Source organism: Deltaproteobacteria bacterium, assembly GCA_019310525.1.
Lineage (GTDB): Bacteria > Desulfobacterota > DSM-4660 > Desulfatiglandales > HGW-15 > JAFDEE01.
Genome location: JAFDEE010000013.1, coordinates 1 through 44,795 on the forward strand (window position 1 = coordinate 1; position 44,795 = coordinate 44,795).

The window sequence follows — 44,795 nt, forward strand, 5'->3', positions numbered from 1 at the left end:
CCGGCGGGCAGGCGCTCCGCCGTCCATGGCTCCGCTCCCGCCAGATACCGGCGGACAGGCACTGCGGATTTCGTCCCTTCATCTATCCTGATTCAGGGCCGAAATACGCCCGCTACGGAGAAAATGTCAGCCACTGCTTTCCGCTGCCTCCTGAAAATTTAAGTCCTCGAAATGCTTCAATGTATGGAGGCCTGTCCCGCTTGGCATCTCAAGCGGGGCGGTTCTTCGCCTTCCTTGACCTTGCACAAGTTTTCTCATTTATGGATGGACACTAAATAAGCAAGTAGGATGCCAGAGGGGCCGCCTCGAACCAAGTTTTCTTTCCCCAAGGCCCAAAGGGGCTTCCGGAAGGGGTCCCTGAAAAAGGGGCTGCTCGTTACGAAGGGGTTTTCATTTCCGTCAATATGTTGACGCTCTCAGCAGTTTTCCTGGAGATTCCACGGTGTAGGGTGTTGGATGATTTTTTATTAAAAACAGTCAGATAGAAGGATGAAGGGGTGGTTTTCCAGGTGAAGGAACGGGTGGCACAGGATGTGCTTACATAGAGAATAACAACGAGTCATATCGTTTTACACCTGAGATGCGAGGACGGCCATGAAAAAGAAAAGGGCAGGTTCTTTGCCGGGGTGGGTGTGCCTCCTGCTCCTGGTTTTATCTTTTCCGGGTGTGGCCCTTGGAGGGGAAGGGATTCCGAAGGTCCAGGTACCTGAAGGCGTTTACATCAATCTTACCAGAGATTTCTATGAGGCCCTCAGGGATGAAGGGGGAAGGGGCCCCCGAACTTACAGTAACGATCCCTCTGCAGAATACCTGCGACAAATCGCCATCTCCACCCGGTTCATGGTGGAGACCAATCTCCAAATCCTGAAACTCCAGGAGGAGATCCTGCGGCTCTTGAAGACGCAGTCTGGATCCGGAAGGAAATGAAGATCCCGCTCAGATGTCTCATTGCCGGGCTTTTATGCCTGGTGGGCACGGTCTTTCCCAGGGAGACCGGGGCAGCCAATAAGGTTTACGATTACCGCCTGCTTAAGGAAAAGGGTGTGGCCAGGTTTGTGCTCCTGCTGGAGGAGTCCCCGAAATATAGTTTGAAACCGGCCCGTGGAGGAGCCTTGAAACTCACGTTGGCCGACGCCCGGATCGAGACCCGATTGAGCCGGGTACCGGGGACCCATCCAGGGGATGTGAAGATCGAGGAAGAAAAAAAGAACCCATCCGGCCTGACATTTCATATCCGGCTCGGGGGCCCGGCTCGTCTTGTGGAGACCTCTTGGCTCCCAAAGGAAAAACTTTTGCTCCTTACGGCCAAGCTGGGCGGAGCGGGGGATTGGCCCGCCAAGCCCGTAAAAACCGTCCTGAAGAGGCTTCGATTCGGTATCCAGAAAGAGTATTCCAGGATGGTGGCGGACCTTGGGAAAAGGCCCATGTGGGAATGGGATCGGAGAGCGGCAAACCGGGCCGTGTTGAGGATCCCAAAGGGCCTGACGCGTCTTCGAAGGAAGGAGTTTACGGGCATTGATCGAATCGGGGATGTGAGAGTGAAGAGAGCACCTGGAGGCGTGGATATCGATCTGGTCTTTACAGGGACCGACGGGGATCATGCCAGGATCTTCTGGCTTGATGCCGGGAAGAAACTCGTGGCTGATTTTTTCGATCGGCCCCTGGCCCTGACAGATGAGCGCCTTCGGTTGAAAAGGAAGGAAAGGGAAGATGTAAAGATCGCCAAAAAGGAGTCCCAACCATCCAAGGATCCCGCTTTGGAGAAGGGAAAGGCGGGTGAGGACATCCGTGGACCCCTGGCCTCTGAAAATCTTTCCGCAGGGACGGAGAGGAAGGAGATGCCGCCCGTTCCCTCATCAGCGCCCGGTGGCGGGCCTGTGGTGAGGAAGAAGATCCACCGGCCCGGGCAATCTCCAGGGTCCGGAACAACGGTGGCGGCCATCCCCCCACCCGTGATCCACCCCGTAGATATCATCATAGAACCCGACATTGACCTGGATCACATGGACCGGATCTACAACCCGGAATGGGTCCACCATCTGAACTCGGAAGAGGCCTTTCTGGTGGGCCGCATCCAGGAAGCCTGGGAGACCAAGGCCTATGAGAAGGGGGCCAAGCTCATGGAAGACTTCCTTTCGCGTTTTCCCGAGTCGCCCTTGAGGGAAAGCCTCTCTTTCCTGATCGGTGACTTCCGGTTGGCCCTCCTGAAAGAGGGGAGAAAAGAGGTCTTCCCTCTGGTCATTAAGAGTTATTCCGAGGCGGTCCGGCGTTTCCCCCAATCGGGACGGGTGGGGAGAACTTACGTGAGAATGGCTCAGGCCGAGGCCTTCATGGGAAGGAATTATGATGCCCTGGCTTCCCTAGATATGGCTATCGGGCGGTACCCGGAGGGCTCCCATCTCCCCCTCGCCTACCTGACCCGGGGCAAGGTCTATCTCCGGTTGAATCAGCCGGAAAAGGCTGTCAGGGACCTCAAGGTTGTATTGAGCCGCTTCCCCCACTCTTCGGTCGTGGAGGAGGCCCATTATGAGATCGCCAAATATCTTTATAGCGTGGGCGCCTATAAAGAGGCGAAGAAAAGGTTCAGTGAACTTCTTGAGAAAGACCCGGATTTCTATCTCAAGTTCCCAGGGTTCCTGAGCTTTATGGCCCAGACATCCCTTTACCTTAAGGATTACGAGACCGCCCGTAATTATTACTTCAAGGCCCTGAATCTCGGGCACCAACCGGAGTCCGAGGATTTATTGCTCGCCCATATCGGGGATACCTATAACCAGCAGTCCAGGGAACGGGAGGCGGAAAAGTTTTATCGCCTTGCCATCGAGTTGGATCCCGAGAGCGAAGGGGCGTCCATCGCCCGCCTGCGCCTGGCCGACTATGCCTCCGGGGTGACCTTGTTTAAAGAGGTGCACCAGAAAAACCTCAATAACACCATCGGGGATCTGGCGTTGCTGAACATGGCCAAGCGGCTCTACGAACAGAGACAGTATCAGATGGCCATGGATACCCTGAAAAAGCTCATGGAAAAGCCGAAGAATCCGGATATCCAGGAGAAGGCCCGGGATCTGTACGCCAGTGCCGTGGAGGAGGAACTCAAGAAGCGTTACAAGTCCGGAGAATACGATAAGGTGGTGGCTATGCGGGAGTCCGGGATCCTGCCGAGACCCTCAAAGCTGGACCCCGAAGTTTACCTCATGGTCGCCCAGTCTTACTACCATCTTGAGAAATACGGAGAAGCCATCCAGGTGTTCAGGGCCGTCAAGCCCTATGATCTTTCCCTGACCTCAAAGGGGGCCTATTTCATGCAGTTGGCGGACTGCTACGAACGCGAAGGGGATCTCCTGAGGGCCGAGAAGGTCTTGGAGCAGGGACGCCGGGAAGGACTGGCGACCGCCGACAAGCAGAGGATCACCCTGAAACTGGCCGACCTGCTCAAGGAGAATGCAGACTTCAGAAGGGCCTATGGACTCTATGAGAGCGTGGTAAAGGACAAGAGGGTGTTGAGCGACCTGGAGATCGCCCGGGCCTACCTGGCCATGGGTCAAATCAGCAACCTGGAACAGCGTTACGAGAGGGCCCGGGCCTCACTCAACCGGTGTATCGCCCTGGCGGAGAAAGACCGAAAGGATCTGGGCCTCCTTCAGTCGGCCTACGTGGAGATGGGAAACGGATACCACCGTGAAGGAAATGATGCCATGGCCATCAAGGCCTACCGCAGGGGGCTGGATCTTGGATACGGTCCGGAGAAAAAGGATTACTGGAAAATAAATTACCGTCTGGCCCTCTCCTACCTGAACACAGGGAAAACCAGGGAGGCGGAAGAGATTTTCAACGCTATAGCGGAAGAGGGAGATCCCTTGCTGCAACAGAAGGTCCAGATCAAGATGGGGATGATGGACCTGGAAAAGCAATTGAAACGACTCCCAATCCCCAGGGATCGGGAGGAAGAGACCCTTTAGGTTCGGGATGATTCAGAAGTCGACCCCTCGTCTCCCCTCCCTAGAGATAGGGAAGAGCAAGGGGCATTGAAGCTTGAGCTATGCCGAAAACGAATCGAAAAAAAATCCTGTGGACGGTCAGGGATTTTGCTCCTCCCAAGAGCCTCTGGGACCGACTCGAAGAGATGGACATGAAAGTCCTTCTGGCCGATCCGGGGGAAGATCCTCTTGAAAAAATCCAGAAGTCGTCCCCGGCCCTTTGGGTCGCCCAGACCAACGGAGGATCCGCGGATAACCTGGCGATGCTGGACAAGATTCGTTCGACCTGTCCGGATCTTCCTATCGTCGTAATGAGCACCGCACCGAGCGTGGAAGAGGCGGTCAAAATCCTCAAAATGGGAATCCGGGACTACATTCCCAAAGGCGCTTCGGAAGAACAGATCCGCCTGAGCGTGGAAGGGGTTTTGGGGCAATCTTTGAGCCGGAAATCTTTTTCCCGCCCCAAGATGCAAGGGCAGGACGATTCCCAGGAAGCTCCTATTGCCGTTGATTCGGCCATGAAAAAGATCCTCGCTCTGGCCAGGAAGGTCGCCGGCAGCAGGACAACTATCCTGATACAGGGTGAGAGCGGAACCGGGAAGGAGGTCCTCGCCCGGTACATTCATCGCTGCAGCAACAGGAAAGAAGCGCCTTTCGTGGCAGTCAACTGTTCCGCCCTGCCCGAGACCTTGCTGGAAAGCGAACTCTTCGGGCATGAGCGGGGAGCCTTTACCGGCGCCGTAGCCCGGAAAAAGGGAAAATTCGAATTGGCCGACGGAGGCACCCTGCTCCTGGACGAGATCAGCGAGATGGATATCTCCATCCAGGCCAAGCTCCTGCGGGTGTTGCAGGAAAGGGAAGTGGACCGGGTCGGCGGACAGTTTCCCGTTCCCGTTGACACCCGGGTCATCGCCACCACGAACCGGGACCTTGAAAGTGAAACAAAAAAAGGTCGCTTCCGGCTCGACCTCTTTTACCGCCTCAACGTGATCCCCCTCCGATTGCCCCCCCTCAGGGATCGGCCCGATGACATCGTCCCGCTGGCCAACCATTTTCTTGAAAGGCATTGCAGTCTCAACGGTATTTCCCAAAAAAGGCTGACCCCGGAAGGTGAAAAGTTTTTGAAAGAGAGGGGATGGCCGGGAAATGTCAGGGAACTGGAAAATCTCATGGAAAGGGCCACCCTCCTGGTGGAATCGGACCAGGTGGGGCGAGCGGACCTCGAAGAAATTCTCGGGCCGGGAGAGGACGAATCTGTTGAATTCGGAATCGATCGCGTTCTTCCCCTCAAGGATATGGAAAAGCGAATGATATTCCGCGCCCTGAACGACCACGGGGGAAACCGGACCCATGCCGCAAGGGTTCTGGGAATCAGCGTCCGGACCCTGCGAAACAAGCTTAACGAGTACCAGGAAGAACTCAAGAGGAGCAGGGCAACAGAGGAAAGCCCGCAGGGCGTCAAATTCCCGACAGGCCGGGCCTCTTCGGGAAGGGATGGGACCTAGCTATAATACCCGATACGTCGGAGGACCCGTCCTGAAATCCGCAAAGAGAGTGGTATCCCTTTTGCATTAATACTTGGGTACCCCTTTGGTGAAGGAGAGGAATCAACCATGGACAGGCTCAATGGTAAAGGTATCACGGGGAAGACCGTTTCGCTCCTGGCCCGTGCCCTGGATTTCAGGAGCGCCAATCACAACGTGATTTCCAGCAATTTGGCCAACATCGACACCCCAGGTTTCCGGCCCAAGGAGATCAGTTTCAGCGAGGCCCTGAAACGGGAGGTGGAAAAGACGGGACTGCCCCTTCGAAAGACCGACCCGAACCATTTTTCCCATTTCACGGGAAGTCTCGACCCGGGTGAGCGGGTCTACACCATGAGGACATTAGGGAAGACCATAGTGGGTTCAAACCAGATCAACATCGACCGCGAAATGGCCAAGATGGTGGAAAACAACCTGTTGTTCGAGGCCTCGGCCAGGTTGTTGGCCAAGAAATTCGAGGCCTTGAAACTGGCGATCGAGTCAGGAAGGAGGTAAGGGAAGATGGACTTGATGCAGGCCATTGAACGGGCGGCGAGCGGCATGCTGGCCCAGAGGATACGGCTCAATGTCATATCCACGAACCTGGCCAATGCAAATACCACGAGGACCGAGGATGGAAAACCTTACCGGAGGAAGACGGTTATTTTCGAGACTACCCCGGGGGTGCCCGGCGTGGAATCTTTTGAAAAGCGCCTGAAAAGTACTCTCGAAGCCCGACTCAGCGGGGTTCGGGTGCGGGAAATCGTGCCCGTTGGGGGAGAATTCAAGAAAATATATGATCCTTCTCACCCCGATGCGGATGAAAATGGGTTCGTTTACCTGCCCAATGTCAACCTTGTGGAAGAGATGGTCAACATGCTGGATGCGAACCGGGCTTACGAGGCCAATGCCGCGGTGATCAAAGCCGCGAAGAACATGGCGCTCAAGGCCATTGAGCTCGGCCGTTAATGGGGAGAACTGAAATGGATCCTGTTTCCAGGATATCGGGTAACGTACCGGGTTTCTTCGGGCCGAAGAAAGGGAGCGCTTCCCCAGGCGGGGATAGTTTTGCAGATACCCTGAAGGCCTTTGCCCGGTATGTGGATGGTGAAATCAAGAAGTCGGACCGAATGGCACAGGAATTCGCGGTGGGAAAGAGACAGGATATCCATGAGGTCATGATAGCAGCACAGAAGGCCGACCTCTCCTTCCGTTTCCTGCTCCAGATCCGGAACAAACTCATGGAGGCCTATCAGGAAGTGATGCGCATGCAGTTCTAACGAGTGTAAGGCCGCCCCTTGAACCACCGGGGAACCCGGGGTTTGGGGAGGAGAGGCATGCTGCCCCGCTCAAGCTCAACGCTTGAAAAAAGGATGTAACATGGCGGAAACAGAGAAGAATTCCATTCAGCAGTTCATTCAGGTGTTCAAGGCCATGCCCAATGGGAAAAAGGCTTCCTTCGGGCTGGTCGTAGTCACCCTGGTTGGTGGGTTCATCGCGCTCTTTCTCTGGGCGAACCGGCCTGATTTCCAGGTCCTTTTCGCGAACCTTGATGCGGCGGATGCAGGAAGGATCACAGAGAAACTTCGGGAGCAAAAGATCCCCTACCAGCTCAAGGAAGGGGGAAGCGCGATCATGGTCCCAAGGGAAAAAGTCTACCAGCTCAGGCTGGAGCTCGCAAGTGAAGGCATCCCCCGGGGCCACAATGTGGGTTTTGAGATATTCGACAACCTGCCCTTCAGTACGACCGAGTTCGTGCAAAAGCTGAAATACAAGCAGGCCCTCCAGGGAGAGTTGGCCCGCACCATCATGGAATTCGATGCAGTGGACCAGGCAAGGGTCCATATCGTCACGTCCGGCGATTCTCTTTTCGCCGAACCGGAAAAACCCGCCACAGCGTCGGTCGTTTTAAGGCTCCACCCGGGCAGGTCCCTGGACCAGAGGCAGATGCAGGGAATCATCAATCTCGTGGCCCGGGCCGTTGAGGGCCTGAAACCCGAGAACGTAACGCTCGTGGACATGTCCCGAGGGCTCCTTTCCAAGGGATACCCGGGAGGCGACGGGGCCGACGCCCTCAGCCGGGCCCAGTTCGAATACCAGCAGAAGATCGAGAGGACCCTGGAGCACCGCATCCAAACCATGCTGGAGTCCGTAGTGGGCATGAACAGGGTGGTGGCGAGGGTCTCCGCGGAGGTGGATTTCGAGAGGGTCAAGATCCTGGAAGAGAGGTTCGACCCCGACAGCAGCGTTATTCGGAGCGAGCAGAAGGAAAAGGAGGTTTCCTCGGATCAGAGCGGTTATGCGGCAGGATCCCCTGACCTCCAGGCCCAGGTATATAAAAGCCCTGGAACCATGGGGGGTGGAGGAAGCTCGGGCAAGAGCTTTCAAAAAGAGAACTCCGTGATCAATTACGAGATCAATAAGATACAGCGCCAGGTCATGAACTCCGTGGGAGAAATCAAGCGCCTCTCCGTCGCCGTCATCGTGGACGGGCCCTATGTTTCTGAGAAGGGACCGGACGGGAAGACCATCCAGAAGTTCGTGCCCCGAAGTCGAAGGGAAATGAAGACCTTCGAGGACATCGTCAAGAAGGCGATGGGCTTCAGGAGTGAACGAGGAGACCAGGTGAGCGTGACCAATATCCCCTTCGCCATCCAGACGGAGGAAGTGGCGCTCGTAGGGAACGGATCTCCCTGGTTGGACTATGCCCGTAAGGCCACCAAGCCCCTTTTCAACATTTTCCTGATCGCCCTCTTCTTCCTCTTCGCTGTAAGGCCTTTCAAGAGGTGGCTGAAAAACGCCGGGGAATCCATCTTTGTACCGTCTCTTCCACAGGGAGAGGGCGTTCCCCAGCTCTCCGAGCAGGCGGGAGAGGCGGCGGACAAGACTGGTGAAAAGAAACGAACTGCGGAGATCACCGCCAGCAACCCGGACATGGCGGCCCAGGTGATCCGGGCGTGGTTGCACGAGGGAAGGTAATTGGCTTCGACGAGTACACTTACGGGCGCAAGGAAAGCGGCCATCTTCTTGTTGGTCATGGGAGAGGAGTTCACCGCCCAGGTCTTCAAGCACCTGGAGGAGGGGGAGATCAAGTTGATCGGCGAGCACATGGCCCAGATCAAGAAGGTGGATCCCCAACTGGTATCCTCTATCATGGAGGAGTTCTCATACACCTATGAAGGCACAGGAACCATCAACGTGTCGGGGAAAGAATTTCTCCAAAAATCCGTATCCCTGGCTTTCGACTCCAGAAAAGCGGACGATCTCCTCGAAGACCTGCTCTCCAGGCGGGGCCTGGGATCCTTTGAAAAGCTCGGGTCCCTCAGCCCCCCGGTCCTGGCCAATATGCTCCTAAACGAACACCCTCAGACCATCGCCCTCATACTGGTCAACATGAAATTCCAGCATGCGGCCGAGGTGGTCCAGCACCTGCCCGAAGAGATCCAGAGCGAGGTCATCATGCGGATCGCCAACCTGGGGGACGTCCCCAATGAGATCGTCCACGAGATCCAGGAGAGCATCGAGGAGCAGCTTTCCAATATCAGCCGGGCCTCGGACGAGAATCTGGGCGGCATCCAGACGGCGGCCGAGATTCTGAACCACATGGATCACAAGACCGAGAACAGTATCCTCGAAAAGATCGAGACCGAACAGGAGGAGCTTGCCGAGGAGATCCGTCAGTCCATGTTCGTCTTCTCCGACCTGGTCACCCTGGACGATCGGTCCATCCGCGCCCTCCTCAAGGAGATCAGCAACGACGAACTCATCCTGGCCCTCAAGACCGCCAGCGAGGAATTGGCGGAGAAGATTTTCAGCAACGTCAGCCAGAGGGCCGCCCAAATGATGAAGGAAGACATGGAAGTGATGGGCCCGGTGAGACTCCGGGATGTGGAACAGGCCCAGCTCAATATCATCAAGGTCGCCCGAAGGCTTGCGGAGGAAGGGAAGATCGTGCTTGGCAGCAAAGGGGGTGACGATATCCTTGTCTAGCTTGATCAAGGAACCCCATGATCCGCTTTTGCAGGTGGAACCTTACGAGGTGGAGGATATGACCCCGGAGGAGGACGCCGGTCCGGTGGACTCCGGTGGGGTTGTTCAGTTGCCGGTTCACGGTCTGGAATCCTCATCTTATTCGGGACACTCCCAGGAGGAGTCGCCGGTACAGGAGGAACCCCCGGAGGAGAGCCTGGAGGAACGCCTGGCCCGACTTGAGCGGGAGGCCTACGAGAAAGGGTTTGAACAGGGACGAAAGGACGGCCTGGATCTCGAACAGCGCCAGTTGATGGAAAAAGGGAAGGAACTTGATGCCCTTTTTAAAGAGATCAGCGATTTGAAGGGCCGGATTTATTCCGAGGCCGAAGGGGAGTTGCTTGAGCTGAGCCTGTTGATAGCCGAAAGGATCCTCCACAGGGAGGTCGAGACCGATCCCCGGGTCATCAGGGAGACCATCCGGGCGGCCCTTTCTTTCGTGGCGGACAGGAGCCGCGTGAGGATCCTGATCCACCCGGAGGACATGGAGGAGGTCCAGAGGATGTTGCCTGATCTTGCCGCCGAGAACAGGGGGAGAACGTTCCAGGTGGCGGCGGACCCGGCCGTGGAACGCGGGGGGTGTGTCCTGGAGACGGGATTCGGCCGCCTCAACGCCACCTTGAAGGACCAGATCGAGGTAATCAAAAAGGAACTGGAGGAAGAGTTTTCAGGAAAGCTGGGGGAAGATTCATGAGCCTGTCCCTGGCGCGATACCTTGACAGGGTCCGCACCTGCCCCATGATCCGGATGGAAGGGGAGGTCAAGAAGGTGGTGGGCACGGTCATTGAGGGAGAGGGCCCTCCTATTCCGGTGGGCGGGGTTTGCCGGATCCTGTCCCCGAATCTTTCCGAACCTGTCGTGGCAGAGGCAGTGGGTTTCAGGGATGGGCGGGTGATCTTAATGCCCCTTTCGAATTGCGAGGGCGTGCAGCCGGGAAGTCGAATCATCGCCCACCGTTACGAAGCCAAGGTGGGAGCGGGCGTCGGCCTTCTGGGGCGTGTCCTGGACGGCCTGGGAAACCCCCTTGACGGAGAGCCGGCGCCCAGTGTCGAAAAATTCATGTCCCTTTATGCCCCTCCCCTGAATCCCTTGCGGAGGAGCAGGATCCGGGAACCCCTGGATGTGGGGGTTCGTTCCATCAATTGCCTGATCACCCTGGCCAAGGGCCAGCGGTGCGGGATCATGGCGGGATCGGGCGTGGGAAAGAGCGTTTTGCTCGGAATGATGGCCCGATATACTCAGGCGGATGTCAATGTCATAGCCCTGATAGGAGAGCGGGGAAGGGAAGTCAAGGAATTCATCGAGCGGGATCTGGGGAAGGAGGGATTGAAACGCTCCGTTGTTGTGGCGGCCACCTCGGATACCTCTCCCCTGATAAGGATTCGTGGGGCCTATTTGGCCACCGCCATAGCGGAATTTTTCCGGGACCACCAGGGTAAAGACGTACTCTTGATGATGGATTCCGTAACCCGCTTTGCCATGGCGGCCCGGGAGGTCGGACTGGCCGCAGGTGAACCACCGACCACCAAGGCCTATCCCCCCAGTACCTTTGCACACCTCCCCCGGCTCCTGGAACGGGCCGGAACCAACGGAGGAACGGGATCCATCACGGGAATCTACACGGTGCTGGTGGAGGGGGACGACATGAACGAACCCATCGGGGATGCGGTGCGTTCTATCGTGGATGGGCATATCGTCCTGGACCGGCAGTTGGCAACCCGGGGACACTATCCTGCGATCGATGTGCTCTCCAGCGTGAGCCGCCTTATGGGGGACGTGGTGGACCGGGAGCATCTCTCCCGTGCCGTTGAACTGAGGCGTATTCTGGCCGATTACGCCAAGATCGAGGACCTTGTAAATCTCGGTGCTTACGAGAAGGGGGCCAACAGGAGGACGGACCGGGCCCTGGAGATGATCGAGGAGGTCAATGCTTTCCTTCAGCAGGATGTGGGAAGAGGGTGCACCCTGGAGGAGGGACTCAGGGAGCTTACCAGGCTCCTGAACTCCAAGAAGATGTGAGGGAAAGGTCCCGGGGAGACTTGTACGAAGGAAGGATTAGGAAGTGGGATATTCCTTCAGATACCAGCCCGTCCTCAACTACCGGGAGCGGCGGAAGGAACAGGCCGAGATCGCCCTGGCCAAGGCCCGGGAACGGCTGGGAGAGGCCCGCAGACTACTGGAAGAGTACCGTAGAAAACTTTACGAGACAACCCGGGACTTCGAGTCCAGATTAAAGACGGGAATGTCGGCCGATGAGATTCAAAACCACCGGGAATACCTGGAGACCCTCGGGAGGCGAATCGAGTCCCAAGAAGAGGAAGTTTTCAGGTTGGAAAAGGTGGTGCGCCGAAAGATGCACGAAGTCCTCCAGCGGAGCAGGGAATACAGGATCATGGAAAAGCTCAGGGACAAGGACTTCGATGCCTGGCGTCGCAAGCAATTTCAGGAAGAGCAGAAATGGATGAACGAGGTGGCAGTCACCCGCCACGGAAGGGAGTTCCCATGAAGGACAGGAAATGGACGTACTTCGGGTTGGGGTTTCTCCTGCTCGGCCTGGTGGGAGTCAAGATCCTGTTGAGTGGAATCTTTCTTGATTTCAGTGCCCTTGGTTTTTCCACCCCGTCTTTGGCCGTCGCCGGTGACAGGGGCGTATCCGATAAAACCCCTGCGGCTCCGGAGGCTTCGCCGGAACCTTCTTCGGAAACGCTTGAGAGGAAGGCCCAGGAACTGAGGGCCAAGGAACTGGAACTGCAGAAAAGAGAACAGGAACTCCTGCCGCTCAAGGCCGAGATAGAGGAAAAACTGGCACAGTTGAACGAGCTTCAACTCAGGTTGACGGCCTATGCCAAGCAGTTGGCCGACAGAGAGAAGGCCCTGGAGGATGCCAAGATGGCTCATCTCGTGGCCCTTTATTCGGCAATGGAACCAGCGCGGGCGGCCGCCATCATGGACAAACTCAAGATCCAGACGGTGGTCCTCATTCTCCGGCACATGAAGGGGAAATCCGCGGGAAAGATCCTCGCAATGATGAATCCGGAACGAGGCGCCCTGATAAGCGAGAAACTGGCCCACCTCAATTAAGGGGGTCTTCTTTTCCGGGAATCCCCCTGCCCCGTCCCCATGTGATTTCCCGCTGATCCCCAACCGACCACCTGACCTTCCACCCCATCCGACCTTGAAATGGGCGATCCTTTCTACACCCGCCCAGTAACGGGCCTCACCCAGGTGATAAGGAAATTTTTACCTACCTGCCTGCAGCGTACGGCCAAATTTTTCCCTGCCTTCAGGTCCCTGTATCCGGCTATTGTAATGTAATTGTCTGGAATTATTAAAAATGCTGCCAAGGCTCTTCAATGGCACACCCATTGCTCACCTGTATCTGCGAAAGGAACAGGACCAGAAGGGATAAGGAGACGCCATGCAACAGGTCGCTCAAATGATGATGTCCCTCGCCATAACGGGAGGAGACAAACCGGCGGGCATGCGGAAAACTCCCCAGGAGATCGGAAACGGCCTCTTCAAGACTTTTCTCACCAGAGGCGGTGAATCCCTCTTTTCTGAAAAGGGCGCCCGATCTGTCGTAGGTGACGGGGGAAAGAGGGGTGCCCGGGGCTCCGACCCCCTGAAGATGCTGGAGGACATCCTGAAATACGTGGGAATGCCCACTTCACAATTCAGGCTGCCTCCCGGGGTCACCCCACAGCTCATCCATTTCCTGGAAAAGAGGGGCCTCAGTCGGGAAGAAATCAGCAGGCTCCTCCAGTCAGCCACGGATGCAGACGGAATGATCCAAATGGATCGCCTCTTGGCAGGGCTTGGGAAGGGACTGGAAAGGCAAGGGGATGCCGTCCCCGAGCTGATCGTGGAGATGGATCGGGTGCCCGAGGTGGAGTCCCTCCTCTTCAAGCTGGGTTTCGGCGTCGAAGACGTCAAGAAGATGATGGAGAATTCGGTGAGGGAGGGGGAAGGTCTATCTTTGTCCAGGCTCTCCAGGGAACTCGGCGGGAGGATCCCCGGGTTTTCCTCTGAGAAGGAAATCGCGGCCTTCCTCAGTGAGCAGGGAATCAAGAGCCGTCCTCGGGTATTAGGTGACTCTCTTGGTCTGGAGGTCGAGAAAAAGATCAAAGCCTTTTCCGATGTGACCCCGGAGGAGCTTCAACAGAAGGTCAAAAGTGAGATAGCCGGGATCCTGAGGCGGAAAGGCGTGCCTCCCGAGGAAGTCAAGGCCTTCCTTGAAAGACTCTCGATAAAGACCCACAGCGGGAATTCGCGGGCGGAGGATCCGCTAAACGCCTCAACCAGGGGCAAGGGAGCGAGCGAGGCAGAGGCCATGAACCTCTTGAGCCAGGTGGTGATCAAGCCCCGTTCCGACCAGCGCCCCGGGGGGTGGCAGAAGAGGATCATGGAGATCCTGAGACAGGAGAACCTGGCCGGGAATTTCGGTCAACCGGTGGAAACCCCGGAGGATGAAGGCCATGTGCTGCGTTCCGCCATCGCCGAGTGGATCAAGGGGGGCAAGGCGGGACAGATGATCTCTGATCTCCAAGGGGAAAGGGTCCCCTGGACCGCCGGGCGGCCGATCCTTCAGGGGAAGGCGGAAACCCATGGCGGGCGGACAAAAGGTCGAACGACCGGCGTCAAGGATTTTATCGAAGTGAGGAATGCAGCCGGGAATGATCTTCAGGGGAGCAGGGAGATCAATGGAATCCGGGAAGGTGGAACCTTGAATTCCTCCAGGGAGACCGGCGGATTGCCCCATCCCCTTCCAAGGATCGTTGAAAAGATCGGCCTCATGATACGGGGCGGTGAGCAGCGGGGCAGTATCCGGATCTCTCCTCCCGAACTGGGCCGCCTGGAGGTGGAGCTCGTGATCAAGCAGGGACATGTACATGCAAACCTGAGCACAGAGAATCCCATGGTGAAAGAGATCATAGAGGCCAACCTCCATCATCTCAGGCAGCAATTGACCGAGCAGGGTTTTATCGTCGAAAAATTCGAGGTCATGGTGGGATTGGGGGATCGTCAAGAGCGCGAAAGGAACGACTGGATGGCGGGGGGAAGCGGACGCAGGCGGAGATCTTTCGGGCAGACAGGGGAGGAGCCGGCCCTTTCTCCGGTGATCCAGGATACGGTCGTCTCGGAGGACGGCCAGGTGAGCGTCCACGTGTGAAGGAAACTGGAAAGGAGGGGAGGACATGCTGGAAGGAATCAGCGGGATCCCCATGGTGGAGGATAAGAGCAAGAATAACTATACGGAAAAATCCAAGGAGGTCATGGGCCGGGATGACTTCTTGAAGATGTTCCTGGCCCAGATGCGGCACCAGGACCCCCTGAACCCCATGGATACCCAGCAGTTTTCGGCCCAGTTGGCCCAGTTCAGCAGTCTGGAGCAACTCTACAACGTAAATGAGACCCTGGAGGCCATTAAGGAGTCAGAGGCCGGACTCGGCCGGTATCAGGCCCTGAGTTTCATCGGCAAGGAGGTCCTGGCCGAGGGCGACCGGATCCCCCTGGTCGAGGGTAAGGAAGGAAAAGCGGCCTTCAGAATCCCGGAAAAGGCCGATTGTACGGCCCATATTGTGAACGACGAGGGTCAGCTCTTGAGGAAGATCCCTCTGGGTGTCCTTCAGGCCGGCAGGCACGATTTCACCTGGGACGGAAAGAATGACCTGGGAGGAACCATGCCCCCCGGGACCTACCGCTTCGAAGTGAGCGCCCGGTCGATCAGTGGAGCGGCGGTGAAGGCCGAAACACTGATCAGGGGACTGGTGGAGAAGATCAATCTTGAGGGGAATTCCCCTCTCCTTTATGTGGGAGAGATTCCGCTCAGGCTTTCCCAGATCCTGGATATCCGGGCACCCGCGGATATACAGGGCGGCGGTGAGTCTGTGGGTGGCGACAGCTAGGGCCTTGAATATAGAGGTCCCGGATAAAAGGGTAGGCAGACTGAGCGGATCATTTAGTATATTTCAATGACAGGAGGAAAAAGAGAATGGCACTATCCAGCGCACTTTTCTCGGGCATAAGCGGGTTGAACACCCTGGGAAATGCCATGCAGATCATCGGCGACAACATTGCCAACGTCAACACCATCGGCTTCAAGGGGGCCACCTTTACATTCCAGGACCTCCTGAGCCAGGCCACGGCGACCATGTCCGGGACTTCCCAGGTGGGCCGGGGTGTCGGCCTCGGAGACATATATTCCTCCTTTGAGCAAGGCTCATTCGAGACCACCGGGAACACCACGGACCTGGCCATCGGGGGACAGGGGTTTTTCGTGGTGAGGGAAAGTGACACGGAAAACCTGTTTTATACCCGGGCGGGAAATTTCCGGTTCGACCGGAACGGGTACCTGGTAAACCCGGAAGGATACGTGGTCCAGGGCTGGGAGCTGGACGACAACGGTGAGGACGTAGGGTCGGTTACGGATATCCGCCTCGACTCCTTTACCTCCTCTCCCGTGGCGACCTCAAGGATCACCATTGTGACAAATCTCGACTCGGATGCCTCCAGCAACTGCGCGGATCTTTCTCTCGCCTGGGACGGGAATAACTCTTCCGGCACCTATATGGATGAATCCAACTACGAGTACCAGAGCACAGTGAAGGTCTATGATTCCCTGGGCGGCACCCACGACCTGACCGTTTATTATGATCCCACTTCAACCTCCGGGGTGTGGGAGTACATCATTGTGTGTAATCCCGATGAGGACGAGAGGGGCGGTTCGGATTCAGACTGTAACGGGCTCCTGGCCAAAGGGGAGATCACCTTCAGCACCAGCGAGGGTAAAGTAACCAACATTACCATGTACTTGAACGACGGCGACGGGAGGGCTGCCGGGAATTGGACTGCTGCGAGCATCGACAGCCACGGTTATTACTATTTTCAACCCAATTTCGGGACGGGCACCCAGGACATCGAGTTCGATATCGGGACCCGGGATTCCACCGGGGGTGGGTCAGGCGGTCCCACCTGGGTCAATGATTCCCTTACCACCACCCAGTTCGCACGCGCTTCCACCACCACATTCCAGTCTGCCAACGGTTACGGCGCCGGGGACCTGCAGGGTGTGGACGTGGACGTTGACGGGGTGATCACCGGCGTCTACTCCAACGGCGAGATCATTCCCCTCTTCAGGGTGGCCCTCGCCAAGTTCCAGAACATTAACGGGCTCCTGAAAGAGGGCGGAAACCTTTACAGGGAGACCCGGGAGAGCGGGGATGCCATCACCAACCGGCCCGGAACCAACGGCCTGGGGAGCATCGCCCCCAACTCCCTGGAGCAGTCAAACGTGGACATTGCAAACGAGTTCGTCAAGATGATCACCACCCAGCGTGGATTCCAGGCCAACGGTAAGATCATCACGGTAACGGACGCAATGCTGGCTGAATTGATCAACCTCAAGCGGTAATTTGATTCGCGGGGGGGCGCCCCAGGACGCCCCCCCGCGTTTTATCAGGTTTGTTTATTGGCAGGTACTTGGAAGGCCCAATCGGTCTTCTCCTAAGGGGCTTGGGTTTAGTCTCCGGGAAAGGGGACCCCGTGACCCGCCATACAATCCACCGACTCTCCCACCGTCAATCCTTTGACTATCCGGCCTTCTATGCCCTTCATTCGAAACCACGGCAAGGGATCATGTGGCGTCTGGCAAGGCTATCTACTTGAAATACCGTTAAAATCCCTTCAAACCATGTCTTCCCTTCCCCACCTGTCCGGATCTGGCACAGAGGTTGCTTTAAATAACAGGCGTTAAGCCTTGAAGGCGCTCGGATACCCATCACTTCCGATCCCGATGGGTGCCGAGGGATCCGGAATCCTTCATATATCGGAGAGTCGAGCCTGCATGGATATAGCAACCCTAGTCGGAATCGTTTTGGCCTTCAGTCTGGTGCTGACCGCCATCATGATGGGAGGGAGCATCGCCCTTTTCATAAACATCCCCTCCATAATGATCGTTATCGGCGGCACCCTGGGAGCCACCATGATCAATTACCCGCTGCCTGACATCATGAAGGTGTTCAAGGTGGTGAAAAACGCCTTTTTCATGAAATCCTACACGGCCAAGGAATTGATCTCCAATTTCGTCAGCCTGGCGGGAACAGCCCGGAGGGAAGGGATCCTGGCCCTGGAATCGGCCATCAACGATATCGACGACGAATTCATGAAAAAGGGACTCCAGTTGTCCGTGGACGGGCTGGAGCCCTCCTCCATCCGGGACATCCTGAACACGGAGATCCAGTCCATCCAGGACCGTCACAAGCTTGGGGCCGAGATTTTCACCACCCTTGGGACATTCGCTCCGGCCCTCGGAATGATCGGAACCCTGATCGGGCTGGTCCAGATGCTCCAGACCATGAACGACCCGGCCACGATCGGGCCGGCCATGGCCGTGGCCCTGCTCACCACCTTTTACGGGGCCCTGCTGGCCAATATTTTATGTCTTCCCGTGGCGGGAAAACTAAGAAACAAGAGCAGTGACGAGGTGATGATCAAAGAGCTGATTACCGAGGGAATAGTCTCCATTGCAAAGGGGGACAACCCCAGGATCCTGGAACAGAAACTGAACGCATATCTCCCGCCCCAGTTGAGGGAAAGCTCCTTCAATTAGCCGGGGGTAGTAATGTGGGACGCATTATGGCCCCATTAAATCGGGAAAGAGGAGAGTAAAGAATCCATGGCTGAGAAAGAAGAAAAGGACAGGACGGAAGAATCACCGGAAGGGGGTGGGGAAGAGACCCAGAAGAAGGGTCTCCCCCTCAAGTTGATCATCATCGTGGGTCTGCTTGTGCTCCTTCTGGCCGGAGGAGCAATCGCCTGGAAGGGAGGGATGCTTGATCGATTCACGGGAGGGGCGGAAAAGGCCGCCGAAACGAAGAAGGTCGTGGAAGCGGGGAAGAGCGATATCGGGCCCATCTATTCCTTGGATACCTTCATCGTCAACCTGGTGGATCCCCAGGGAAAAAAGTACCTGAAAGTGAAAATGGAGTTGGAACTGAGTTCCGAGGAGTTGAGAATGGAGGTGGAGAAAAGACTCCCCCAGTTCAAGGACACCATTATCACACTGCTGAGCAGCAAGACCTACGAGGACGTCAGCTCACTGGAGGGAAAACTCCAGTTGCGGGCCGAACTGATGGCCATGCTCAACCAGTACCTGACCTCCGGGTCGATAGTGAATATCTACTTTACCGAATTTATCGTTCAATAGGAGATCCGGCCCGGAGGACCCTGAAAGAAACCGAAAAAACGGGTGAATTGCAGGAGAGGTGAAGTACTTTGAACAAACTGCTTTCCCAGGACGAGGTCGATGCACTCCTGAAGGGGTTGGATGCCGGCGATATAGAGACCGAGCAGGATACCGAAGAACCCGATGAGGAATTCGAAACCTTTGATTGGACCGCACAGGGGAAACAGATCAAGACCAGGTTCCCCCTGCTGGAAGTAGTCCACGGGCGATTCTGCCAGAAATTCAGGGGAACCCTCTCGAGTGCGCTTCGAAAAATGGTCGACGTCACCAACAACCCCATCGGTACCATCCGTTACAGCGATTTCCAGCGTTCCCTTCCGGTGCCCACCAGTATGCACCTCTTCAAGATGGAGCCCTTGAGGGGAACGGGGATTCTTGTCATTGAAAGCAGGCTCGTCTTTGCGCTGATCGAGGCCTTCTTCGGCGGATCAGGGACCGGATCCACCAAGATCGAGGGCAGGGATTTCACACCCATTGAGAAGCGGATGATCGAGAAGGTGGTCCAGATGGCCCTGGTGAACCTCACGGAATCCTGGGAGGACGTTTATCCCATCAAGACGGAATTCATCCGCTCGGAGAGCAATCCCCTGGTCGTCAATGTGGTACCAGGGGAGGAACTTCTCATCCTGGCCAAATTCGAGGTGGAGCTCAACAAGCCTCTTGGCAACATCACCATGTGCGTGCCGGTTTCCACCTTTCAGCCGATCCGCCAGAAGCTCTCAGGAGGATACCGTGACGAGGACTACAAGGTGGACTCTGAATGGTTAAACACGCTGAGGGAACAGGTGGAGGAAACGGAAGTGGAATTGTCGGTTTTCCTGGGACGCACGGAACTGGCCGTCAGGGATCTCATCAACATGAGGGAAGGAGACATCATCATCCTTGACAACGAGTTTCGAAAACCCCTCATGGCCACCGTAGAGGGAGTCCCGAAATTCAACGGGTATGCGGGGAGATGGAAGAACCGAAAGGTCTTCAAGGTGGAGCATCCGATTCTCTGGGAACCCAGGGAATCGGTGGTATGGCCCGAGGAGGCGAAAAGAGAGTGATCCGGTGATAGAGCCGGATGAGAAGGAAACCATGAAGACAAACAAAGGACGATGGGGGGACACTCATGTCCGAGGAAGAAAAAGAACGGAAAGTTGAGGAGACTCAAGAAACAATGAAGGAGGAGACGGCTCAGGCGGAGGCCAGGGAGGTCACCTTTGCCGATATCGAACCGGGATTGGAAGGGGGAAACGGATCCCAGAGCATGGATTTCCTTCTGGATATCCCCTTGGAGATCAGTGTCCAACTCGGGAAGACAAAGATCACCGTGGGCGATTTGCTCAAATTGAATCAGGGCTCGGTCGTCGAACTCAACAAGATGACGAACCAGCCCCTTGAGATTTATGTAAACAACAAGCTGATGGGAGAGGGAGAGGTCGTGGTGGTCAATGAGAAATTCGGCATCCGCCTGATGAACATCATCAGCCCCGGCGAGAGGGTCCGGGGTCTGGCGTGAGAGGTAGAAAGCCCGCTTCCACCGGTCCGGGAGTGGGAGAGAGGAGGTAACTTGGCCACGGATTTCGGCGGCGCGGCCCTGAAGATGGTAGGATCCCTGATCCTGGTCCTGGGGCTGATTCTGCTTTTCTCTTATTGGTTGAAGCGGTTGCGCACGGGCGGATTATGGTCGTCCAGGAACATGCCGTCCTTGCGGCTGCTGGGCATCCTGAGCCTGGCTCCCAAAAGGGCCTTGGCCCTGGTCGAGGTCTGTGGCCACTGGTATGTCCTGGGGTTGGGAACGGAAAACGTGACCTTGATTTCGGAAATTGAACCCTCACAGGACCTGATGAATGGGCCGGGAGGCGGAATCACCCCACAAAAAGGGGAGGGATTCCAGGCCGTTCTCCGTAATGCCGGTTTGTTGCGGGGAAAGGAAACGGAAACCGGTGGAAAATAGGGTCATGGGATGCACCAAGAAGAAAGGAAGGTTTTTGGCGCTCGGAGTGATCGTGGTGCTTCTGGGCCTGGCCGCCCCCTTGGGGGCCCAAGAACTGCCCATGCTGCCCACCGTGTCCATCGGCGTGGCCCAGGCGGACAAACCCGAGCAGGTCTCAGTGCTTCTCCAGATCCTGTTCCTCCTGACCGTCCTCTCCTTGGCTCCGGCCATTCTGGTCATGATGACTTCCTTTACCCGCCTGGCGGTGGTCTTTTCCCTGGTACGGCACGCCCTGGGAACCCAGCAGATGCCTCCCAACCAGATTATCGTGGGTTTGGCCCTTCTGCTGACCTTTTTCATCATGACCCCGGTGTATAACCAGATCAACAGGGAGGCCCTTCAGCCTTACCTGGCCGAGGAAATATCCCAGGAGGAGGCCCTGCACAAGGCCCTCGAACCCATCCGGAGCTTCATGTTCAAACAGACCCGGAAAAAGGATCTGGCCCTGTTCATGAATATCTCCCACAGAAATAAACCAAAAGATCTGGAAGAGATTCCCACAACGGTGCTTATTTCCTCCTTTGTGGTCAGTGAGCTTAAAACCGCTTTCCAGATCGGGTTTTTGATCTACATCCCCTTTCTCGTGATCGACATGGTGGTCGCAAGCGTCCTCCTGTCCATGGGGATGATGATGCTGCCCCCCTTCATGGTCTCCCTGCCCTTCAAACTGATGCTTTTCGTACTCATCGACGGATGGTACCTGCTGGTGGGATCCATGGTGAAGAGCTTTTCGTGAGGTTCCAAGAAGATGACGCCTGAATTTGTAGTCAGCCTGGGTAAAGAGGCTATTCAACTGGCCCTGATGCTCTCAGCCCCGCTCCTGGGGGTGGGGCTGATCGTAGGGTTGATCATCGCCATTTTACAGGCGACCACCCAGGTCCAGGAGATGACCCTCACCTTCGTACCCAAGATCGTAGCCGTACTGTTGACCCTCCTTGCCGCGACGCCCTGGATGCTCGGCAAGATGTCCCACTTTGCCAGTCAACTGATCATCAGCATTCCCAGTGTGATCCGGTAAGCCATGGAAGCGAGCCATGCCCTTTCCCCTTGAAAGCATAGAGCAGATTCAAGGTTTTTTCTGGATCCTCGTGCGGGTGAGTATCCTTGTGGCCATGCTTCCGTTTTTCGGCGCGAAGGGGTTACCGATGCTCTGGAAGGCCGGGCTCTCTGTCGTCCTGGCCGTGGTACTTATCCCGGTTGTGCCCCCCCCGGGCCCCCTGCCCTCGACCCTGCCCGAGTTGGTCCTGGGGCTGATCTCCGAGGCCCTACTGGGGTTCATTCTGGCCTTCGTGGCCCGACTGGTTTTCGCCGCGATCCAGTTGGCCGGTCAATTCATGGCCTTTCAGATGGGCTTTGCCATGGCCCGGGTGATGGATCCGGTGACCGGGGTCCAGAGCACCACCCTGTCCCAATTCCTGTATCTGTTCGCCATTCTCATCTTTTTTTCCATCAACGGCCACCACATCTTTATAAGGGCATTGGCCGAGTCCTTTCAGATGATTCCACCGAACGGTTTCCATGCAGATCCCAGGGTTTGGGAGATCGTGATTCGTGCAAGCGCCAAGATGTTCCTGGTGGCCCTGAAGATCGCCGCTCCAATCATAATCGCCCTGTTCCTCTCCAACCTGTGCCTTGGGATCGTGGCCAAGACCGTCCCCCAGGTGAATATCCTCATGATCGGCTTTCCCGTAAACATCGGCCTTGGACTCATCTTTTTCGGGTTGACCATCGGTATTCTTCCTCCTTTCCTGGAGGCTGTATTCGCGAGCATGGGAAGAATCCTTTTTCAACTTCTCCGGCTCATGTAGGAGGAAAGGACGGTGGCCGACCAGAATTTCCAGGATAAGACCGAACCGGCAACCCCAAAGCGCCGGGAAGAGGCCCGCAAAAAGGGCGAGGTGGCGAAAAGCCGGGAGTTGGCCTCCATCGCGGTCCTGGGGGCGGGGGTTCTCTATCTCTATTTTGGGACCCGCTCCCTTACCCTCAACATGGGGCACATCATTGAGCGGACTTTCCAGGGGATTGCAGGCGGGATATATACTGACCAGGGCCTGGTGGATTTCGCCACCCGGTCCCTGAAGGATTTCCTCTGGCTGGTGCTCCCGCTGATGCTGGCCCTGAGTGTGGTGGCCCTGGCGGTGAACCTGGCCCAAACAGGGTTCCTGTGGACTGTCGAGCCCTTGGCGCCGAAAGCGTCAAAAATAGATCCTGTCAAAGGATTGACGCAAATCTTCAGCAAACGTTCCTTGGTGGAACTCGGCAAGTCACTCTTCAAGATCCTGATCGTGGGATGGGCCGCTTTTTCAACCCTGAAAGAGGAGTTTTCACATCTCCTCCCCCTCCTTTACGAAGACAAGATCCAGATCCTCACCGCCCTGGGCAGCGCCAGCCTGAAGGTCACCGTTCGATGCTGTTGGGTCATCGCGATCCTGGCCATCCTGGACTATCTTTATCAGAGATGGGAATTCGAACAAAAGCTTAAGATGACCAAGCAGGAAGTAAAGGAGGAGTTTAAGCAGACGGAAGGGGATCCCCAGATAAAGGCCAAGATACGGGCGGCCCAGCGGGAGATGGCCAGAAGGAGGATGATGGAAGAGGTTCCCAAGGCCGACGTGGTCATCACCAACCCCACCCACCTGGCCGTAGCCCTGAGGTATGAAGAAGGGAAGATGACCGCACCGGCTGTGGTGGCCAAGGGGGCCAACAGGATTGCTCACCGGATCCGGGAAGTGGCCGAGGAGAACGGGGTCCCGGTCGTGGAGAACAAACCCCTGGCACAGAACTTGTATAAATTAGAGTTGGGCGAGGAAATTCCATCGGAATTTTACCAGGCTGTGGCGGAGATCCTTGCCTACGTATATAGCCTGAAAAAACGAAAGACAGGGACCTGAACGGAACAATGATGGACGCAGTCAAGATCCCATGGCGGCAATTGGCCTTAGGCGCCAATATCGATATAGGAATATCCCTGGGCGTGGTGGGGATCCTCATGGTGATGATTATCCCATTACCGACGTCCATGTTGGACATCCTGCTGGCGTTCAACATCACCCTGAGCGTCATGATCCTCCTGCTCACCATCTATTCCGCCCGTCCCCTGGATTTTTCCGTGTTTCCGACCCTGTTGCTGGTAACGACCCTGTTCCGGCTCTCCCTCAATATCGCCTCGACCCGGCTCATACTCCTCAACGGCCATGCCGGGCCCTCGGCGGCCGGGAAGATCATCAAGAGTTTCGGATCCTTTGTCGTGGGCGGGAACCCGACCGTCGGCCTGGTGGTCTTTGTCATCCTGGTGGTCATCAATTTCGTGGTCATTACCAAGGGTTCCGGACGTATCGCCGAGGTGGCGGCCCGGTTCACCCTGGACGCCATGCCGGGAAAACAGATGAGCATCGACGCGGATCTCAATGCAGGCCTTATAGACGAGGATGAGGCCAGGGCCCGGAGAGCGGAGATCTCGAAAGAGGCGGAGTTTTACGGGGCGATGGACGGCGCCAGCAAATTCGTCCGTGGAGACGCCATTGCCGGAATCCTCATCACCATCGTGAACATCATCGGGGGCCTGGTTATCGGCGTGCTCCAGAAAGGCCTCGATGTTTCCACCGCTGTGCAGAATTATACCCTTCTCACCATCGGTGACGGTCTGGTGTCCCAAATCCCGGCTCTGGTCATCTCTACGGGAGCAGGTATTCTGGTAAGCCGCGCGGCCTCTGAAGGCAACATGGGGTCCGACCTGGCCCACCAGTTCGGGGTCCAACCCAGGGCCCTCAAGATCGCCTCGGCGGTAATCTTTCTTTTCGCCTTGGCCCCCGGCATGCCGGCCGTCCCCTTCATGATACTCTCCGGAGTGCTCTATTTCGTCTCCAGGACCCTTACGGCCAAAGAGGAAGAAGCGCCGGAAGAAACAGAGGCTCCGGCCGAGGAGGGGAGCGGGGAATTCGGCCCCGAAGAGGTGGAACGTCTCCTGCCCCTGGATGTCCTGGAACTGGAGATCGGTTACGGACTGATCCCCTTGGTGGACAACAAGAAGCCGGGCAATCTCCTGGACCGCATTCGGTCCCTGAGGCGGCAGTTCGCCCTCGAGCTGGGGCTGATCATGCCCTCCCTTCATATCCGGGACAACCTGGAATTGAAACCCAATGAATATGCCATCTGCATCCGCGGGAACCAGGTGGCCCGCGGAGAGCTGGTCATGGATCACGTCCTGGCCATCGATCCGGGAGACGTAAAGGTCAAGGTGGAAGGGATTCCCACCAAGGATCCGGCCTTCGGCCTCAAGGCCCTGTGGCTGCCTTCTGAGAAAAAGTCGGACGCCGAACTGGCCGGTTATACCGTCGTGGACCTTCCGAGTGTGCTCACCACCCACCTCTCGGAGATCGTGCGGCAGTATGGATATGAGTTCCTGGGAAGGCAGGAGGTCCAGCGACTCCTGGATAACCTTTCCAAGACCCATCCAAAGGTGGTGGAGGAACTGGTACCCTCACTGCTCAGCCTGGGAGGTGTCCAGAAGATTCTGCAGAACCTCGTTCGGGAACAGGTGTCGATACGGGATCTGCTGACGATCCTCGAGACCCTCGCTGATTACGCACCAATGACCAAGGATACCGATCTCCTGACGGAGTATGTGCGCCAGCGACTGGCACGGACCCTGACCAAACCTTACGTGGATGCCGACAACGTACTCAAGGTCCTCTCAGTCTCCATGGACCTGGAGGAGGTTGTGGCGGGAGGGATCAACCAGACGGAGTACGGCTCCTACCTCGCCCTGGAGCCGAATCAGGCCCAGGCCATCACGGCGAATATCAAGGAGGCCCTGGCAAGGGCGGCGACCGTGGCGGAACAACCCGTGCTCCTGTGTTCCACCACCATCAGAAGACATCTGAAGAAACTCTGTGAGCGGTTTCAGATCGCGGCCGTTGTTTTGTCCCACAATGAAATCCCCAGCGGCTTGGAGGTTCAATCTATCGGGGAAGTGAGTCTTAAGCGATGAACATCAAGAAATTCGTTGCCGAAACAGCCCAGGAAGCCCTTCAAATGGTCAAGAGGGAGATGGGGCCCGAGGCGGTGATCCTGAAGACCCGGACCCTCAGGGTCAAAGGGGGTAAAAAGAAGATCGAGGTCACCGCGGCCATCGATTACGAATCCGGTAATTTAAACGATTCCCCGTCCGAGACCCTGAGAATGGAAGAATTCCTGGAGCGATGGAAGGCCCTGGAAGCCCAGATAAGGGAAATCAAGACCGCTATTGTCTGCGGTCAGGCGGAGAGGCATTTGCCCCCTGAGATCTACTTCAATAACATGTTGCGTCACCGGTTCATGAATTACAAGAGTTTCGGCCTTAATTGGCAGGTCATTCAGGAGCTTATGAACGGCGGAGAGAACCGGCGGTTGGGCGCCGACATGTCTACTTCCCATATTCTCAAGGATTCCCTTGCAAACGTGCTTTCCAAGATCCAGACCGGAACGGGAAGAAGAGAGGGGCGCGGGGCCCGGATCTTCTCTTTCATCGGGCCTACGGGGGTTGGAAAGACAACAACTCTGGCAAAACTCGCGGCCCTCGGCGCCGTGAAGCAGGGGAAAAAGACCGCTTTGATCACCCTGGACACCTTCCGGATCGCCGCCGTGGATCAGCTTCAGAGCTATGCCAGAATCATGGGGATCCCCCTGGAAGTAGCCGTGAGCAGACCGGAATTGCAGGAGGCCGTTCACAAGCACAGGGATTGCGACCTGATTTTCATCGATACGGTCGGCAGAAGCCCCAACCACGGACAGGCCATAGAGGAGTTGAGGGATATCCTGGATATACCCGAGTACATCCATGGTTATCTGGTGTTGAGCGCGACGGAGCAGTACGGGAACCTTCTTCACACGGACCGCAGTTTCGCGGCCCTTCCATTCAAGAGTTACATCTTTACGAAACTGGACGAGACCCAGGATACTTCCCCCATGATCAATTTTCTCATCACCCGCGGAAAACCCGTGTCCTACTTCACCGCGGGCCAGCAAGTGCCGGAGGATATCGAGGTTGCGACGAAGAGAAAGCTGGCGTCCCTTATTTTGGCCAGCATGCGGGATTCGACCGGGAATTACAGTTATGAGGTGAGCAGACATGGATCAAGCAACTGGACTTAGGGGTATTTTGAAAGAAGGCGGTAAGCCGTACGGAAGCCCCGACGTGTCCGCTGATGTTTTGCAGAAAGACAATTCAACAAAGCATACGGTAAGGGTTATATCGGTCACGAGCGGCAAAGGAGGGGTGGGAAAGACCAACGTTGTCGCCAACCTGGCCCTTGCACTGAGGAAACTGGGCAAGAGAGTCCTCGTGTTGGACGCTGACCTGGGCCTGGCCAATATGGACGTGTTGCTGGGTCTCAACCCGCGTTACACCATCCACCATGTTCTCAAGGGCGAGAAAAGGCTGGAAGAGGTCATGATCGCGGTGCCCAGCGGCTTCAAATTGCTTCCCGCGGCGTCCGGAATCCAGGAGCTTACGGACCTTGATCCGAGCCAGCGGCTGTTTCTGTTGAACGAATTCGACGCGCTCCAGGAGCACTTCGACGTTTTTCTGATCGATACCGGCGCAGGTATATCGGCCAACGTCATGTACTTCAATTTTGCCGCCATGGAGAAGGTGGTGATCGTCACCAATGAGCCTACGTCCCTCACGGACGCATATGCCCTTATCAAGGTCCTTACCAACCAGTACTCTCAGAAGCGGTTCAAAGTGCTCGTAAACGCTGCGAGGAACCGCAGCGAAGCAGAACGGATTTACAGGCACCTGAGCTTGGTGGTGGATCAGTTCCTGGGATCCCCCTCCCTGGACTACTTGGGATGGATTCCGTTTGACAAGCAGGTATCGGTGGCCGTCAGACAACAACAAATGGTGCTTCAAAAGTATCCCAATACCCCCGCCAGCAAGAGTATCATGGAATTGGCTGAAAGGCTGATGGAATCCGAGGACGGAACTGATTTGGAGGGGGATATTAAGTTTTTCTGGCAAAAACTCCTTGGTTCATGAAAACGGTAGAACCCAGCAGGGATAAGTTTATGTCTCCTTATGCAGCAAGTAAATTAAAAAAATACCACCAGATCACCTGTTCGGGGCAGGTGTGCAAGGATATTTCGGAACGGGATAAACTCATTCTCGAGTACGCGCCGCTGGTCAACACCATCGCAAACCGGATGGGACTCAGACTCCCCCCCCAGGTCAGTAAGGATGATCTGCTGAGCGCTGGAATAATGGGACTACTCGATGCCATAGAAAAATTCGACGCCAAGAAGGGGGTTGAGTTCAAGTCCTATGCTGAATTCAGGATTCGGGGGGCCATGCTGGACGAACTGCGCTCCATGGATTGGGTCCCACGCTCGGTCAGAAGAAACGCAAAGAGGCTCCAGGAGGCCTATGCCAAGGTAGAGGGCGAAAAGATGAGGCCGGCCGAGGACGAGGAGGTGGCCCGGGAACTCGGTATAGATCTGGATGCCTTTTACAAGATGCTGGAAGAAGTCCGGGGTGTGGCCATCATCAGCAAAGACGAGCTTGGTCACTATCTTCCCCATGATGCGGAGGATTCGGCCTGGCCCATGAATCAGTTCAGGGCCGGGCAAGGACCTCTCGATTCCCTTAAGCTTTCAGAGATCCGGGATGTTATCGCAAAGGCCATAGAAAAATTACCTAAGAACGAGAAGACGGTCGTAGCGCTTTATTACTATGAAGAGCTGACCATGAAAGAGATCGGCAAGATCATGGGGTACACGGAATCGAGGGTTTCCCAGCTTCACACCAAGGCGGTCATGAGGCTCAGGGTCAGCCTGAAATCCTACTTCGAGGAGTAAGGAAGAGCGATTCGAAGGGACGATAAGGACATGAGCGAAGACGATAAAAAGGATAAGCCCATTCCCGGGGAAGATGACGAAACGGGGGACATAAGTGAACGCGGCGAAACCCGGGGAGAGACACCGGAGGACAAGTCGAGACCCGGAAGATTGAAAAGGTGGACTTCATCACTGAGGAGGAGGCCTTGGATAACGGTGGGGGTCGCTACTTTCCTTTTTCTCGGTGTGGGCTTGGGTGTCACTGTTACCCAGGGAAAGAGGATAATCCCCGGCGAAACGATCCGAGCGGCGGTGTCCCCGCACCTGAAGGACCCGGGCAAGGATTACTACGAAGAAAAATTGAGACCTCTACTGCTTCCCTTGCCTTCAGGTTCGGAGAATCAGGCTGTGCTGATAAAGTTTTCGGTCATCTGGGACGGGTTGGCATCTTTTCGTTACCGGGCACTTGAACTCCAGATCCGAAACCGACTTTACACACACATGAAAAGCCTTGTAGCCCGAGAACAGGACCCACAGGACAAAACCCCGCTTCTTGAAGCTGAGATGAGCAGGATCCTGAGGGAATCCCTGGGAACAGGAGACTTGGCGATCAAGATCAAAGAGGTCAAGGGGATATAGGGTCCCCGCGGCAAGACTTCCCGGCTGACAAGGAGGACATCCTATGAGTTTCACGGGAACCGGTGGGCCGAAGGCCGTCTTGCCCGTCGCTGAGAGGATTTGGGCGGTACAGAAGAAGGGGAAGACCGATGAGAGGCGCCGGAGGAAGAACGGAAGAGAAGAATATGAGAAACGGGGCAAGGACGGGGAAGACCAGAAGGAACGCCACAGGGATACACCCCATAAAGGGGAAGAGAGTAAGGTTGAACAGGTGGAAGAGGATGTCGGATACGGTGCGGCCAAACCGAAGAAACGCACGAGTGGAAAAGTCGATCTGGTAATTTGAGAGACCTTTGTTTATGGAAACCCAAGTCTGGTTCGTCCTGCAGATTGTCCTTGATCTGGTCATGGTGGTGCTGCTGCTGTGGTTTTTGAAATTCCAGTCCAAGCGAAGGATATCGTGGCGGGAACAGGAGGCCCTCATCAATCGTTCCGAATCCATCCTGTCGGAGATGAAGGAGATATCCAGAGCACTCGAAGAAAACCTCGAAGAGAAGAGGATCTTGAGCAAACGGATACTGGAACGGCTCGATCAAGGACTCAAGCGGGCGGAGGAGAGCTGCAAGCAGATCACGGAACTTCTTCCCAAGACCGGGAGTGGAATTTCGGGGAATTCGGGTTCGCTCGAAATGGGGAGAAGGGAAAGAGATTCCATCCGTTCGCTCCTGAAAAGGGGGCTTTCCAAGGAGGAAATTGCGCGTCATCTGGGTATCTCCGTCGGGGAAATCGAGTTGATGCTCAAGCTCGACCCGGAAAGGACTGAATCTTAAGGCTCTCTCCCATCTCCTTTCACCTTTCCCGCACACCCCACCGGTCATTCGGCTGAAGATTTGATAAGTCAACCTTCCTCATTTATGCTCTCCGGTTTCTTCCGCTCTGTCGGGAGAAGGATCGTTTCGGAACGCCCATAGGATCCAGGGGAGGAAGGGGCTGGGGCCTGGTGAAGTGGAATAGGTGGAGAATCCTCGGTGATGTTTCGGGAAATAACGAAAGCAAATAACCTGCTGAGTGGGTTCAAGTCCGGGAAAGGTCACAGGGGAGCGCCTTTCAGGGCCGGAGAGATATTTACGGGAAGGGTGATAAAAGGATTACGGGGAGGGGAATTTCTTGTGTCGGCCCGTGGGAACCGCTTCCGTGCCCACGCGCGCATCGCACTGGCCGAAGGGAGGAGTTACAGGTTCCAGGTAAGGTGCGCTGGACCCAGGGTCGAGTTGAAGGTGGTGACCCCTGGACCTGACAGGCCCTTAAACCTCCTATCGGGAAGAATAAGTGGCGGGGCTAGCCGGGAAAGACTGCCTGCTCTCCTCAGGGAGATCGTTGCGGCCCGGGACTGGAAGGGCATCTCGCCTTCCCTTAGGGAAGGTCTGCTGGAATTGAACCGCCTCTTAGCTTCCGTGATCTTCAAAGGATCCGGGAACGTCGGGGTTTCGTGGTTTGCGGAGTACCTTTTCAGGAGCGGGCTTTTTTGGGAGGGAAAGGTGGCCCGCCTACTCCTGGAGGGCCGGAAGATTGATCGAAACAAGTTGCTTCAAGGTGACCTGAAGGGCATTCTTCTGCGCCTGGAAAAGGATCTGAACGTGCTCGAGGGATGGAGCAAAGAGACAAAAGATCTTGCCCTCAAAATAAGAGAGGCCTTGCGGTTCATAGAACAGGATCAGTTTTTGAATCTTGCCTCCATAAAGGAGGCGGGTGGATGGTTTCTCTTCCTTCCCATAATGGGGGAGCGGGACTTCCATGGGGGCGAGTTGCTCGTTAAGGAACCGAAAGGAGAGGATGGAATCATCCGGTTTCATCTTTCCCTTGAGTTCAGTGAATTGGGTCCCATGGAAGTTTCGGTCTCGATCCTGGGAGGCATCCTGGACGCCCGGATCCTGGCAGCGGACGAGCGACGCCTTAAGATCCTCCAGGATAACCTTTCATTGCTGGAAAAGGGCCTGAGGAAAAAGGGATTGCAGCCGGGAACCCTGTCTTGCGGGATCCGGGGGGAAGAAGATGCGGGCAGGGTTTCAACGGAGCAGACTCGCGGGTCGACTCCGGGCGTGGACCTATCGGTATGAACAGAGCCTCGGGACTTTTTTGCTTATAGGGGGAGGGAAAATCGTCCAAGGGGGATTTCAGATGTCCCGGAAGGAGCGAAAGAAGGCCGTCGCCCTCAAGTATGATGCCGTTAAGGACAATGCTCCCAAGGTGACGGCCAAGGGCGGGGGACTCATTGCAGAACGTATCATTGAACTGGCCGGGCAGGCGGGGATTCCCATCCGGGAAGACCCGGATTTGGTGGGTGCCCTCATGGAATTGGATTTACTGGATGAGATTCCTCCCGAACTTTACCAGGCCGTGGCCGAGATCCTGGCCTTCGCCTATCGTCTCAACCGCAGGATGAAAGAGGGTGGCTAGAGAAGTCCGGTTCCTGGAATTTTCCGCACTTTGCCGTGAGGCTCGTTTTTGCAGAGCCGTCAGAGGCCTTAAAAAAGCCGATATCAGGGGGTATGCCGCCATGGCGAGAAGAATTGCTGTTACGATTCTTTGTCTTTCTTTTTTCATGCTCATTCCTTCATCCCTGTGTGCGGGCCTGAGTGCATTCCAATTCAAGATCATCAAGATCGCCTTTATGAACGGGTATGTAAGGGCACTCAGGACGGACGACCGATCCCTCCGGATCCTGAGAGAGAACCGGGACATCATGGAGCGGGTGGTGAAGGCGGAGGCCGAAAAATACATGGCCGAAGTTTCAGCCATGAACCAGACGAACCCCGCTTCCGGACCTTCTCCCTTTTCAGGGGAGACTTTCAAAGGAACCTCCGATTGGTAGCCGATCCGTTCCGACTTTTTTCGGTATCTTCAGGGATATCGATCGAAATCGTGTACATCCATAAAAAGGCTTGCGGGAATGGCGGGAACCCCAGAACCCTTGGCCTCTAAAGCTGTCAACTTCAGCCGATAGTAGTTTGTTTCTAGGTAATATTTTCCCTCTCCTCCGGAAAGGAATGCAGACCCTTTTTGAAAGGCAGGGATCCAGGAGTTTTCATTAGGTTGGAAGAAGCCTGAAATTCATGAAAAAACAATGGGTTAGGTTTCCTGCCTGTCCTGAAGGACTTTATGGGGAATGTGGTATGGGAATTGCTAATTGATAAAGTGAACCCTATCCGGGAAACCATGAAGGAGAGAAGAAAACATGCTGAAAGGAATGCTTGAGGCGGCGAGGGGTTGTGTCAAGGAGGAGCTCAGGATGGATGTCATCTCCAATAACCTGGCAAACTCCACTGTGATCGGTTTCAAGAAAGATGTGATCTCCTTTCAGGATCTCCTGGAACAGGCCGGGGGGGGAACAGGGAGTATCGTATCCGGGGAAGCGACCATAAGGGAGGCCCTGGTCCGGGTCAAGACCGACCTGAGTCAGGGGGATCTTCGTTTTACAAATAATCCCCTGGATTTCGCTGTATTCGGTGAGGGCTTTTTCAAGGTCATGACGCCTGAAGGCGTTCGCTATACACGGAAGGGTGATTTCAGGCTGGATGAAAACCGCTTCCTGGTCACACAACAGGGATACAAGGTGCTGGGGGAAGGCGGACCTATCGAGGTCCCTGATGGGGATTTTTCCGTGGACGGGCAAGGAGTCATCAAGTTGAACGGATCCGAACAGGGCCGTATAGCCCTCGCCCGCTTCGAGGGTCCCTCCGCCCTGATAAAGGAAGGGTTGGGTCTGTACAGGAAGACCGATAAGGCCGTCGAGTTGCCTCCACCCCCTGAAACCCAGGTCAGACAGGGATACCTCGAACTTTCCAACGTCAACGTAGCCAAAGAGATGGTGAACATGATCCATTGCCTGCGGGCCTTCGAGAGTTACCAGAAGGCCATTCAGGTTCTGGATGGAATCAACAACCGGGTTATCAACGAAGTAAGCCGGGTCAGATAGGGATCCGCGCAGGACTCAGGAAACACCAAGAAAAAGAAGGGAGGATATGACGTGATACGATGCCTATGGACAGCGGCCTCGGGAATGGCGGCGCAGCGCCTCCACATGGACGTGATCGCCAACAACCTGGCCAATGTGAACACGGCCGGGTTCAAGAAGAGCCGTGCGGATTTCGTCGATCTCCTCTACCAGACCCTCCGCTCCCCGGGTGCGGCGACCGCCTCGGGCGGCGAGGTGCCCACGGGAATCCAGGTCGGAATGGGGACCAAACCTGTATCGGTTCAAAAGATCTTCTCCCAGGGGGATTACGTTCAGACCAAGAACCAGTTGGATATCGCCATTGAAGGAAAAGGATTTTTCAAGATTCTGAGCAATGGGGAGGAACTGTACATGAGGTCCGGGGCCTTCAAGATGGACAGTGAGGGTTACATCGTGACCTCGGAGGGGGATCGCCTCCAGCCTGAGTTTGCTATCCCGGCGGAGACGGTGACCTTCACCATCGGCCCGGGCGGAAAGATGGAAGCCCTCGCGGGAGACGGCAAGACGGTGCTGGCATCCGGGCAGTTGACCCTTTACTCCTTCCCCAATCCCGCCGGCCTGTTGAGTGTCGGGGGGAACAAGCTGCGTCCTACCGCCTCATCCGGAGATCCCGTCGAGGGGAATCCGGGGGTTGACGGAATGGGCACCGTGGCCCAGGGGTACCTGGAGATGTCCAACGTGGACGTGGTGGAGGAGATGGTGAACATGATCGCAGGACAAAGGGCATACGAGATCGCCTCCAAGTCCATCAAGGCGGCCGACGAAATGATGCAGATGGCCAATAACATCAAGAGGTAGTGGGTGAGAGGAAGGAGAAGATGATGGGGTTTATCCGATCGTTCAAGGCTATTCGAGGGGCTGGGCTTTTCTTGCTCCTGCTCCTGTTTGTGGGGTTAGGTATCTCTCCCCCGGCCTGGGCCCTGAAAATACGAATCAAGGGACAAGTTGCGGTACGGGGTGAAAAGGTGACCCTGGGGGACATCGCCTCCTTTGAGCCGGCGGACGATCCACGATGGAGGCAGCTTGGCAGGATCGAGATCGCCTCCGCCCCTGCTCCCAACGGCGAATGCATGCTCAGCAAGCGTTTCCTGGAATACAAGATCTATTCCGCCATCGGAAGGGACGGAGGAATCCGGTTGGAGATACCCGGCCCCGTCGTGATCAAGCGCAAGGGACGCCTGATCAGTGCGCAGAAGCTGGAGGAGATTTTCAAGACTTTTGTTCGGGATCATGCTCCATGGGCACCCGAGGAGATGACCATCGAGAGGATCAAGACCCCTGGAGACCTGAACCTGCCCTACGGCCGGATCCGTTGGGAGGTGAGGGAGAGAGGGAATCCGGACTACCTGGGAAATGTGTACTTGACGGTTGGTTTTTGGGTGGATGATAAGCGGGTCAGGAATGTGGCCCTTTCCGGGAGAATCCGGGTGGTTCGCAAGGTGGTCAAGGCGGCCAGGAGAATCCGAAAGGGGGAGAAGATTACTGAGGCCGACCTGGTCTTGGCAGAGGAGGCCCTTTCCAGCCGACGCGGAATGGCCCTCCTCCTTCGGCCCGGAGATATCCTGGGAAAGCAGGCGCGCAGGAATATCCCGGCCGGGCAGTGCATCACCGGGCAAATGATCGAGGATCCTCCTTTGGTGAAAAAGGGTGCAAGGGTGATGATCAAGGCTGAGAACGATTTCCTCCAGGTGACTACCATCGGGAAGGTGCTGGAGGATGGAAAGGCCGGAGACCGGGTGAAGGTTGTCAACTTGAGTAGCGGGAAGGAAATCGTGGCTATTGTGAAGGGGCCGGGACTGGTCCAGGTCTATTTTTAGGGCGAAAAAAAGCGTTGTCCCTCGGGTGGAAGACGAAGGTCCTCGAAGGTGAGGGGACGCCGCCCGGGCGGAAAAGGAGGAAGACAAGATGATGAAACAGGGGTTACGGCTCGTCGCAATACTTGGATTCCTGGGCCTTGCCGCCTGCGGCGGAATGCAGGTTCCAGGAGCGGGGAATCCCGTCGGGACGCAGCCTCCCATCTCTCCCGACCCCCGGGTGCTGAGCGGCCTTGAACAAAGGGGGCCTGTTAATATGGACGGCGGACTCTGGTCTGAGAACCGGCACCGGGGATTGTTCAATGACCTCAGGGCGCGGCAGGTAGGGGACCTTGTCACAGTGAACATAGTGGAGACCTCCAAGGCCTCGAAAAAGGCCACCACCAAGACCGGAAGGGAATCCAGTATCAATGCAGGGATCAGCAACCTCCTGGGCTACGAGTCCAGGCTCAGCAAGATCGGTGTGCCCGGGCAATTCAAGAACGACACCATGCTCAAGGCCTCGATGAAAAACGATTTCAGTGGATCGGGAGAAACGACCCGGGACGAGACCATGACGGCGTCCATCACGGCCCGGGTGATCCAGGTGCTTCCCAACGGGAACCTGGTCATCAAGGGGGTCAGGGAAATCCAGGTGAATAACGAGAACCAGGTGATAACCCTGACGGGAATCATTCGGCCTGAGGATATTTCCCCGGACAATACCGTGCTTTCAAGTTACATCGCCGATGCGCGGATCGCTTACTCGGGAAGGGGCCCTGTGACCGACAAACAGAAGCCGGGGTGGCTGCTGCGCATCGTGGATTCCGTATGGCCTTTCTAAGGGAGGAGCGGTTAGAGATGAGATCATTGATTCGGTTCAGCTCGGCATTGATCCTGGGTTTCGCATTCCTGTTGATGTTGGGGACTTCTCCTGCTTCCGCCGCAAGAATCAAGGACATCGCGTCTTTGAAAGGGGTCCGCTCCAACCAGTTGGTAGGGTATGGTCTCGTGGTCGGTCTCAACGGAACCGGAGACGGGTCTGGAACCAAATTTACGATCCAATCCCTCGTAAATATGATGGAGCGCCTTGGTATCCACGTCCTCGCCGACCAGGTCAAGGTGGCCAACGTGGCCGCGGTCATGGTGACCGCGGATCTGCCGCCGTTTTCCAGGGTCGGGAGCAGGATGGACGTGCTGGTTTCCTCTATCGGTGACGCGAAGAGCCTCCAGGGGGGTACTCTTCTGCTTACCCCCCTCAAAGGGGTGGACAACCGAATCTATGCTTTGGCCCAGGGCCCACTGATTGTCGGTGGTTTTTCGAGTTCCGGCCAGGCTGGAGGCGGGGTCCAGAAAAACCATCCAACGGTGGCGAGGATCCCTGACGGAGCCACTATTGAACGGGAAATACCTTTTGATTTCAATAGATTTGAAAATCTTACCATTGCTCTTCACCAGCCCGATTTCACAACGGCCCTGCGGGTTTCTGAGGCCATCAACCGCCAAATGAACGGGGAATGGGCCACGCCCGCAGACGCGGGCACCATCAGGGTACGGGTCCCTGACTCCTACCGGGGAAATCTCGTCGGCCTGGTGGCCTCTCTCGAGCAGTTGAATGTAGAGCCTGATATGAAGGCCAAGATCATTGTAGACGAGCGGACCGGAACCGTGATCATGGGCGAGGATGTCAGGATCTCCTCGGTGGCCATCGCCCATGGGAATCTCAGCGTCCAAATCAAGGAAGACAAGCGGGTGAGCCAGCCCACGCCCTTCTCAGCCGGTCAGACGGTGGTAACCGACCAGAGCCAGGTAAACGTTACGGAAGAGCAGAATCGATTGATCTTGATGCCGGGCGGTACCAGGCTCGGGGAACTGGTCAAGGCCCTGAACGCCATAGGGGTGTCTCCCAGGGATCTCATCGCCGTTTTCCAAGCCATCAAGGCAAGCGGGGCGCTTCAGGCCGAACTGGAGATCATGTAAGAAGTAAAGAGCGGAGGTTTTTCGGGGGGGTCCCCGGGAAGTCTCCCCCCCAAAGCTTGAGAGAGAAGAAGGAGAAGATGAAAGGACCAGCAGTAAATGACCTTGGAATCGCCCACCCCGGGATGAAAGGTGAGCAGGTGAAGACGGAAAGGGACCGGGCCCTCATGAAAGCCTGCCGGGAGTTCGAGTCCATCCTGACCTATCAACTGCTGAAGAGCATGCGGCGTACCGTTGAGAAATGTGAACTCTTTCACGGGGGCCAGGGCGAGGAAATCTATGAGTCCCTGCTGGACCAGGAACTTGCCAGGAATATCGCACAATCGGAATCCAACAGCCTTGCTTACCTCCTCTACCAACAGCTCAAGAGAAAGGACAGGGTGGACCTGGAAGCCGGAACCCCTCCTTCACCAATGCCTCTCCCCCTCCGAAACCGTTACGGAGAGATCCCATTGACGCCCCTTGAGACGGCCCGGGAATCCTCTGGATTCGGGTGGCGGAAGGACCCCTTCACCGGGGAGAGGAAGTTTCACTACGGGGTGGATCTCGCCGCCCGGGAAGGGACTATGGTGCGGGCCGCCCTCGGCGGAAAGGTTGTGGCCAGCGAATACCGCGAGGGATACGGGAACGTCGTGATCCTGGACCATGGAAAGGGGCTCAGGACCCTGTATGCCCACAACAAGGAAAACCTGGTGGAGGTCGGGGAATGGATTTCCAGGGGGTGCCCCGTGGCACGGGTAGGGTCCACGGGCCGAAGTACGGGACCACATCTGCACTTCGAGGTCAGACGGGAAGGAAAACCCCTGAACCCTGAAGCCTTCCTGAAAGAAGGGACCGCCAGGGTGGGCCGGGTTTAGGTTTTCAACCCCCATTGCCGATAATTGAAATGTGAGGGAATCATCATGGAATCATTGCAGCATGATGGGGATATTCAGGATCTGTATCGTAAAAAGGCCTCTTTGCTCCAGGGACTCCTTCAATGCCTGGAACAGGAGAGAGACCACCTGATCCATCTTAACGTTCCGAAACTTTGGGAGCTGCTGGAAGAAAAGCAGGAACTGATCAGGGCAATCGAGGAACTCAGGACCAGAATCCTGTCCCTTGAAGGGGATGAATCCCGGGGGAGAGGTCGGGCTCGGGCGCCCTTTCCTCTCCTTGCCCGGAAAATCGCCCGGCTCAAGGAAGAAATTGCGGCCAGGGCAAAGGAAAATGTCACCTTCATCCGCGATACCCTGGTCTTCTTCGATGAATTGATTTCCATTCTTCTCTCGGGCGGCAATGAAGAGCCAGCCTACCGCCGGGCGGTGAAAGGTCCCTCAGATTCCACCTCCGCCATTTATCACATGGAGGTTTGATCATGAGCGGGATCGGACTAATCCTGAACGCCGCCAAAGACGCCTTGATGTCCCAGCAGTATGCCCTCGATGTGATAAGTCACAACGTGGCCAATGCCAACACCGAGGGATATTCAAGACAGACCCCCGTGCTATCGGCGAAAACCCCCGCCCCCTATGCGGGATTTATTCTCGGCCGGGGAGTGGAGTTGAGCGAGGTCATCAGGAATACCGACAGTTTCATTGAATCCCGGCTGCGGGAAAGGAATTCGGATCTCACCGCCATGAGCGAGAAGGAGGTCTATTTGAATGCTCTGGAAGGGGTCTTCAACGAGAATTCGGGCCGAAGCCTCAGCGCCCAGTTCGCCGACTTCTGGAACGCATGGCATGACTTGAGCAACAACCCATCCGGGTATGCGGAGAGGGATGTCGTTGTGGAGATGGGGTCACTCCTCGCCCAATCCTTCAAAGACCTTGCAGGGGACATGCAGCAGTTCGAGAGAGAGATCGGGCTTGCCCTGGACTCAGGGATTACAAAGATCAACCAGTTGACCAGCCAGATCGCGGATGTCAACGAGCAGATCATAAATCTCGAGATCATCGGGTCCGCCAACGATCTCCGGGACAAGCGCGACGCCCTGGTGATCGAGTTATCCAAGTATATCAACATCAAGGCCTTCGAGAACGAGGACGGAAACCTCACGGTCATGACCACCAGCGGATACACGCTGGTGGACAAGTCCAGCACCTACCAGCTCGAGCTTAGCGGAACGAATATTATGTGGGAGGGATCCGGCGGCGTGGACGTGAACATCACGGACTCGATCGAAGGGGGAAAGATGGGGGGATGGCTCGATATGCGGGATGAGATCCTCCCAAAATACGAGGCGGATCTGGACGAGCTGGCCAAGGCCGCCATCTGGGAAGTCAACAAAATCCACACCCAGGGGGTGGGCCTTGAGATCGTTCAGCCCGGAGACAGCCTTACAGGCACTTATACGTCTTCCACGACCCTTTCGGACCTGAACTTCGGAAGCAAGATCGATTATACGGGCTCTTTCACCCTATGGATCGGGGATGCAAACGGGGAGAACCTCCAGGATGTGACCATCAGTCTTGCGACCCTGAACGGATCATCCACCTTGACCGATCTGGCAACGAGCATCAACAACCAGATCTCGACGGCGGGTCTTTCCGGTGTGACAGCCTCCGTGTCCAACGATGCCCTGGTGCTTACGGCGGACGCGACCCATTCTTTCGCCTTCTCGGATGACAGCAGTTACATTCTCGCGGCCGTGGGGATCAATTCCTTTTTCAAGGGCAGCAGCGCCCAGACCATGGATGTAAATTCCCTGCTGAAAACGAATAAGGAATTCGTGGCGGCCGCCCGGGTGAATTCAACGACAGGGGCGTACGAGGCAGGAGACAACTCCAACGCCCTTGCAATGACCAACCTCCAGTACAACAATGTCAGCCTGAAGCGATGGACCTATGAAAGGGGCCAGACCGCTTCATCCCAGAACGTGTCCGATACCCTGGAGAACTATCTTCACACCCTCGTCGGGTCCATAGGGATCAAGACCCAGAGTATCGCGAGGGAGAAGGAATACAACCAGGTCATAGTAGATCAGCTCAATGCCACCAGGGACGGCATCGCCGCCGTATCCCTGGATGAGGAAATGACCAACCTGATCAAGTACCAGCATGGATACGCTGCGGCGGCCAAGTTGATCAGCACGGCGGATGAAATGCTCAAGACCCTGCTGGACACCCGATAGGGAGCATATAAGAGATGAGAATCGCCAACAAGACCCTGTATGACAACATCGTCAGCAACCTGAGCAAGACATCCACGGAGATGCTCAGGGCCAATCAGGTCGTGAGTTCGGGAAAACGGATCAACCGGCTGTCTGATGATCCCGTGGGCCTGGTGGCGGTCCTGGACCTTCGGTCTTCGCAGGCCCATGTCGAGCAACTGGAGAGGAACATAAACATGGGAAAGTCATGGCTCAACATGGGGGAATCCGCCCTGACCCAGATCGAAGACCTGCTTTCCCAGACCAAGGCCCTGTGCGTCCAGATGGCCAACGGCACCCAGGACGCCACCCAGCGCCGGAACGCGGCTACAGTTGTTGACGGCAGGCTCAGGCAGATCATTTCTTTGGCCAATACCCAGGTGAACGGGAGATACATTTTCGGGGGCACCCGGACCGACACCCAGCCCTTTGTCTTCAACGAGGGAGCCAGCCCGCCCAATGTGTCTTACCAGGGCAATGATACGGCCTTTTCGGTCAAGATCGGCAAAAACACGACGGTGGAGGTCGGGAGGGACGGAGAAACCATATTCGGGGATGACGGGATCGATTGGTCGGATCCCACCGACGGTGAGGATAACATTTTCAAGACTCTCCTCGATCTGAAGGATGCCTTAACCGGAAACGATGTGTCGGCCATCCAGGGAGCCATAAGCAAGATCGACAATCACCTGGCGACAGTGCGCACCATGATTTCCAATACAGGCGCCAGGACCATCCGATTGGAGGCCAAGGAAAACATCATCCAGGACCTGAAAGTGACTTACTCCGACAGAAAGTCGAAACTGGAAGACGCCGACCTTGCCAAGGCCATCATGGATCTCAAGAGCAAGGAAACCGCTTACCAGGCCGCCCTCGCCTCATCGGCCAGGGTGATGAATCTGAGCCTGGTGAACTACATATAATGCCGAGATGAGCGGTCCGACGCATAACGGGGGGAGCCGAGTCTCACCCGGTATACATTGGACGCTCCATCGATTTGATCTCCTCCCCGCCGGGAGGAGGGCTGGACGCCATGGAGGGTACCAGTGCTTGTTCTTACCAGGAAGGTGGATGAAAGCATTACCATCGGAAACGATGTGACCGTGACGGTCCTAGATATCCGTGGAAACCAGGTTCGGCTGGGTATCCAGGCCCCCAGGCACACCATCGTGAACCGCACGGAGATCTACGAAAGCATACTGCAGGAAAATATCAAGGCCTCACAGGCCCCCCGGGACCTGGAGGACATCCATGGGGTCCTCGATGAAGGGGACGATCTTGAGAAGGAGTCCTGATAAATCGATGCGGCGTATAGACACTACAAGATTCGGATCCATAGAGATTGAAGAAGAAAAGATCATCCATTTCCCCCAGGGAATACTCGGATTCCCGGAGCAGAAGGACTACATTCTCTTCCCCCATAAGCCGGACTCTCCTTTCTACTGGCTTCAATCAGTCACTAACCCTGAACTGGCCTTTGTTCTCACCAATCCTTTCCTGTTCTTCGAGGACTACCTCTCCAGGTTGACCCCGGCGGAGGAAGACCTCTTGAAGGCCGAAAACGGCGGTGAGGTCAATGTCTTCGTCCTGGTCACCATCCCCCAGGGAAAGGCGGAAGAAATGACGGCCAACCTTCTGGGCCCCCTGGTCATTGAGGTGGAAACCAGGGTGGGGCGGCAGGTCGTCCTTCCTAATTCAGGGTATTCCCACCGCCACCCCCTTCTGGGCGGTTGATTTCCCCGTCAAAATAGCCCCATCCATATCCCTGCAATAATACACAGCAGAGTCCCACTGCCTTTTCGCCGCAAAGAAAATGGAAAGAAAAAGACAGGAAAAGGCATGGATTGCAAAAAAAGTTATGTTAAAATATTGACATCCGTGGAGGTTTGAGCCAAAATATTGGCGTTTCTTGGGTTTCTGTTGGGATTCCAAATGCCCAGGGGGATGAAAATATGGCCGGAATAAAGATCTTGGTGGTGGATGATGAGGCCAAAATCAGGGATCAGTTCACCGAATTCCTCCAGCGTCATGAATTTGAAGTCAATGTTGCCGAAAACGGCGAGGTGGCCATAGGGGTCCTGGAGCAGGATTTCTATGATGTGGCCCTTATCGACCTGAATATGCCTAAAGTGGACGGAATGGCCGTATTGCGCCACCTGGTGGATCACCACAGCGATACCGTGGGCATTATCCTTACGGGTTACGCCACGATCCGGAACGCGGTGGAGGCCATGAAAATAGGGGCCTATGACTATTTGGCCAAACCGGTCAAAATGGAAGAGGTCCTGATGGTCATCCAGCGGGCCTTGGAATTCAGGGACTTGAGGCGGGAGAATCTGGCCCTGAAAAGGCAGTTGAAGCAGAAGTACCGATTTGAAAATTTCGTGGGTGACAGCCCTCAGATGGCAAAGGTCTTCAGAATCATCGAAAAGGTGGCGGACACGGACAGCACAGTCCTTATTCTGGGGGAGTCCGGAACTGGAAAAGAATTGGTGGCCCGGGCGATCCACTATCACAGTTACAGGCGTGACAAACCTATGATCCCGGTCAACTGTGGGGCTATTCCGGAGGAACTCCTGGAAAGCGAACTCTTCGGTCACGAGAAGGGCGCCTTCACAAATGCCATAAGGACCCGCATCGGGCGTTTCGAACTGGCAGACGGGGGAACGATATTTCTGGACGAGGTCGCTGAAATGAGTCCTCACCTTCAGGTCAAACTCCTTCGGGTGCTTCAGGAGCAGGAGTTTGAACGGCTGGGAGGAACCAAGACCATCAAGTGTGACGTCCGCATTCTTGCGGCCACCAATAAGAACCTGGAGAAGCTCATTGAGGACGGGACCTTCAGGGAAGATCTTTATTACCGTCTCAAGGTGATTCCCATCGAGATTCCCCCCTTGCGGGACAGGAGAAGCGATATCCCCCTGCTGGTTCATCACTTTCTGGAGAAGACCTCCAAGGCCAAGAAAAAGCCTATCAAGGGGGTGTCAAGGGAGGTCATGAACGCACTTACGCAGTATGATTGGCCCGGAAACGTGCGTGAACTTGAAAATATCGTAGAGCGTATGGTGATCCTGAGTGAGGGGGACACCTTGACCATAGACGATCTGCCGGAAAAGATTTCCAGGAAGCAGGCCCCCAACCTGGCGATCCAGACCTCGATCCCGGATGAGGGGTTCTCCCTCAGCCATGCCATCAACGAGTATGAACGCCAGTTGATCATAAGCGCCCTGGAAAAGGCCGACTGGGTGAAGAACAGGGCAGCAAAACTGTTGAATATGAACCGGACCACCCTGGTGGAGAAGATCAAGAAACAGGGAATTGAAAGGAATCGTATGGCGAACTGAATCCCTGGTGAAATCCTGGTGTGAGATCAGGAGGAACTCTCTTCGGCCCCGGATGGATACTGGGGCCGTTTTTGTTCGGGGGGGCCGGGGACCCGAAAAAAAATCAAAAATATTTTAAGATTCCCCGTGCTCTTGCCGATAGAGTGATTGGAGGTAAAACCCATGATCACCACATACCAGATACGAAACGTGTTGCGTGTTTACGGTGATCAACTCAAGAGGAGAAACACGATCATTCAGGAAGGGTTGAAGTCTTCCGAGCAGCCATACGACATGGTCAGTATTTCCATGGATGCCCGGAGAAAACAGATGATCAGCGAGATGTCCGGCCGTCTGATCTCCCAACTCACTCCTAAGGATCACCGGGAGGAGAACGAGGAAAAGGATTCCCCGGATAGTCGGGTTCATGCGGAAAGAGACGAATCCGATCGCGAAAACCCATTGTTGGAGAACAGGTATGAAAATAGATGACGGTTATAATAACAGGATACTATTCGATAGCGCCCGTGAAGCATCAGCGAGGAGAAGGGCTGAAGAACAGGAGCCCCAGTCCACTGGCGGCGAAGAAAAGAGGGTGTCCGGAACCGAAGTGGATCTTTCCAAGACATCGGTGGATTTCAGCAAGGCCGCCGAGGCCCTTGAAAAAGACGCCGTTGCGCGCGCGGAGAAGGTAGATCGGATAAAGACCATGATGGAAGCCGGTACCTACGAGATTGATTCCAAAAAAGTTGCGGACAAGATTCTTGAAGATGCCCTTGCCGGGTTTTTGGAGCCCTGAACAACCCGGTTTGCCCGAAACGACTAAGGCCGCCCTGAAAGGGCGGCCTTAGTCGTTTGCAGTCTGAATCAATTATAGAAGAAACTATCAAAATAGACCGTGTCCACGGGTTTTTCCAGGTGTTTGTTGACCAACTCGATCACCTTTTTTCTAATGGAAACAAAGTCCCTTTTTTCAAAATAAGATACCATTTCGGGATCATCCGCAGACATGAGAAGTTCGTGCTTTATCCTGGGCAGTTCCCTGATGAGGCGTTCCCGGTGCCGCTTATCCTTTGCGGGGATGGAGAAGGACAGCCTAAGGCTCTTGTCCCGGATGGTGGTGACCACCAGACATTCCACATTCCCGCCGGAGTGGCGGAAGGGCTCGAGGGTGATCTGGGGGATATGGATTTCTTCGCGGTAATTGTATAAGAATACGATGAGGCCGCCGAAGAAAATAATCAGAGATAACACAAAATAGGCTCTTCGACGTTTCATGTGGATTTAAGTAAAATATCAATTGGAGCAGCGATCAGGTAGATCATGGTAATAAAGGTTGCGGTATTTCGGTATCCTCTGGCACGAGCTCTTGC

49 protein-coding genes are annotated in these 44,795 nt (G+C 55.8%); 48 read left to right on the forward strand and 1 reads right to left on the reverse strand.

What is annotated here, in order from left to right; translation table 11 throughout:
- The first annotated feature begins 594 nt into the window (after positions 1 to 594).
- The 48 genes from JRF57_03545 to flgM all read left to right on the forward strand — a co-directional run bounded on the left by JRF57_03545 (position 595) and on the right by flgM (position 44,221).
- A complete protein-coding gene (locus JRF57_03545) occupies positions 595 to 927 on the forward strand; it encodes a hypothetical protein (protein ID MBW2302769.1) in 333 nt (110 codons plus the stop codon).
- Positions 924 to 3,959 carry a tetratricopeptide repeat protein gene (locus JRF57_03550; GenBank protein ID MBW2302770.1) on the forward strand — a complete coding sequence of 1,012 codons (3,036 nt, stop codon included), beginning with the start codon at positions 924 to 926 and terminating at the stop codon, positions 3,957 to 3,959. Before JRF57_03545 ends, JRF57_03550 begins: the two co-directional genes overlap by 4 nt.
- Before the next feature lie 80 nt (positions 3,960 to 4,039).
- A complete protein-coding gene (locus JRF57_03555; protein MBW2302771.1) occupies positions 4,040 to 5,482 on the forward strand; it encodes a sigma-54-dependent Fis family transcriptional regulator in 1,443 nt (480 codons plus the stop codon).
- Positions 5,483 to 5,590: 108 nt separating this feature from the next.
- Positions 5,591 to 6,016 (forward strand): flagellar basal body rod protein FlgB, encoded by a 426-nt coding sequence (gene flgB / locus JRF57_03560; GenBank protein ID MBW2302772.1) that lies wholly within the window; start codon positions 5,591 to 5,593, stop codon positions 6,014 to 6,016.
- Between the two features lie 6 nt (positions 6,017 to 6,022).
- Positions 6,023 to 6,469 (forward strand): flagellar basal body rod protein FlgC, encoded by a 447-nt coding sequence (gene flgC / locus JRF57_03565; protein MBW2302773.1) that lies wholly within the window; start codon positions 6,023 to 6,025, stop codon positions 6,467 to 6,469.
- A 14-nt stretch (positions 6,470 to 6,483) separates the two neighbouring features.
- Complete coding sequence (gene fliE, locus JRF57_03570; protein ID MBW2302774.1) at positions 6,484 to 6,780, forward strand: flagellar hook-basal body complex protein FliE; 297 nt, start codon at positions 6,484 to 6,486, stop codon at positions 6,778 to 6,780.
- Between the two features lie 100 nt (positions 6,781 to 6,880).
- A complete protein-coding gene (gene fliF / locus JRF57_03575) occupies positions 6,881 to 8,479 on the forward strand; it encodes a flagellar M-ring protein FliF (protein ID MBW2302775.1) in 1,599 nt (532 codons plus the stop codon).
- The gene (gene fliG / locus JRF57_03580) at positions 8,480 to 9,490 is read left to right on the forward strand and encodes a flagellar motor switch protein FliG (GenBank protein ID MBW2302776.1); all 1,011 of its coding nucleotides are present in this window, start codon (positions 8,480 to 8,482) and stop codon (positions 9,488 to 9,490) included. It begins immediately after the preceding gene.
- A complete protein-coding gene (locus tag JRF57_03585) occupies positions 9,483 to 10,223 on the forward strand; it encodes a hypothetical protein (protein ID MBW2302777.1) in 741 nt (246 codons plus the stop codon). Before fliG ends, JRF57_03585 begins: the two co-directional genes overlap by 8 nt.
- Entirely contained in the window at positions 10,220 to 11,548 is a 1,329-nt protein-coding gene (locus JRF57_03590) for a FliI/YscN family ATPase (protein MBW2302778.1), read from the forward strand. The genes JRF57_03585 and JRF57_03590 overlap by 4 nt, the downstream gene beginning before the upstream one ends.
- 43 nt (positions 11,549 to 11,591) lie before the next feature.
- Complete coding sequence (gene fliJ / locus JRF57_03595; protein MBW2302779.1) at positions 11,592 to 12,035, forward strand: flagellar export protein FliJ; 444 nt, start codon at positions 11,592 to 11,594, stop codon at positions 12,033 to 12,035.
- Positions 12,032 to 12,610 (forward strand): hypothetical protein, encoded by a 579-nt coding sequence (locus JRF57_03600; protein MBW2302780.1) that lies wholly within the window; start codon positions 12,032 to 12,034, stop codon positions 12,608 to 12,610. The genes fliJ and JRF57_03600 overlap by 4 nt, the downstream gene beginning before the upstream one ends.
- Before the next feature lie 337 nt (positions 12,611 to 12,947).
- Complete coding sequence (locus JRF57_03605; GenBank protein MBW2302781.1) at positions 12,948 to 14,699, forward strand: flagellar hook-length control protein FliK; 1,752 nt, start codon at positions 12,948 to 12,950, stop codon at positions 14,697 to 14,699.
- 25 nt (positions 14,700 to 14,724) lie between these two features.
- Positions 14,725 to 15,435 (forward strand): flagellar hook assembly protein FlgD, encoded by a 711-nt coding sequence (locus tag JRF57_03610; protein MBW2302782.1) that lies wholly within the window; start codon positions 14,725 to 14,727, stop codon positions 15,433 to 15,435.
- Between the two features lie 86 nt (positions 15,436 to 15,521).
- The gene (locus JRF57_03615; protein MBW2302783.1) at positions 15,522 to 16,940 is read left to right on the forward strand and encodes a flagellar hook protein FlgE; all 1,419 of its coding nucleotides are present in this window, start codon (positions 15,522 to 15,524) and stop codon (positions 16,938 to 16,940) included.
- 432 nt (positions 16,941 to 17,372) lie between these two features.
- Positions 17,373 to 18,137 (forward strand): flagellar motor protein, encoded by a 765-nt coding sequence (locus JRF57_03620; GenBank protein ID MBW2302784.1) that lies wholly within the window; start codon positions 17,373 to 17,375, stop codon positions 18,135 to 18,137.
- 66 nt (positions 18,138 to 18,203) lie between these two features.
- On the forward strand, positions 18,204 to 18,734 hold the full coding sequence (locus JRF57_03625; protein MBW2302785.1) for a flagellar basal body-associated FliL family protein: 531 nt from the start codon (positions 18,204 to 18,206) through the stop codon (positions 18,732 to 18,734).
- Positions 18,735 to 18,802: 68 nt separating this feature from the next.
- A complete protein-coding gene (gene fliM / locus JRF57_03630) occupies positions 18,803 to 19,822 on the forward strand; it encodes a flagellar motor switch protein FliM (GenBank protein ID MBW2302786.1) in 1,020 nt (339 codons plus the stop codon).
- A 65-nt stretch (positions 19,823 to 19,887) separates the two neighbouring features.
- Entirely contained in the window at positions 19,888 to 20,277 is a 390-nt protein-coding gene (gene fliN / locus JRF57_03635; GenBank protein ID MBW2302787.1) for a flagellar motor switch protein FliN, read from the forward strand.
- A 51-nt stretch (positions 20,278 to 20,328) separates the two neighbouring features.
- Positions 20,329 to 20,715 (forward strand): flagellar biosynthetic protein FliO, encoded by a 387-nt coding sequence (locus JRF57_03640; GenBank protein ID MBW2302788.1) that lies wholly within the window; start codon positions 20,329 to 20,331, stop codon positions 20,713 to 20,715.
- A 4-nt stretch (positions 20,716 to 20,719) separates the two neighbouring features.
- Entirely contained in the window at positions 20,720 to 21,490 is a 771-nt protein-coding gene (gene fliP / locus JRF57_03645) for a flagellar type III secretion system pore protein FliP (protein ID MBW2302789.1), read from the forward strand.
- Positions 21,491 to 21,502: 12 nt separating this feature from the next.
- On the forward strand, positions 21,503 to 21,772 hold the full coding sequence (gene fliQ, locus JRF57_03650) for a flagellar biosynthesis protein FliQ (protein ID MBW2302790.1): 270 nt from the start codon (positions 21,503 to 21,505) through the stop codon (positions 21,770 to 21,772).
- A 16-nt stretch (positions 21,773 to 21,788) separates the two neighbouring features.
- Positions 21,789 to 22,562: a flagellar type III secretion system protein FliR gene (gene fliR, locus JRF57_03655; protein ID MBW2302791.1), complete on the forward strand. Its 774-nt coding sequence runs from the start codon at positions 21,789 to 21,791 to the stop codon at positions 22,560 to 22,562.
- 12 nt (positions 22,563 to 22,574) lie between these two features.
- Complete coding sequence (gene flhB, locus JRF57_03660) at positions 22,575 to 23,645, forward strand: flagellar biosynthesis protein FlhB (GenBank protein MBW2302792.1); 1,071 nt, start codon at positions 22,575 to 22,577, stop codon at positions 23,643 to 23,645.
- Between the two features lie 8 nt (positions 23,646 to 23,653).
- A complete protein-coding gene (gene flhA, locus JRF57_03665) occupies positions 23,654 to 25,744 on the forward strand; it encodes a flagellar biosynthesis protein FlhA (protein MBW2302793.1) in 2,091 nt (696 codons plus the stop codon).
- Positions 25,741 to 26,886: a flagellar biosynthesis protein FlhF gene (gene flhF, locus JRF57_03670; GenBank protein MBW2302794.1), complete on the forward strand. Its 1,146-nt coding sequence runs from the start codon at positions 25,741 to 25,743 to the stop codon at positions 26,884 to 26,886. The genes flhA and flhF overlap by 4 nt, the downstream gene beginning before the upstream one ends.
- A complete protein-coding gene (locus tag JRF57_03675; GenBank protein ID MBW2302795.1) occupies positions 26,864 to 27,772 on the forward strand; it encodes a MinD/ParA family protein in 909 nt (302 codons plus the stop codon). Before flhF ends, JRF57_03675 begins: the two co-directional genes overlap by 23 nt.
- Positions 27,773 to 27,801: 29 nt before the next feature.
- On the forward strand, positions 27,802 to 28,587 hold the full coding sequence (locus JRF57_03680) for a FliA/WhiG family RNA polymerase sigma factor (protein ID MBW2302796.1): 786 nt from the start codon (positions 27,802 to 27,804) through the stop codon (positions 28,585 to 28,587).
- 30 nt (positions 28,588 to 28,617) lie between these two features.
- The gene (locus JRF57_03685; protein ID MBW2302797.1) at positions 28,618 to 29,205 is read left to right on the forward strand and encodes a hypothetical protein; all 588 of its coding nucleotides are present in this window, start codon (positions 28,618 to 28,620) and stop codon (positions 29,203 to 29,205) included.
- Positions 29,206 to 29,248: 43 nt separating this feature from the next.
- Positions 29,249 to 29,530, forward strand: a complete 282-nt coding sequence (locus tag JRF57_03690; GenBank protein MBW2302798.1) for a hypothetical protein — start codon at positions 29,249 to 29,251, stop codon at positions 29,528 to 29,530.
- 13 nt (positions 29,531 to 29,543) lie between these two features.
- Positions 29,544 to 30,014: a hypothetical protein gene (locus JRF57_03695; GenBank protein ID MBW2302799.1), complete on the forward strand. Its 471-nt coding sequence runs from the start codon at positions 29,544 to 29,546 to the stop codon at positions 30,012 to 30,014.
- Between the two features lie 201 nt (positions 30,015 to 30,215).
- Positions 30,216 to 31,301 carry a flagellar hook-length control protein FliK gene (locus JRF57_03700; GenBank protein ID MBW2302800.1) on the forward strand — a complete coding sequence of 362 codons (1,086 nt, stop codon included), beginning with the start codon at positions 30,216 to 30,218 and terminating at the stop codon, positions 31,299 to 31,301.
- A 61-nt stretch (positions 31,302 to 31,362) separates the two neighbouring features.
- Positions 31,363 to 31,641: an EscU/YscU/HrcU family type III secretion system export apparatus switch protein gene (locus JRF57_03705; GenBank protein ID MBW2302801.1), complete on the forward strand. Its 279-nt coding sequence runs from the start codon at positions 31,363 to 31,365 to the stop codon at positions 31,639 to 31,641.
- Positions 31,634 to 32,056 (forward strand): hypothetical protein, encoded by a 423-nt coding sequence (locus tag JRF57_03710; protein MBW2302802.1) that lies wholly within the window; start codon positions 31,634 to 31,636, stop codon positions 32,054 to 32,056. The genes JRF57_03705 and JRF57_03710 overlap by 8 nt, the downstream gene beginning before the upstream one ends.
- Positions 32,057 to 32,419: 363 nt before the next feature.
- Positions 32,420 to 33,160: a flagellar basal-body rod protein FlgF gene (flgF, locus tag JRF57_03715; protein ID MBW2302803.1), complete on the forward strand. Its 741-nt coding sequence runs from the start codon at positions 32,420 to 32,422 to the stop codon at positions 33,158 to 33,160.
- Positions 33,161 to 33,211: 51 nt separating this feature from the next.
- Positions 33,212 to 33,997, forward strand: coding sequence for a flagellar basal-body rod protein FlgG (flgG, locus tag JRF57_03720; protein ID MBW2302804.1), 786 nt, complete (start codon positions 33,212 to 33,214; stop codon positions 33,995 to 33,997).
- Positions 33,997 to 35,016, forward strand: coding sequence for a flagellar basal body P-ring formation protein FlgA (flgA, locus tag JRF57_03725; protein ID MBW2302805.1), 1,020 nt, complete (start codon positions 33,997 to 33,999; stop codon positions 35,014 to 35,016). The genes flgG and flgA overlap by 1 nt, the downstream gene beginning before the upstream one ends.
- 88 nt (positions 35,017 to 35,104) lie before the next feature.
- On the forward strand, positions 35,105 to 35,836 hold the full coding sequence (locus tag JRF57_03730) for a flagellar basal body L-ring protein FlgH (GenBank protein ID MBW2302806.1): 732 nt from the start codon (positions 35,105 to 35,107) through the stop codon (positions 35,834 to 35,836).
- Positions 35,837 to 35,853: 17 nt separating this feature from the next.
- Positions 35,854 to 36,972, forward strand: coding sequence for a flagellar basal body P-ring protein FlgI (locus tag JRF57_03735; protein ID MBW2302807.1), 1,119 nt, complete (start codon positions 35,854 to 35,856; stop codon positions 36,970 to 36,972).
- 77 nt (positions 36,973 to 37,049) lie between these two features.
- Positions 37,050 to 37,826: a peptidoglycan DD-metalloendopeptidase family protein gene (locus JRF57_03740; protein ID MBW2302808.1), complete on the forward strand. Its 777-nt coding sequence runs from the start codon at positions 37,050 to 37,052 to the stop codon at positions 37,824 to 37,826.
- A gap of 45 nt (positions 37,827 to 37,871) precedes the next feature.
- Positions 37,872 to 38,324 (forward strand): flagellar export chaperone FlgN, encoded by a 453-nt coding sequence (flgN, locus tag JRF57_03745; protein ID MBW2302809.1) that lies wholly within the window; start codon positions 37,872 to 37,874, stop codon positions 38,322 to 38,324.
- Between the two features lie 2 nt (positions 38,325 to 38,326).
- On the forward strand, positions 38,327 to 40,081 hold the full coding sequence (gene flgK, locus JRF57_03750; GenBank protein ID MBW2302810.1) for a flagellar hook-associated protein FlgK: 1,755 nt from the start codon (positions 38,327 to 38,329) through the stop codon (positions 40,079 to 40,081).
- A gap of 14 nt (positions 40,082 to 40,095) precedes the next feature.
- A complete protein-coding gene (gene flgL / locus JRF57_03755) occupies positions 40,096 to 41,022 on the forward strand; it encodes a flagellar hook-associated protein FlgL (protein ID MBW2302811.1) in 927 nt (308 codons plus the stop codon).
- Positions 41,023 to 41,145: 123 nt separating this feature from the next.
- Positions 41,146 to 41,394, forward strand: a complete 249-nt coding sequence (gene csrA, locus JRF57_03760; protein ID MBW2302812.1) for a carbon storage regulator CsrA — start codon at positions 41,146 to 41,148, stop codon at positions 41,392 to 41,394.
- A gap of 7 nt (positions 41,395 to 41,401) precedes the next feature.
- Positions 41,402 to 41,833, forward strand: a complete 432-nt coding sequence (locus tag JRF57_03765) for a flagellar assembly protein FliW (GenBank protein MBW2302813.1) — start codon at positions 41,402 to 41,404, stop codon at positions 41,831 to 41,833.
- A 218-nt stretch (positions 41,834 to 42,051) separates the two neighbouring features.
- On the forward strand, positions 42,052 to 43,443 hold the full coding sequence (locus JRF57_03770; protein ID MBW2302814.1) for a sigma-54-dependent Fis family transcriptional regulator: 1,392 nt from the start codon (positions 42,052 to 42,054) through the stop codon (positions 43,441 to 43,443).
- A gap of 162 nt (positions 43,444 to 43,605) precedes the next feature.
- On the forward strand, positions 43,606 to 43,914 hold the full coding sequence (locus JRF57_03775; GenBank protein MBW2302815.1) for a hypothetical protein: 309 nt from the start codon (positions 43,606 to 43,608) through the stop codon (positions 43,912 to 43,914).
- Positions 43,901 to 44,221, forward strand: a complete 321-nt coding sequence (flgM, locus tag JRF57_03780; GenBank protein ID MBW2302816.1) for a flagellar biosynthesis anti-sigma factor FlgM — start codon at positions 43,901 to 43,903, stop codon at positions 44,219 to 44,221. Before JRF57_03775 ends, flgM begins: the two co-directional genes overlap by 14 nt.
- A 68-nt stretch (positions 44,222 to 44,289) precedes the next feature.
- Here the strand turns inward: flgM and JRF57_03785 are convergent, their stop codons facing one another.
- Positions 44,290 to 44,676, reverse strand: coding sequence for a hypothetical protein (locus tag JRF57_03785; GenBank protein MBW2302817.1), 387 nt, complete (start codon positions 44,674 to 44,676; stop codon positions 44,290 to 44,292).
- Positions 44,677 to 44,795: the final 119 nt, after the last annotated feature.

Excerpts from the sequence above, each read along its gene's own strand:
- JRF57_03545 (MBW2302769.1), top strand. The coding sequence starts at position 595 with ATGAAAAAGAAAAGGGCAGGTTCTTTGCCGGGGTGGGTGTGCCTCCTG.
- JRF57_03550 (MBW2302770.1), top strand. The coding sequence starts at position 924 with ATGAAGATCCCGCTCAGATGTCTCATTGCCGGGCTTTTATGCCTGGTG.
- JRF57_03555 (MBW2302771.1), top strand. The coding sequence starts at position 4,040 with ATGCCGAAAACGAATCGAAAAAAAATCCTGTGGACGGTCAGGGATTTT.
- flgB (MBW2302772.1), top strand. The coding sequence starts at position 5,591 with ATGGACAGGCTCAATGGTAAAGGTATCACGGGGAAGACCGTTTCGCTC.
- flgC (MBW2302773.1), top strand. The coding sequence starts at position 6,023 with ATGGACTTGATGCAGGCCATTGAACGGGCGGCGAGCGGCATGCTGGCC.
- fliE (MBW2302774.1), top strand. The coding sequence starts at position 6,484 with ATGGATCCTGTTTCCAGGATATCGGGTAACGTACCGGGTTTCTTCGGG.
- fliF (MBW2302775.1), top strand. The coding sequence starts at position 6,881 with ATGGCGGAAACAGAGAAGAATTCCATTCAGCAGTTCATTCAGGTGTTC.
- JRF57_03590 (MBW2302778.1), top strand. The coding sequence starts at position 10,220 with ATGAGCCTGTCCCTGGCGCGATACCTTGACAGGGTCCGCACCTGCCCC.
- JRF57_03600 (MBW2302780.1), top strand. The coding sequence starts at position 12,032 with ATGAAGGACAGGAAATGGACGTACTTCGGGTTGGGGTTTCTCCTGCTC.
- JRF57_03605 (MBW2302781.1), top strand. The coding sequence starts at position 12,948 with ATGCAACAGGTCGCTCAAATGATGATGTCCCTCGCCATAACGGGAGGA.
- JRF57_03610 (MBW2302782.1), top strand. The coding sequence starts at position 14,725 with ATGCTGGAAGGAATCAGCGGGATCCCCATGGTGGAGGATAAGAGCAAG.
- JRF57_03615 (MBW2302783.1), top strand. The coding sequence starts at position 15,522 with ATGGCACTATCCAGCGCACTTTTCTCGGGCATAAGCGGGTTGAACACC.
- JRF57_03620 (MBW2302784.1), top strand. The coding sequence starts at position 17,373 with ATGGATATAGCAACCCTAGTCGGAATCGTTTTGGCCTTCAGTCTGGTG.
- JRF57_03625 (MBW2302785.1), top strand. The coding sequence starts at position 18,204 with ATGGCTGAGAAAGAAGAAAAGGACAGGACGGAAGAATCACCGGAAGGG.
- fliN (MBW2302787.1), top strand. The coding sequence starts at position 19,888 with ATGTCCGAGGAAGAAAAAGAACGGAAAGTTGAGGAGACTCAAGAAACA.
- fliP (MBW2302789.1), top strand. The coding sequence starts at position 20,720 with ATGGGATGCACCAAGAAGAAAGGAAGGTTTTTGGCGCTCGGAGTGATC.
- fliQ (MBW2302790.1), top strand. The coding sequence starts at position 21,503 with ATGACGCCTGAATTTGTAGTCAGCCTGGGTAAAGAGGCTATTCAACTG.
- fliR (MBW2302791.1), top strand. The coding sequence starts at position 21,789 with ATGCCCTTTCCCCTTGAAAGCATAGAGCAGATTCAAGGTTTTTTCTGG.
- flhA (MBW2302793.1), top strand. The coding sequence starts at position 23,654 with ATGATGGACGCAGTCAAGATCCCATGGCGGCAATTGGCCTTAGGCGCC.
- flhF (MBW2302794.1), top strand. The coding sequence starts at position 25,741 with ATGAACATCAAGAAATTCGTTGCCGAAACAGCCCAGGAAGCCCTTCAA.
- JRF57_03675 (MBW2302795.1), top strand. The coding sequence starts at position 26,864 with ATGGATCAAGCAACTGGACTTAGGGGTATTTTGAAAGAAGGCGGTAAG.
- JRF57_03680 (MBW2302796.1), top strand. The coding sequence starts at position 27,802 with ATGTCTCCTTATGCAGCAAGTAAATTAAAAAAATACCACCAGATCACC.
- JRF57_03685 (MBW2302797.1), top strand. The coding sequence starts at position 28,618 with ATGAGCGAAGACGATAAAAAGGATAAGCCCATTCCCGGGGAAGATGAC.
- JRF57_03690 (MBW2302798.1), top strand. The coding sequence starts at position 29,249 with ATGAGTTTCACGGGAACCGGTGGGCCGAAGGCCGTCTTGCCCGTCGCT.
- JRF57_03695 (MBW2302799.1), top strand. The coding sequence starts at position 29,544 with ATGGAAACCCAAGTCTGGTTCGTCCTGCAGATTGTCCTTGATCTGGTC.
- JRF57_03700 (MBW2302800.1), top strand. The coding sequence starts at position 30,216 with ATGTTTCGGGAAATAACGAAAGCAAATAACCTGCTGAGTGGGTTCAAG.
- JRF57_03705 (MBW2302801.1), top strand. The coding sequence starts at position 31,363 with ATGTCCCGGAAGGAGCGAAAGAAGGCCGTCGCCCTCAAGTATGATGCC.
- flgF (MBW2302803.1), top strand. The coding sequence starts at position 32,420 with ATGCTGAAAGGAATGCTTGAGGCGGCGAGGGGTTGTGTCAAGGAGGAG.
- JRF57_03730 (MBW2302806.1), top strand. The coding sequence starts at position 35,105 with ATGATGAAACAGGGGTTACGGCTCGTCGCAATACTTGGATTCCTGGGC.
- JRF57_03735 (MBW2302807.1), top strand. The coding sequence starts at position 35,854 with ATGAGATCATTGATTCGGTTCAGCTCGGCATTGATCCTGGGTTTCGCA.
- JRF57_03740 (MBW2302808.1), top strand. The coding sequence starts at position 37,050 with ATGAAAGGACCAGCAGTAAATGACCTTGGAATCGCCCACCCCGGGATG.
- flgN (MBW2302809.1), top strand. The coding sequence starts at position 37,872 with ATGGAATCATTGCAGCATGATGGGGATATTCAGGATCTGTATCGTAAA.
- flgK (MBW2302810.1), top strand. The coding sequence starts at position 38,327 with ATGAGCGGGATCGGACTAATCCTGAACGCCGCCAAAGACGCCTTGATG.
- flgL (MBW2302811.1), top strand. The coding sequence starts at position 40,096 with ATGAGAATCGCCAACAAGACCCTGTATGACAACATCGTCAGCAACCTG.
- JRF57_03765 (MBW2302813.1), top strand. The coding sequence starts at position 41,402 with ATGCGGCGTATAGACACTACAAGATTCGGATCCATAGAGATTGAAGAA.
- JRF57_03770 (MBW2302814.1), top strand. The coding sequence starts at position 42,052 with ATGGCCGGAATAAAGATCTTGGTGGTGGATGATGAGGCCAAAATCAGG.
- JRF57_03775 (MBW2302815.1), top strand. The coding sequence starts at position 43,606 with ATGATCACCACATACCAGATACGAAACGTGTTGCGTGTTTACGGTGAT.
- flgM (MBW2302816.1), top strand. The coding sequence starts at position 43,901 with ATGAAAATAGATGACGGTTATAATAACAGGATACTATTCGATAGCGCC.